This is a genomic window from Chlamydia felis Fe/C-56 (assembly GCF_000009945.1).
GTDB classification, from domain to species: domain Bacteria; phylum Chlamydiota; class Chlamydiia; order Chlamydiales; family Chlamydiaceae; genus Chlamydia; species Chlamydia felis.
The window spans coordinates 864,795-922,465 of record NC_007899.1; the positions used below are offsets into that span (position 1 = coordinate 864,795).

The following is a 57,671-nucleotide window of genomic DNA, read 5'->3' on the forward strand; positions in this document are numbered from 1 at the left end:
TCCTTAGCGTGTTGTTTCCCAGAAATGTTCTCTTTCTTCGGACTCTACCTGACACCTTTCATACAAGCTAATGCCGTACGCGCTGAACAATCCAAAGTTCAAGAAACTGGGGATTTCTCCAGAAAAGCCTCTAACCAACACCCATTAATTAATGTGACTCTACCCGTGGGCATGCACACGACATGGCACTCAGAAACTAAATTACCCAACATTTGGGAAGTACAACTAGCTTACCAACCTGCCATATACAGACAAAACCCCAAAGTGCTGATGACACTAGTGCAAAGCAATGGGTCCTGGACAACTTCAGGAACCCCAGTAGCTAGACACGCCTTGCATGCAGAAGGAAAAAACTCTGTGTATCTATTCAAACATATGCTCGTCTTCTTAGATTACCAAGTAGATCTAGCCTCTTCAACCATAACACACTATGTAAACTGCGGAAGTGAAATTGCCTTTTAATAAATTACGGAACTAAGACAACGCCTTATGAAACATAAGTTTACTTTTAGCTTCTTTCTCTCAGTAGCGTGGCTAACTTATTTCCACTCTAGCGAGGCACGGGATATTCCTTTCTTGCTCCCCACACCTTCCATAGATTCTTTTCTCACCTCTAGTTCGATCAATACCCTTGGAGAACAAACAAATTTACAGGGACAGATTCAGTCTAACTCTATAAATATGACTTTGAAAGATTACAAAGATATCTATGCTTTATTCCAGATCTCTTCTAACGGAGAAAAAAGATGCAGATATAATATTCTATCTCTGGAAGCTACTCAAGGACCTATTGTCTTTATTGGCAATAGTACGAGTAACACAGGGGGAGCTATTTACGCTGATACCAGATTAAAAATCACAGACAGCCAGGAAATTATCCTTTTTGCTAACAATCTCGCAAGAGCTTCGTTCGTAAGGAACATATTTGACTATCCAATTTTTTCTGGGGCCGTATATGCCCGCTATGTCGATATTACACACAACAAACAGCCCGTGTACTTTGTGAAAAATATTGCCGCTTCTGAAGGCGGGGCTATTTTCACTTCTATCGATGTTCTTTTAGCAGATAATCAATCCGCATGCTTTTTTTGCGATAATGCAGTTACCCTGACCGACCAGAATAGATGTAAAGGCGGGGCTCTACGACTGGAACGATTCAACTGCCTGAATAACCGCGGCTCTGTCGTATTCGCCAACAATCTAGCGGGAGAGGGTGGAGGAATTTCTGCAATCCATCACTGCTCATTCTCAGGAAATCTGGGCAACATTATCTTCAAAAATAACAAAGCCCTGCGTCGTAGTGGAGGAGCTATGCACTCCCCAACGATCACCTTAGAAAATAATCCAGGAATTATCTCCTTCCATAATAATTCATCGGCTGTTCAGGGCGGAGCTTGCCTATGCACTAACTTTACCCTGCGCAACAATAATCACGTCTACTTCACAAACAATTCTTCTCCACAAGGGGGGGCCCTATTTACAAATAGCAACTCCCAAGTCAGAATCTCGGCAGATAAAGGGCATGTGATTTTTAATAATAATTGCCTACTAGATACCAATAGAGAATACAGAAACTCTATCACCCTAGGAAATAACGCCAATGTGCAATTTGGCGCAAAAAAGAATTTTTGCGTTCTTTTCTATGACCCTATACAGCATGAAAATTCTACAACCCATAACCTAATCATTAATCCCAGTACGGAAGATTTAGGCTGCGTAGTCTTTTCTGGAGCCAAAGTAAATGGCTCCCCAAAAACTGAAAATAATCTTTTCTCAAGAACGAATAATGCTACTGAGAGCAACCTTTTCTCCAGATCAAAAAATACTATAGAACTACAAAACGGAGTCCTCGCTATTGAAGATCAAGCCGGTGTCTCTACCTATAAGTTTCAACAGACAGGAGGAACCTTATGTTTAGGAAACGGAGGAACTCTAGCAGCAAGAGAAAAAGCCGCTAATGCAAAAGATGCCGCTCTTACAATAAATAACTTGGGAATTATCCTCCCTCAACAACTTCAACACAATGCTCAAGCTCCGAAAATCTGGGTCTATCCTTCCGCAAACAACAATACTTTCACAGAAAATACTCAAGCAACTGTGACCCTATCCGGAAATCTCACTCTAACTAATGAAGAAGGAGACAACCCTTACGATGATGTCGATCTTTCCAAAAATACGCAACGAGTTCCTCTACTCTATCTTTGCGATAATACCGACAAGAAAATTAACATCACTAATTTGAATATTGAGGCTATAAATGCGCAGTCGCATTACGGCCATCAGGGCATCTGGTCCCCCTACTGGGAAGAACACACGACACAAACAAATCCGGCTTCTGCTCTAACAGCAAATACATCGCATAAAACTCTCTATGCCGACTGGACTTCAACGGGATACATTCCCAACCCTAAATACCAAACGGCTCTTGTAGCTAACGTCCTCTGGGAAACAGTATATACTATGTTATCAGGAATACTTCCTCCTGAACACAGTGATCAAATAACAAATATTTATGGAAAGGCTTTAGGGATCATCGCTAATCAACGCTCGCATGCAAAAAAACCGGGATTTCGTATGCAATCCCGAGGGTATTCTGTAGGAACCTCAGCAAAAACACAAACGCATCACAAAATATCCTTCGGATTCGTTCAGTCTTTTGCCCACCTCAAAGAAAAAGGATCAGAAAACAAGGCCGCTTCTAAAAACTATCTAGGAACCTTACAATTCCATATCCCCTGGCTTTATGATCGCATCCTAACCTCAGCTTCCCTAGCTTACAACTATGCTCCTCACGAAATAAAACACATAGCTACTGACCAAACCTCTCAAGGTACTTTCTCTAGTCATACTTGGGGACTCTCCATCACTCATGCCTTCCCTTTCACCCATCCCTACATAACTTTGATTCCATTCATAGAAGCTCATGCAATAAAGGCCTCTCTAACCAGTTTTAAAGAAACAGGAAAATTCCCCAGAAAATTTGCTACAAAGAGCGCTTTGTATAACCTCTCCATGCCCTTAGGAATTACAGGGCAGTGGCATAATACATTCCATCTCCCTACAACCTGGAATCTAAAAATCGCTTACCAACCTGTGGTCTACAGACACTACCCTAAAATCTTAACAACATTACTCGCCAGCAATGGCAGTTGGCTATCTTCGGGAACACCGGTAGATAGACATTCCTTCTCCTTAAGAGTAGCCAACTCCGTATGGCTGTTTTCTAAGTTGCAAATGTCATTTGCTTATCAGGGAGATCTTTCTTCTTCTACTTTCTGTAATTATCTAAAAGCTGGGAGCACATTAGCATTTTAAAAGTAGAGTTTTCTTAAAGAAACATAGAAACAATATGCAGGATAAAACTATTAAATATTCTATAGATGCCTAGAATTAAAAAACAAATCACTTATCAACTCTAACTATCTTTGTTTTATAAAAATCTAGACAATCTTACGTGTACTAGCGTATAGGATAGCTATGTGTGGTCTCAGAGCTTTGTTATCCCCGTATGTACCCCTACACCTATCCATTTTTATGCTTAATTAGCCTGAGTATTTTCTCACAGAAATTAGACTGTCTTGCCAAAGAAAAGGAAGCATGTTCTTGCCATGAAATTACTGGAACCGGTCTTATTTGGCCACGATCAAACCCCTATGGGATTGATCAAGTTCTTAAAAGACCTACCATATCTGTTGGAAATCTTCATAATCAAAATTCTGATATAGATATCACTGATAAAAAGTATTTTTGTGTTAACTATCAATATTATAGAGGGAACGGCGGTGCTATTACAGCTAGAACTCTGAATATCACGAAGAACATTGGCCCCATAATTTTTAGAGAAAATATCACTAATGACAACGGTGGTGCTATTTTCTCACCAAACTGCAACATTACATACAATAAACAAGAATGTTGTTTCATTAACAATATGGCCAATGTCATGATCGAGACGTCCGATTCTCGCTCTGGTGGAGCCATTAAATGTTCTCAACTCGTTATTTCTAACAATATTGGATGTTGTCAATTTTTAAATAATACAGCTTCTCTATCAGGAGGAGCAATTGCAGCTGACAATGACATCAATATTGCTAATAACTACGGCGCGATAGTTTTAGGCAATAACAAGTGTTTTAAAGAAAAGGGTCAAGGAGGGAGTATATATAGTGCGAACTGCTCTATTACATCCAATTACGCTCCCATAAACTTTATAAATAATCAAGCTGGTTGTGCCGGAGCTGTATACGTTACAGGAACTTGCAAGATCTCTCATAATTCCGAAATTATAAAATTCTTAAATAACTCGAGTTTAAATCAAACAAACGACCCTCCAATTAGATGGAATCCTGGCGGAGGTGCTATTTATTGTACTTCTTGCTCAATTACTAATAATCCGAAAGGCTTGATTTTTCAGAGTAATTCGTCAAAACGTAATGCGGGCGCAATCTATGCTCAAAATCTCACTATCAAAGATAATGGCCCCATTTTATTTATAAACAACTCTTCAACATGGGGAGCTGCCATTCAAAATTATAATGGCGGACGATTTTATCTCTCAGCTGATTCTGGAGACATCGTATTTAAAAGGAACCTTTCTTTTAAATCTTCGGGAAGTTATAGAAATGCTCTCCACTCGACTGCCAACTTAAATCTACAAATAGGAGCAAGGCAGGGTCATAGTGTTAAGTTTTATGATCCTATTGAAAATGAGCACCCATCACCTGAGATTCTTATATTTAATCCAGAAAACCATCATCTAGGAACCGTATTATTTTCTGGAGCTGATGTATCTCCAAATAATACTAATCTTGAGAGTCTCCGGAGCAAAATGAGAAACACATCAAAAATTGCTCATGGTGTGCTGGCTGTTGAAGATAGCGCAGTACTAGCTATTTATAAAATCACACAAGATGAAGGAACTTTACGCCTAGGGAATGGCGCTGTTATTACTACTACGCAAAGTGCTGGCCAACCGACAACGGTTGGCTGTACGCTTGCTTTTACTAAACTTGCTTTAAATCTTCCTTCTATTTTAGCTAAAGGTGCTCAAGCTCCGAAAATCTGGATCTATCCCTCAGAAAATGGTAATAGGTACACCGAAGATCCGAATCCAACGATTACCCTTTCTGGAAATTTATCTCTGTTAAACGATGATAATGAGGATCCCTACGACTCTTTAAACCTCTCTAGAAGCATTTCACGTATCCCCTTTCTCTATCTTTGTGATACAACCACTAAGAAAATTACTGTGGATGATCTAAATATTGAAGCCATTAATGATCAACAACATTATGGTCATCAAGGCGTGTGGTCTCCTTATTGGGAGGAATATACAACAACAACAAATCCTACATCAGCACTAACAGCAAATACCTCGCATCGTATACTCTATGCAGATTGGACCCCTACAGGTTATATTCCTAATCCAGAATATCGAGGCGATCTCGTTGCTAACGTCCTTTGGCAAGCTGCATACAACGCTATCTCTGGTCTACATAACCTAACTACCCCCCCCCCCCGTGCAAGTCGTATAGGGATTGCTGGAGGTGGATCAGGGGCCTATGTCTCACAAAAAACTCGCAACTTAAAACCAGGGTTTGAGTTATTCTCTAGGGGTTACTCTACTCAAGCATCAAGTCCTATAAAGAAGACAAATCATAATTTCGCATTAAGCTTTTCTCAGTTCTATAGTGAAATAAAAGAGTCTGAGTCGAAAAGCAAAGTCTCTTCCAACTGTTACTTTGCTGGAGCACAACTACAAATACCTTGGCTTAATGAAAATATCCTCTCGTCAGCTTCTCTAGGTTACGCTTATTCACACAACTGTGTAAAAACAAAAAATCAAAATACAAATACCTTATCCCAAGGATATTTCCAAGGCCATACTCTAGGAAGTGAGCTTTGCTGTATGCTCCCCGAAAGCAAAATCTCAAATTTGCAATTCCGTCCTTTTATCAAAGCTTTGGGCATACATGCTATTCAAGAAAACTTCACAGAAACTGGAATGCACATCCGCAGTTTTCAAACAAAAGATCCCCTAATTAACGTGACTTTGCCTGTGGGAATCTATTGTTACACGGAACACGTTGTGAATTTAAAGACCATCTGGGAAATGCAACTTGCCTACTCTCCAACTATCTACAGACAAAAACCTAAAATCACCACTACGCGATTGATAAGTAAAGGCACATGGATCACTTCAGGAACACCTGTAGATCATCATGCAGTCTCTATCTTAATAAAAAATACTACGACTCTACTTAACACAATGAGTCTGAGCATTAATTATCGTGGAGATTTTTCAAAATCTACACTGTGTAATTTTTTAAATGTAACGAGTGAAATCAAATTTTAGACTTAGAAAATAAGTACCCCCATGAAAATACGGTTCTCTACTTCCTTCAGCGCTTATCTTCTGATCTTCTTATTAACTTGTTTATCACTTTCTTTACACGCCTCCCCAACACAAGCTACATGCCCATTTCAAAGTTTTGAATATGAACAACTTCTTTGTCAGAAACTCTTCTCTGATATTCCTGAAGAACAAAATACCCTTGAAGGACTTACAAATTCAACAGGCACTATTACTGTTGAAAACTACAAGAATGTTATCTGCTCTCAGAAAATCTCTAGTAAAAACGGCGGGGTTTTGGATGCTACTTCGGTAGTTGTACAAAACATTCAGAATGACATAAAGTTTATCTTAAACATAACAGCGCAAAAAGGTGGGGTCATCCATACTACAGGCAACTGTAGCATTACTCAAAATCTAGGAAAACAGTACTACATTGGCAACCAGTCTAATGCTCCCGCCTATGCAAGCACCTCCACAAACTATGGCGGCGCTATCTGTTGCGGAGGAAATCTTGAGTTATCTAAGAATCGTGGGGCTATTTGCTTTGCTTATAATACAGCAATTATGCGCGGTGGCGCTGTCTCATCAGATGCTAGTTTTAAGATAACAGGGAATTCTGCTCCTATTTTGTTAATGAACAATTTAGCCTTGAATCAACAAGGGGGAGCAATTTATTGCCAAAATTGTGAGATTTCAAACAATTCTGAACCTATATATATAACTTCTAACTCATCTTCTATTGGAGGGGCTTGCCACGCAACTTCTACCGTAGAAATTAGAAATAATTCTAATTTGATTTTCTTTGCGAATAACTCCGGTGTATGCGATCGCCCTATTGGAGCGGTGAGCTCCGGGGGAGCGATCTCTGCAACAACTATAAAAATAGAGGATAATTCTGGACCCGTTTGCTTCAATAATAATACTGTAGACCGTAATGGTGGCGCCTTATGGTGCCAAACATTAACTATTAAAAATAATGGGCCCGTTCAATTTATCAAGAATCGAGCTAGATGGGGAGGAGCCTTACTCATTAAAAATGATGGTACCTGCGATCTATCTGCAGATAATGGGGACATCATTTTTAATAATAACTGCGGAACATATAGTCAACTATATAGAAATACTATGCACTGCACAGCGGGAACAACTTTAAAAGTTGGGGCAAAGAAAAATTACTGTGTGAAGTTCTACGATCCTATCCAATGCCATTACCCATCTCCATTAATAACATTTAATAATGAAGACTATCACGAAGGAACGGTTTTATTATCCGGGATATTCGTTCCCGACTCCTTCAAAGACGAAGCGAACTTCATTAGCAATATAAAAAATCCAATAACTATCAAATACGGCGTGCTTGCTATTGAAGATCGAGCGGGATTAGCTGTTTATAAAATTACACAAGAGAACAGCACTGTAAGATTAGGCAACGGCGCAGTTGTCAGAACAAATGTAAAAGCTACAGACACCTCAGATCAAACAAGCAACGGTTCTGCTCTTAACATTACAAACCTTGCGCTTAACCTACCTTCTCTTATCCAAAAAGGCGCTCAAGCTCCTAAAATTTGGATCTATCCCACAAGCTCTACAACTAATAATACGACCACCTATACCGAAGATGACAAACCAACAATCACTCTTTCTGGGCCTCTACAACTACTTAACAGCGACAATGAATATCCTTATGACTCTTTAAATCTCTCTAGTGGGATTACGCGTGTTCCTTTCTTATATCTTTGCGATAACGCAACAAAGAAAATTACAATCACAGATTTGGATATCCAAACTATCAATAAGAGTAAACACTATGGTTATCAAGGAGTGTGGTCTCCCTATTGGGAAGAATACACAACAACAGCCAATTCTGCGTCACCAGAAACAGCAAATACTTCACATCGTATACTCTATGTAGATTGGACCCCTACAGGTTATATTCCTAATCCCAAGTACAAAACTCCTCTCATCGCCAATGCTCTTTGGGGATCTGTCTACACCACACTGTCAGGAATGCACACTCTGCTTTCTCCAGAAGCTAATCCCAAATATTTTGAACTCGGCGGTCAGGGATTAATTATGACTATTCGTCAGCGTGATCGCCTAGGAATTCGTGGATTTCGTATGGAATCCGCAGGTTATGCAGCAACCTCATCGGCTGCGACCAAGATAAATCACAAGATCTCCTTTGCATTTTCTCAGCAAATCTCTCACATCAAAGAGCATACAACATCTAACAAAGTCTCTTCGAAAAACTACTTCGGAGGTATACAATTGCGTTTTCCTTGGTTAGGAGATGCCTTGGTCTCCACAGCATCACTAGCCTATAATTATGGGGATCACATCGCGAAGCATTTCTATGCAGAAGATAACAAGGATTCCGAAGGGTATTTCTCTAGCTATACATTCGGAGCCTGTCTGAATTTCATGCTAAATCTCAACCTAATGAGTAATGTGTTTTCTGTAGCACCATTTATAGAGGCTTTAGCCTGTAGAGCTACGCTCTCAAATTTTATAGAACAGAGAGATTTTGCACGGAAATTCACAGTGAATAGACCTTTAGAAAACATCACATTGCCTATTGGAGTGATCATGCAATGGGCGCATGATTGGATCTTCCCAATAATCTGGCACGTACAACTTGCCTACCACCCTGTTATCTACAGACACTATCCTCAGGTATTGACAACACTGCTCTCTAGCAACGGCAGCTGGCTGTCTTCAGGAACCCCTATAGACAGACAATCCCTCTCCGTTCATGTCAATCACTCTACGCGCTTGTTCTCCAATCTCAAAATGACCCTATCTTACAGAGGAGACTTCGCCTCCTCCACAGTCTGTAACTATCTGAAGGCAGAATGTGGTCTTACTTTTTAAAAAAGACAAAGCTGTAAAAGTCTCCTTTTACAGCCTTGAAGACGTCTACTTACTACGCCCCCTATTCTTCCCAAGCACTTTATCCTGCAACCGTCTTAGCAACCCCATCATTCTATTCTCTCCATAAGGACTAGGAGGAGGGGTTTCAGAAGGAATCTCAGGCAAAGCCCGGCCGGCCATAGGATATGTTCTCTCCGATGCTCCTCTTCCCGCACTACTGTTGCGAACCCCATCGAGGAAATCACCAATACTGCTTGAGTAATAAGAAGCATCCACAGCATTTGCAAATCCTACAGTTACTCCTATCTCAGGTATTGATTGATTATCTGGAACCAAATATCCGTCTTCATCATTACCAGCACTATTTCTGAATAAGCTAGGAGCAAATCTAGGGATATCGTAAACATGTTCTTCGCCTGCTTTTCCCCTTATAATAAAACCTCTTGGACTATCATAAATAGGTTGGGGTCGTGGAGTGTTATAGATACCCTCAGAAGATCCCTGCTGGATAGGTGGTGAAGTTGGTGTATCGTAGGGATTCCAACCCCTAAAAGAAGGGACATCGTAAGCATTATCCTCTTCTTTTTTAATTCGACTACTTCTGAGCTGATCGTATATCGTTTTTCCTGTATCGTAGCGCATTGTCAAGTACGTATCTTGGTTAGAGGTGGAGGCATCCTGCTGGATGTGATCATCTAAACTTCCGAGATCTCTTGGTATAACAGAACGCATCTCTTCGTAAATTTCCTCATGTGGAGACCATTTAGATCCTATAACCTCGTATACTCCCTCTGAATTGTCTCCTCTATAGCGAACAGTTTCTCTACCAAACTCTCCCCCGACTTCGGTAACGTAGACTATCTCAGGTTGTCCATTTACCCACGCATCTACTATAGTCTCAGGAATAGTAAGAGTTCCTTCTGGGTAAGGATTCTCTGCATTGGTGTGCTTTTGAATAAAACCTACTACCTCAGATGCGAATTCTTCCTCGTTATTGAGAAGTTCATATCCTTTTCCATTAAAATGGCAGCGGCGTCTCACCAGTTCTCCAAGAGCTTGGAGACCTCGTCTTACTGAACGAGCCAGAGCGATTAGGCTATTTTTAATTATCGTAAGGATATTCACAACTCCTTCACGCAATTTATCAAGAGCTTGTTGAATACGAGATCTTAATGTGGGCTCTACATTTGCAGAAGCTTCTGAATCAAATTCTAAACGCAATCTATGGGCTTCCTTCAATACTCTTGCCACTTCAGGACTAATTTCTCCTAGAAAATTATCGGCATTATCCCCCATGCCCGCTATATCTATAAGCTCACTATCAGACGTGCTTGTTATATCTTCATCGATATCTAAAAACGCTGCTTCCCCAACTGCATTGAAATCTGAGACAGGGTTTGAAAAATCTTCGTCATCTAGAAGATAAAATGTGGAGGCAGACTTCTTAGAATCCGCCAAGCGATTCAAATCATTAATATGCTGCTGATAGGCATCACGATATTCTGTAAACAAGGCGCGCTCTTCAGAAGTATCAGCCCCTTCGATCATATTGTTATAGGTCTCCACCATCTCTGTCAGTTCAGCAAGAGTTAGCCCAACCTTACCCTCTACAGGTGTTTCTTGTTTCTTATTCGTATAAATCCACCAACCACGAACACGAGATAAGATATTTCTAGGAGAAAGCTTTTCTTTTAAGGTTCGACTAGTAGAGGGTGCACTCGTTGTACTAGTTTCTTCTAATCTGTGAGTGTGTTCAGGGGATTCGACATCTGTATCTCCGACATCTAAAAGAGAATCGTCATCTAGAGTTTGTTGCTGAAAATGCGATTGCATCATGCGAGACTCGGGAAGACGTACCCCGACTTGCTTATGACCTGGAATTATAGGAGAAGAAATCTTTATAGATCCTTGGTTTTGCTCTCCCCTGTTCTTTGAGAACACCCCTTTAACAGCCGTCCACATGCGGGAGAGAAATCCTGGTTGTGAGGCCCCTTTTTTTGAAACAGAACTAGAAACTCCTTGAGCTCCTACTTCTTCTGGAGAACGCACTTGGAAACCCTGTCCCAATAACAAGCGAGTTCGCTCTTCTATAGAGCCTTCGCTACTGGAGCTACTAGACCGAGATCGATTGCCAGATTCAGAGTCGTAAACTATATCGTGGTCTCCAATATTCCCCGACTTAGAATCTTTGTCATCATTCCCATGAGTAGGAATTCTTCCTGGCCCACCGCCTCCAATTCCGCTTACCCCCGACATACTCGCGCCTCTTTTATTATTTAAAACAAAAAAAATAAACTTATTTTATTTTAATTTTATCAATAGAGAAAAATTAACAAAACAAATCTAAATGCATATTTTATAAAATAAAAACGCAAAACCTATAATATTACTTATTTATAATGATAATTAGAGGTGTAAAAGGATATACAGAGAACTTTAGTCCTAAGCCATAAGAGACAAGTGACTAGTCATCAAATGCATCAGAAAAAACATCGCCATCTTCGACCTCGTCAAAATCCAGATCATCAATAGTTGCGTCAACAACCAGATCTTCCGTAGCAATTTGCAATTTCCCTGAGATATCGTTTAAATAGGCTCTGCGCGTGCGCAAACGCTTTCTTAACCTTAACAGCTGATCGTAGAGCCATGATGTGAGCTTTTGTAAATACATAGCTGATCCAATGGTAAATAGAGAGGATCCAATAGCTAATATTCCTGCAGTGATAGGAGCCAAAGCCGGAATAAGAGTTAGAAGCATAACTCCAATACCAGCGGTAATGAAAATTCCTGCAACGATAACACTATTGACTCCGCGGCCTTTCTCAAAATCCGCAATCTCTTCACGGATAGCACGATCCGTTTCAAGAATCGTATTTCTACCGACGCGAAGCCAAGCTTTATCGATGTCTTCTTTCGGAAGAGATGACGCATCAGATAGCCGTTTCTTAAATTTGGATTTTTCCCTTGCTTCTTTCCAACGAGCTTTGCTGATTTGCAACCGCGTCTTACATTGAAATATATTGTAGACTAGCCCTGAAGAAACCATGGGCAAAACACTAGAGGTCACTGATGATCCCACGGCAGAAATAAGGAGAACCTGTAATGCAGGCATTCCCACAAAGCCTGCGGTAACAACAGCAGCTACTCCCGCAAGTAAAAGTAGAATAGACAGAGCAAAAATTACTTTTTGCTTAGGCGTTAAGGATAAACGTTTATCTATTTCCTCCGGAGTGATCTTCTTATATTCGAAAATCCCCTCCGACTCCTCTATAAAAGCGACTCCTTCATCTATTTTGTCTTTCTTTGTGATTTCTTTCAGGGGCTCTTCGACTATCTCTTTTTCGGCAATATCTTCATTACGAATATTTTTTAATCCCATGTCGGCAAAAAGCATCTGCCCTTTTTGAGCTTCTAAAAAGCTCTTCCACTTTCCGATGCTACTGTGTAACAACGTCTGCAAAGTTAATCCTATCCCAATAGAGAGCAAGGGAGGAGCAAGAACGATTAAAACTGTTGCAGGAGCTCCCGCTAAAACAAAAGTTCTTACAATAGCCAGGGCTATCCCTAAAATAGCAAAACCCACTCCCACTACCAGAAGACTCAAGCTAATCAGGTGTAGCTTCCTAGCCTCCTGCATTATTTCCACGCGCGATAACGTTTCTCCAGAAGCTGCTTTTTCAGAACGAGCAAACTTGATATATAAATAATGTGCGATGCTTGTAAACCCTGATTGGCTACCTTTCGAATATGCGGAGCTTCCTAAGTTCGAAACAACACCTCCGTACCCTCCGGGAACAAAGCTTGCTCCTACTTTCATAGCCAACCCTAACCCAGTAAATCCGAGTCCTATACCTGCAGCACTCTTTATCCTCTGTCTATCAGACATGTGAGGAGCAAAAAGATCACGAGCTTTATTGACGATATTTTTCATCACAGCAAAGCCACCTAGAGAAACTCCAGATAAGGCTATTGCCAATACAATACTTTGAGGCACTCCAGGAGCAATAAATGTCAGAGCAACAACAACAATAATCATTGCCAAGGCGAATACCAAGAGTCCTGCGAGCAACCCTACGGAATGAGAAAACATTCTCTTATCCATAGCAGATCTCTCCAGAGGCACTGGGGAATAGAGTAAAGTTTCCTCAGACCTGCTACCCTGAGTTACTTGAGGGATCTCCCCGGATCCCACAACCTCTGGCTGTCTAAGATCATCTCCGGGAACTCTAGAAATTGACATAAATTAAAAAACAAAAAAAAATTCATTGTTAATTAATTATAATCACAAATTCAGATATCAAACATTCGTCAAATTAGTAGGAAAATCGCAACAAAATCAACAAAAACAATTTAAAATTAAATTAAAATGAGATTTTTTAATTTGAAAAGCGAACAAGAAAAATCAGAGTAGCCAGTGGGGGGAGTTCTATATCGATTCCCCAGGAGAAGCCATGATCTATGCACAATATAGGCGGACGGTTTCCTTTTCCGGATCCCCCAAACCCTATGTCATCGCTATTGAAAAGCAATTGACACATCTTAATGCCTTGGCAATGTAGAACATAAGAGGGAATGTATCCCGAGCTAAAATGGTGAATACACAGTAGAGCTTGATTAGAGTCATTTCCGGAAAGTCTGTAATAAGAAATGACGTTATTTTCCGTATCTTTAAAATCTATCCAACGAAAAGACTCTTGCTTACCGTCTCCTTGCCAAAAATAGGGAAGGTCACGATACAAGGAGTTCATTTTTGCCACACATTTGTGTAAAGTAGCGTGATAAGGATTGTCTAATAAATGCCAATCTAGGGATCTATCTGGCGACCACTCCCTCCCCTGGGCAAATTCTCCTCCCATGAATACAAGTTTTTTGCCTGGCTGGCATATCTGATAGCTTAGCAACAAACGCATATGGGCAAATTTCGACCAGGTATCTCCGGGAACTTTTTGTAATAGGCTTCCCTTACCATGGACAACCTCGTCATGAGAAAGAGGTAGGAGATAGTTTTCTTTAAAAGCATACCAAATGCTAAATGTCAGATCGTTATGATGGTAAGCACGAAATATGGGATCTACCTTAAGATAACGAAAGGTATCGTGCATCCATCCTAGGTTCCATTTATAATCAAAACCTAAGCCTCCGGAATTTATAGGTTCTGTAACTTTCGGGAAATCTGTAGACTCTTCAGCAAATGTCATTACTCCGGGGAATTCCTTGTGCACTATAAAGTTAAAGTGTTTGAGAAACTCAATAGCATCGAGATTTTCTTTTCCTCCATGGATATTTGGCGACCATTCTCCCTCTTTTCTACCATAGTCTAAATACAGCATAGAGGTCACAGCATCCACACGCAAACCGTCTATATGCATTTTATCCAACCAAAAGAGAGCACTTCCTAAAAGGAAATTCACAACCTCATTGCAGCGATAATCAAAAGTATAAGTATGCCAGTGGGGATGGAGGGGTTCTTTATGATCTACAGACTCATACAGAGCCTCCCCGTCAAAATGGGCAAGAGCAAAAGTATCCGTTGGGAAATGCCCCGGCACCCAATCTAAAATTACCCCAATACCCTCACTGTGAAGGTGATCGACAAAAAATTGAAAGTCTTCGGGAGATCCATACCGCCATGTAGGCGCGTAATATCCTGTGACCTGATATCCCCAAGATTCATTTAAAGGGTGTTCTGTAATAGGCAAGAGCTCAATATGCGTATAGCTCATTTCCTTGCAATACTGAGCGAGTCTCTCTGCCAGCCCCCGATACCCTATAGGTCTACCATCTTGCCATTGCCAAGACCCAACATGTACCTCATAAATAGATAAAGGCTGATCTTGTGTACAGCTGCGCTTTTCCATCCATTCGGCATCGTGCCATACATAGCGATCGCTGTTAATAACTCGAGATGTTGCGAGCGGAGGAACATCAAAACCTTTCCCATAAGGATCTGTTTTGATAAGAATTTCTCCGGAAGCACTAACAATTTCCCATTTATATAGTGTTCCCTCATCAAGACCAGGAATAAATAACTCCCAAACCCCTGAATCTGAAACCTTGCGCAAAGGGTTAACGAGACCATTCCAAAAATTAAAATCTCCAATAACAGATACACGTTGTGCATGAGGAGCCCATACAACAAAGAGCACGCCAGAAATTCCCCGAACATCACAAGGGATTGCTCCCATGCGCTCGTAAATTTTGTAATGTGTTCCTTGGTGAAATAAAAAGGAGTCTATCTCTCCCCATAAAGGAGAAAATGCGTAAGGGTCATGAGCTAATAAACCATTTTGATGATAGATCCGGTAGTCATTAAGAAGGGTACCCTTGGGAGTTGTTAGAGAAAATATTCCGGAATGGTGATGCGTAGCGTGCTCTATATTTCCTTGAAGCTCTACAGCTACAGAATGTGCTCCAGGTCGAAAAAGAATAATTCTATCTTGAGAGGAATTCTCGGAAATAATCCCCAACAACTTATGAGGATTACTCTGCCTTCCCGAAATCAACAAGGAGATGTCCTCAGAGTTTAAAATCCTCTCAACCATTAGGAAACTATCTTATTTATGGAAACAATCCCATAAATACGTAGTTCCGCTTTTTATCTCCATACTTTCTCCTAAAGAAACTGTCGAAGAAACTGTCAGTTGTTTCTTCTCCCACTGTCGTAAACGACAATGAGACAACTCTGAAGAAAAACCTAAAAGAACGGGGGTAGTTTCCTCAGCATGGAGACAGACACGGCGTATTGTCTTTTTACTCCACTCTAAAGAAAACCTTCCTATTCCCCGAAAGTAAACATGAACAAATCTTCCACATGGAAATTCTGGAGGTAACGCAGGAAGAATTTCCACAATGTCTTTATCACGAACTATAAAGATATCTCGAAGCATGGCCAGGCTATACCAAAGCAATGAAAAAGGAACCTCTTCTCGAGTTTCCTTTTTTGGAAGCTCACGAAGAATCCCTTGATATTCAGTATCATACACCCTGGGCAAGAGATTTTCTGAAAAACCCGCAAGGTATAGGGAAGATAATGCTGCGTAGATCTCTGTTTTTTTTCTTTCCTGAATCTTTTGGTAAGCATCGACGAATAATGTTCCACTTCCTCTTTTTAAACATTCTTCGTTTCGCGAAGATTCGGGAACCAAGGCGCTTAGCCTTAACCACAAAGGAAGAATCTCTTTTAAGTCACAACGGCGACGAATCTTATGCAAATCCGCATGTTTATGCACTCCCAATGAGAGTAGTGGCTCTGCAGAATCTGCGCAAGGGAGATGTCCTTTTAGAGAATCGACCTTAGCACCGGTGGGAAGAATATAGTACTTGTACTGTTCGGAAATCACAGCCAGTCCCCCACGATGCAAATTTTGGAAAACGGCGAAGCGTTTTAAGGGCCCTTGAGCCTCTACATACCCCTCATTGATTAACACATGAGAAGAAGAAAACACCCGCCATAGCGTAGGAAATATTTGAGCGTAAAGCTCGGATCCAGGAATAGGAATAAACGTTCCGGGAATCAACGTATAAGGCTTAAAAGTCTGTGTTATTTTAATCATACGCGTTTTCCTTTAAGAACATCATCTTCCACGGATTCGATACACACATCTTGTAGCGTATTCACGGCGACATTAGCGGTAGCGGGGAAGCCTACCATATCAAAATATGGGGAATGGCCGTAAGCCACACCCTCATCAATTCTCTCAACAAGAACAGAAAGAGTCTCCCCTATACGCCGAGTCATCTCCCTACGAGCGACCTCCCTAGCCACATGAGCAAGGTGCTTCTTCCTTTCATTAATTACAGATGGAGGAAGCTGAGAAGAAAACGTATAGGCCTTCGTACGTTCTCGAGGACTAAAAGGGAAAATATGTACCTTAATAAACCCAACATCTTCGATAACGCGCAGGGTATCTTCAAAATCACTATCTGTCTCTCCTGGGAAGCCGACAATTACATCTGTTGTGAAAGCATATTTAGGATCCCCCGAACGCAAAGCATCCACACAATCTAAAAAATCCCCACGTGAGTACTTCCGATTCATCCTTTTTAAAATTGCATTAGAACCGGATTGCAAGACCAGATGAGAAGAATGACACGTATGTTTCCCTGACAGTAAAACGTCACGAAGATCCTCTTGCACATCCTCGGGATCTATAGAAGAAATCCGTATTCTTTCTATCCCCTCGATCTCATCCACCCGTCGAATAAGATGAGCTAAAGAATGCCCCTCATCTTGATAATCCCCGACATTAATCCCAGCAATCACTACCTCACGATATCCCTGAGAAACAATTCCGGAAATTTCCTCAAGAACTTCCCGTGCAGGTCGCGAACGCGACCTTCCCCGCAAATAAGGAATAATACAATACGAACAAAAAGAATTACACCCGTCCTGCACTTTAATAAAAGCCCGAGATTTCCCTTCAAAACTACGAATACGAAATTCAGGAAGGTCTTGAATAGCGGGAAAAATCTTTTCCATTAACTGGTGCTTTTCTTTATTAGAAACAAGCAGGCACTGCCTTCCTAAAGAATTAAAAAATTCCTTATCCGACTCCCCTAAGCACCCCGTAACCACTAAAAAAGCATCGGGATTTTGTCGACAAACTTGACGTACGGCATGACGTCCTGAACTTTCCGCAGATCCTGTAACAGCACAGGTATTGACAATACATAGGTCACAGGGAACCTCAGGATCGATAATTTCGCGATACCCCAAAAAATTTAATTGATCGCGGTAACTTTGAATCTCATACTGATTTACACGACACCCTAAACAAACAAGCTTAAATGTTCCCTTTACTTCCACAACTGTCATAAGTTTCTAGTGAGATATGAAAAATAAGAAGACAGCATTCTAAAGTATCCTTACTTTTCCCCACTAATAAAGATTCTCTTTTTTCTTAAGCTTGTGAATCCTCCTACTAAGTCTTCTTTTCACTTTGAAGAAGAACGGGAAATAAATGGCTGGTACTTTTTCTCCAACTCCTTAGGTAGATAAGCTTCTACAATTAAAATATCATCTTTACTACGATGAGATAACACCAACCCAGCATCATAAAGCTCTGTGAATTTTCCATAATCTTTATAAGAAAATTTTAATGTTACCTCTGGGCAACCTTCAGTGATGACTTCAGTCATTGCCTCCAGAAGGTTGGGGATTCCCTCTCCGGTTTTTGCCGAAACAAGCACAGCTCGTGGGGATAGTAAACGTAATTTCGCAGGTACTTTTCCTTCGGGGAGCTCGTCGATTTTATTTAATACTGTTATAATTTTAGGATGCTCAATACCTAAGTCTTGCAAAATCCCTTTGGTTGTTTCTACATGCTCAAAAGCTAAGGGGTGTGAGGCATCCACAACATGCAGTAAAACATCTTCATGTAGAGCAGCTTCTAAAGTACTTTTAAACGCCGCGACGAGCGCGTGGGGTAATTTTCGAATAAATCCTACGGTATCAGTAACAAGAACTCGTTGCCCGCAAGGCAGAACACACCGACGTGTTTTAGGATCTAAAGTAGCAAAAAGCTTATCCTCTGCATAAGTTTCTGCGGAGGTTAGCAAATTCAATAACGTACTCTTCCCTGAGTTAGTATAACCGATCAAAGCAAACGAAGGAATTCCTCGTTTTTCCTTAGCTTTACGGCGCTCTTTCCTCTGTTTTTCCACAGCCTTAAGATCAGAGGTTAATTTGTGAATCCTTTCACGAATCATCCTTCTGTCAAGCTCAATTTGCTTCTCCCCCTCTCCCTTAACGAATCCTCCTCCACTACCTCCTCCCGATTTTTGACGAGATAAGTGTCCCCACATTCTTTTTAAACGAGGAAGAAGATAACGTGCTCGCGCTAACTCCACTTGAAGACCAGCTTCCGCAGTAAATGCACGACTTGCAAAAATCTCTAAAATTAACTCCGTACGGTCTAAAACAACAAGACCCAAACGCTTTTCTAGATTCCTCTGTTGTGAGGCGGTAATCTCTTCGTCCACAATTAATGTGCCAATTGTGGGAAATATTTTTAAAATCTCTTCGATTTCTAAGAGCTTACCCTCATTCAAATATGTTGAAGACGAAGGCATGCGTAAAATCCACGAACGCGATTCTAAAACAGTAATATCGCATGATTCCGCAAGAGAGATTAGCTCGTCGCTATGCTCCTGCACATACTTTTGGTCTGCCTTCCCTGTGTAACAAGCCACAGCTAAAGCTTGCGAAGGATCTTGCTCCTCACGGGGAAGAGAAAAACGCCAGCCTAAGGCACTTTCACGACTCTTTTGTTCTTCTTTGGATTTTTTTTTCATTACCTATCCTTATAAAGACCAGGAAACTTCCATGCCATCATAAGCACATAACTTATCAGAATAATCTGCCAACTCTTTTTGCAAGTTATGACTTATATGCGTGATGATTAATTTCTTTGCTCCCACATAGGAAGCAAAATCTTCAGCCTGACTCATAGTAAAATGTGCGTAGCCACGTCCAGAAAAAGCTGCAGGTGGCTGGTTAGGTGAAGCGGATAGAATAAGAGTTTCTACTCCGGAAAGATAGCTAAAAATCTCCTGATCATATCTATTCATATCGGTAAGATACGCAAGATTCCCAAAACGGTATCCCATAACCTCGCAGGATTTTTGATAATAGGAAACATAAGTATAGGGAAGATCCAAAAAAGTACTCTCGCCATATTCTTCATTTAAAATTGTAAAATCTAGTGAAGCGGAAAGAGAGGAATCTCCACCTTGAGGAAAAACAATATGCTCACGAGACTTGCAGAGATATTTATAAGTAAACGCAGAAAGCACGACGGGAAGAGAACGCTGATGAAGCACATACCAAACTCGCAAATCATCGATACCCCCAATATGATCATAGTGGGGATGCGTAAGAAAAACTCCATCAAGTTTCTGAATATTGTTTTCTAACATTTGCTGACGGAAATCAGGACCAACATCTATGAGAAATTTCTTCTCGGCCCATTCAACAAGCACGGAAGGGCGTAAACGTTGTATTTGTTTCCCTGTGCAGACCGCACAGGAACAAAAGGCAACAGGAATCCCCTCAGGATTTCCTGATCCTAAAAAGGTCAACTTTCCCGATGAAAGATCTCCCAGAGAACCTTTGTCCACGAACAATCCCCGACTCGCGTATAAAAAATGGAATTGTAGCTAGCTAGAAAATTAAGCAAAAGAAGAAGGTTCTGAAGGTACAGGCTCAGAAATTGACAACGACATAACGGGAGAGTGAAGGGGCTCTCCTCCTGCCAGGATCGGATCTAACAAATGACACGAAGGGGGGAATTCTGTAAGCACAACGTATTTTTCCGTACCATCCTGAACAGGCACCAGTTCGCAACGCTCGGTATAATCCTTTGAAAGGCTCACCCACTCACGCACCCGCACTCGTGAAAAGTAATTAAAAATTCCTCCGAGCAGACATAAGGCTAAAGCCACACCTAATAAAATTGCTGGAAAACACCAATGATGCAGACCTGGGATCACGGGCGAAGCAACAATCACCCCAAGAATAATCCCCGAAAGAAATAAGATACCACCAGCGATAAAGCTCAACAAAGCGCAAATGTCTAAATTACGCACCCGAAAACACACATTCCTCATTTGCTCACGAACAGCAATGGCTTCGGCATCCTTAGGGTGCAAACCCCACAATGTTGTCAAAGGCCCAGAAACATGTGTCCCTCTTATCGGATGATTCTTACATCGCAAAACGGGAGCCACTCCACAAGGCTTGCCATCACTCCCCACAACAAGAACAGACACCTCACTAGGTTGCACAACTCCCTTGCAGGAAGAACAATAAAAATGCGTGTTGGCGTATTGAGCGCTATCCCTGAAACCAGGATAGCACGGGAAGGAACCAAACATACACAGCCGCTAAAAACAATCAGAAAAAAATAACAAAAGGAATAGAAAAAATCAAATTATAATAGTTTATTAAAAACACAAACGAACTAATTCTTATATAAGGAAAGAAACTTTAAGAAATAAAACAAGGAGACAAAGGTGTGGGTAAAAAACTCGGACCAAAAGATGGTTAAGAAGAATCTTTAGAAGAAAAGATTCTTCTTAACATCAAAGAAAAGCTGCAACGCGCCTTAATCTAATTTCCATTTTTGTTCTAATTTATGAATCGTTCCGTCAGCCCGCAGCTCTTCCAAGGCTTTTTGCACTTCATTTATATGTTCGGGACGATCTTTTGCTATTCCCAAGCCACAACCTAAAACCCACCAATCTTCGGGAAGATCCACTTTGGTCGTATGTAGATCAGAGAACTCTTTCAATACTACACGAGCCACATCGGGTTCAAGAACAGCTATTGGGGATTTTTTACCACGTACTTCCATCAACACTTCCAAAGTACTATCGAAAGAACGGACACAAACTCCCGGAAGGGATAGTAAATAATCTTCAAGGAAGGTGCCTGTTTGAACAGCAACTGAAGAGTATTGAGATAAAGGAAGAATACCCTCTTTACTTATGGGTTGTTTGGATACGATAGTTAGCTCACAAACGCCTTCCCCGTGATAGGGAATCATAGCAATCTCTTTCTGACGCGATCGGGTAATCGACATTCCAGACAAGATAGCATCTATGCGATGTTTCTTCAAATTTAGAATCAACGCATCAAACGAAAACTCTGTGACTTTCAATTTTTTGCCAAGTTTTTCACTAATGGCCTCCGCAAGATCCATATCAAAACCCACAACCTTGCCTGTTTCATCAATAAACTCAAAGGGAGGGTAGGTAGCGTTAGTCCCTACTACCCAAATTTCGTCTCTATTAACAGAGGAGCTGCAACCCGCTAAGAATAAACAAATTCCACAAAATAGGGCTTTCAAATAAAAAGTAAACTGTTTCATAAAAAATGTGCTATAATAACTAAAAATATGTTACAATTTACAGATGAAATAATAAATCTTCAAATTCGAATGTGCTTTAAATTAAACGATTGAAAGCGAGTAAGCCTATGGTTATATAAAAAAAAATTCAATTATGAGCCTACCTTCTTTTCCCCCACCTTCCTGTCCTCCTCCAGGAAAAAATAACCTGTACCACCTACAAACCAATCCTCAGGATCCCTGCTGTGTTCGAGCACTAAGACTGGTTGCTTACGTGCTACTACACATCATTACCCTGGGTCTGCTTCTGCTTTTCCACTACTGTAGGCACCACGGGGAAGAAGAGACTTTATTACCCGTACCCGTGATTCCTGTAACACCTCCGACTCAAGAACCAACGCAGACTCCGAAGCCAAGGCCTCAAGTCTATTCGCCCACTGTACCCGTGCATTCTCCGAGTCCCCTTCCCCTCCCCATCTCTAGGGAGCCTCTACAACAACCCATACCGCAACAAGTCTCTACAGACCTCCTCCCTAAAAGGCCACAGGATCAAAAACAACCCGCAACCAAAGCTTCTTTAGACCTTCCTGCAGCTACGCAACCAACACCCCCACCAGCTGCGACGCCTCCCCCCGCTGCTCTACCCCCTACACAGGCGAAAACAAAATTACCGACGCTAACAGAGATCCTCGATAAAATACAAAGTATCGGACTCGTACCTACGGGAGTAGATCGGAAATCTTTAGAGGCTATGGCATTCTTCAATGAGCAAGGACTTTCCCCCAATGGTGCCCGTTTAACTATTACGCCCGCACAAATTCTTAATCCTCTATTTGTAGCCACGTACCCTAAGCGAGTCCGCTCATCCTTTCGAATTGTGATGCAAGATCTTGAAAAGACTATCCTTACAGGGAACCCTCGGGATGAAAAGGTCCAAGTTGCCCATTTATTGCTAAATCAGTTACGACACCTTGAAAACAACTATTATCTTGTTGATGTTCCTGGTGATGGAAACTGTTTCTACCGTTCCTTCCATATAGGTTGGGCATGTTCTTTAATACGTTCTGGAGATCCTCAGGCATGCGAAAAAGAAGCTCAAAGGATTTTAGCCATGCCCTTTGCCCAGTCGTCAGAAAAAAATCGCCGGCTTTCTGAACGCATGGCCGAAATTATTAGATTGTACCAAAACTACACTAATGTAAAGGATCTATACGATCACGTACTTTTGTCTCCTGTATATACATCAACGGCAATTTCCTACCTACGTAATCTCGCTCTCTTTACCATGGATGAAAATCGCTTCGCGGTTTTGGGAGCAGAGGAAAACATTCGGGCAGTAATCTTGGGTCAAATGATAGACGCTCCGGATGTATTAGCGGATGTCTTGAAAAAGCTCATCCAAACAGAACCATCTGGACCTATTTTACAACACCTATTCCGTGGTAATGTCTTGCCAATAACGGGAGCCGCAGATCAAGGGGCCCTTGTCTTAGAGTTCTTACCCCAACTTCTTCTCAAGCAACAAAGCCTTCAACAACTCTCTCAGGAACAACAGCAAACAGCCGCGCAATTTCAAGCATGGTTAAATGAGTTGATGGACGTACTATCCGCTGTCTTAGTTTCTGGAGATTTAACCGAGGAACACTCTGTCGCAATCATATCAAACTTCCCTAAAGAAATTCGGGGACATTACCAAAAGTTCTTCCAATCTATAGAAGCATCAAGACAGGGAGTTGCTTTACCCACTCCTTTGATTCTTCTTGCCTTCATTCTTTCTCATCCTTCATGTGCAGAACACTACAGCCCATGTGCAGCCTTTTTAACCCAGGCACAAAATATCCTCAAAGGAGTTTTAGCCAACGAAAAAAGTCTATCAGCCTTCCTAGGGTGGCACGGAGAAAAAGCAAAAATTCTTAATGAGAAGTTACAGGCTTGTTGGTCTCAAAAACAGGCTAGTAGTTTTATTGAGATTGCTCTAAGCCTCTGTAATGGATTTAAAGCCTCGGGGACAATTGTACAACTACGTCAAGCCTATAAACGCATCGCCAAATTACTCCAATCCACCCCACAGACAGTTTCTAAAGATCAGTTACAAGTCTCTTTGAATACTATCACCGCACATATTCAACAAAGTCATAATTTACAATCAGCCTATAGAGAATTCTCAACTTCTCCGATATTTGCAAAATTAAAAGTAAAATCCCCATCGACCCCTCAGGATCCCGTATATTTAGAGGGAGTCAAGATGTTCTTCTTCCTATTACAGTATCCTTCCCTATTGCAAAATCGGACAATCGCAAACGCTACAAAGCAAGTTATGCTGATTTACCACCCGTTCCTACAACAAGCTTTGAGAAAGAAAGAGAATGCATCTAACATCTTATCCATTGGAGAAAGCATTTTCGGAGCTTTCTGTTGGACCGCTCCCGAATTTAGAAATAACGTAACCCCCCAAACTATTGAATCTACACTATCTCTATTAGCCAGGGATCCTGCAGCGCTCTCTCTCTGTCCAGGTATGCGTACGGATTTCCTCCAGGTCATGAATTTAGAAGACCCCGTACGAACCACGGCTTTACTTAACGACGTACGACTAACATATCCTCAAATGTGGGAGACATTTATTCAGCATACGGATGTAGTAGGTCATAGAGCAACGCCTCAAAATGCTACCAAACCCTTTAGTCAAACTCTTCCTGAGGATGTCCTGCTTTATAGCTTCTTAAATACGCATCCACAGATTTTGGATAACAATACACCTCTGACACCCCGTCTACATGCGTATATCTCTGAGCAAACAGAACGTGTTAAAACTCATATTGTAAACAATATTGCCCATTGGACAACATTGTTCTGGGCGAATCTCAACTCAATTATGACTTACAACGCTCTACAAAGAGTATTCTTATTCGCATTAGCACGTAGGGAAAATACGCACCCAGAGGCATCTCAGACTCTCATTCATGACCTGAATTCTATGGATATTCGGGAACTTATGCATCTGTTTAACTCTGTAAATACGCAAGCTGAAGACGAGCATATTAGCGCTATTTCTTCGGCTTTGGGTTCATTAGCTCTTTGTCAATATTTAGCAGATGGAAATTTAACACAAAGCGTAAGCCAACTCACCCCGCTGGCAAATACGCAAGGATTCTTCCAAACGGACTATACTCCGGAACACCAGGCTCGAATTTTTGTCTTACGTGCGAACAATCACTATAACTGCTTACTGCCGAAAGATGCTAATGATACTTCGAAAGCAGAAAATGCAGGAAGTCCATCGAATCCATAATAAACTAGGGGGGCTTACTTATTCTTACGACGACTCATCCTCTACCTTATTCGATAAAACGATCTTTGGAAGACCCCAGTACCATTCTTCCCCTATCTTCAGAAGTCTCCGTTGGGGGAGGGTCTCCGCTCCTCATCGCAGGCCCATGCACTTTAGAAAGTTATGAGCATACCGTAGCTATCGGCCTTGCAGCTAAAGCGGCGGGCGCTACAGTGTTGCGAGGATCTATACGAAAACCTCGAACTAGTCCCTACTCCTTTCAGGGATGGGAAAAAGAGTGCGTTATCTGGCATAAAGAAGCTCAACGTATTCATGGCTTGCTGACAGAAACAGAAGTTTTAGATGTGCGTGATGTAGAAATCACAGCGGAAAACGTCGATATTCTTCGTATAGGCGCAAGAAACATGCAAAACTTTGTTTTGCTGCAAGAAGCCAGTCAAAGTCATCGTCCGATTATTCTCAAACGTCATCCCTCAGCAACTATAGAAGAGTGGCTATCTTCTGCTGAATATCTTCTAAACTCGCCCTCATGTCCTGGGGTAATTCTTTGCGAAAGAGGTATTCGAACTTTTGAAATGTCCACACGCTACACTCTCGATCTCAATACCGTAGCTCTGCTAAAAGAAATCAGCCCTCTTCCAGTCATTGTTGATCCCTCTCATGCTGCAGGAAAACGCTCTTTGGTAGCTCCATTAGCAAAAGCTGCCATGGCTGTGGGAGCTGATGGATTAATAATAGAAATGCATGAATGTCCAGAAAAAGCTCTTTGTGATGGGAAACAACACATAACACCAGAAGAGCTTAGTGAAGTATTTTCATCTATTATTAATCATAGTCGATCAAAGAAAGGAGAACAACACGCGGATTTGATTTATCAATAAATCGCATAAACCCCACTGTCTCCCTATTAAATTCTAAAAAACCCAAGATCCTTTATCATGTGTAGAGTCACACCATAAAATCTCGGATTTTATTTAATTAAAAGAAAAATAAAATCAATTTTAAAACAATTTATTTCTATTTTTTGAAAAACATTGAAAAGTTTTGTTTGTTTTAAATATTTATCTACCAAATAACAATGAAGGAATAAGAGTATTTTCTTCTTGGAGGTATATGGTAAAACAAACATGCAAACTCTACATTTTACAATGTCTATTTTACGCCTTATACTGGCTAATTTACTATTGTAGAAAAATACTCAGAGGCATCCCCGAACATCCTGACGAACCTTGGTTCCAAGCCTTTCTCTCCTCTCTTGTAGATCTTCTTTCTAGCTTAAAACAACTTCCGAATCCCGACATAAGATAACTGAGCTAACGACACTCACCTTCTTGTTGGAAAACAAGAAGGTGAGCACAGACGCTATTCTATATTAAATCCGTGATAACATCCCGCTTCTCCAAGCACCATGTTATTCAGCCTCCCTCATCATCTCCTATAGCAGCCCATTAGGTTCTTTACAGGGGCTTATATTGAGGTAAAGAACTAAGCCTTTTTCTCGGAGAATTTCCTGCTATACACGCATAACATTTCGGTAAAGACGAAAGCTGCTAAAGAGCAGAACCAAGCAACTAGGTCTCTAGAAAAAGGAATGGTAATGAAATACCCTAGGGTATACACACCTCCTCCTATGAGAACCGCAGACCAAGCTGCAGAAGGATTTGCTTGATACCGTGTAAGAAGAGCCACCCCTATGGGGACTGAAAGACAGCATACGGAAAGACTATAACTTAATATCAGCAAATCAACAATATTACTAAAAGCTAGAGCAGCAAGGGGAGCTAATACAGCAATAATACCAATTAAATAGCGATAGTTCATAAAGGAGATTTGTGGAATCTCTTCACTGATAAGCTGGGCAACAGCACTTATCAACGAGTCTGCTGTAGAAAGTATCGCCACACCAATAGCTGCTGCCATAACTGCTGCCAGTGATGGACCGCTTACGTAGGCTACGGTATCAATAAGCACACAACCTTGAGAAAGTCCTAATTTTGCTCCTAGCGAACCTAAAAATAGCGGGATGAAATTAAACAGGAGAACAACAATACCTGCAAGTATAGCTGCCCACTGCAACCGTCGTGGTGATGAGGCAGCAACACAGCGTTGTGCCATATCTTGCTCAACGATCATAAACACCATGGGCATGAAAATCCATCCGGGCAGTTTGCTTGTTGGCAGGGGATCAAAAACTGAGGTATTGGATAGTATTGGAGTAAATTCCGAGGCAGTATACCAAACAGAAATAGCGCAAGTGATTACAGCGATAAGAAGGAAAATCGCCTGAATAATATCCGTTCTTATAACTCCACGAAATCCTCCGGTAGATGTATAAAATACGAGAGTTATCCAAAAAATTGCTGTGAGGTACTTTCCATAAGCAAAGACGCCAAAGAGCTTATCCAAAGCGATAATCTGCGCAACAAGAATAAAAAATAAGGACAAAGAAGAAAGAAGAAAAGCCATTTTACGTAGCTTCTTTGATTTATATACGCTCTCAAAAAGCGTCACAACAGTAACAATAGATCCCGAGGCAAGTTTTCTTCCCGGTCCCATACCAAGAAAGATTAAACCCAAAGCCACTCCTAAAGGATAAAAAATCACGCCGTAACCATAACGAGCAGCTTCCTCAGCAGCGCCAAGCAATACCCCTCCACCTATTTGCGTAGCGATAAACGTCATCGTTAACGAAAAGGTATTTAAACTTCTTCCTGCGAGAAAATATCCCTCGCGATCCTGAACTGTAGAACCTCCTTTACGCCCTACAAATAAACACAAAGCTTGAACACCAAGCAAACAACCTAAAAATAATCCGAAATTCATTTTGAAACTCTTAACTGCAAAAAACACACAAGCTGAAGAGAAACTGCTCAGGGAGAACAATAACATCAAACATCTTCAGCAAAAATTTTACTTAAACACAGTTAAAATTGATGGAGGTAGCGTCCAGAATAACGGAAGCTTAAAGAAAACTGGGATGCGCGAAGTATTTTCAGGGAAAAAGAAGATGTCCGCATATCTGAAAATCCTAGCGCTCTAGATTACTACACAAGGATAAAACAACGGATCTTTAAAATCCATAAAAAACTTCATTCTTCTTATATTTAAAAATATAGAAAAAAAGTCTTTTTTATTTAAAAAGCAGAACAAACAAACAAATTAAATTAATCATGACAAATAAAGACATTAAAAACACATCAATTATTTATTTGAAAAAATTTATTTGCAATATCGTCTGTCTCGTGGATGAATTTTTGGAATCTCTAGAGAAACATTGTAAATCTTTGCTTTCTCAAGAAGAGTGTGATCAAGCGCTAACTCTATTAATTGAAGAACTGCAAAAATATAAAGAAAACCTAGACTCTGTAGCTATAGATCCTTCCCATCCCCTAAATAACCTGGTCAAGACAACGAAAACCGATCTACTTAAATAAAGAAAATAAAGCCCCTGCCGCTGCGCAACGCAGCGAGGGGGTTTCATGATAGCAACATTCTAGAAGGAAATCCACACCTTCGGTATTTTCAGAGAAAGCTATCCCCTCTAAAATAGCGAGTTTGTCTTGCCACCGACTTTCTGGATAGAGCTCCATCGCTCTGCGCAAAGATTCGTTATTTTTTTTCTGGCACAAAGTTGCCAAAGTAGATTCTAGCTTAGAGGCAAAACTCTTATCTGTTGTCCACGTCTCTGCAGCTTGTTCATCCCCTTCTTCCCAAAATACTCCGGAGAAAAAGCTCCATCCCTGCTGTTGCCGATTGGAGAGAAAATCTCCTGTTACCTTTTTGACCTTACTATATTTAGATACGGCAAGTAGGCGAATTAACTTTCTTCCGATTTCCCTTTTTATCATATCGAAATAAAGAGGAAGTGAAGCACTTTTAGGATTCCACTGTGAATCCCAAAGAAACTGCTCTATAGCCCAGCACATTTCAGGGTCACTGATAAAACTAGCGATAACATCACCGGCTTTCTCTATATTTGTACGGCTGACAAGAAGTAAAATCGCAAGATTAGCTGCAGCTTTTCTGGAAACCACAGCATTCAAATACTTATCCGCGAGATTTTTTCCACGTATTCCCAATGAACATACCGCTGCTGAAGCAGATTCGCACGTAGAGGCAAAGGGGGAAAGTAACCCCTGGACTAAAAGTTCTTCCCCTAAAGGGTCTCCTTGAAGATATAGAAGGGCTGCTGCCTGTAGACGCACCTTGGGGAATGAGGATGTTTGCGCGATATGACGCACCTGAGCAGCAATTTGTGCTGATTCGCAGCTTACCCCACGCCCACAAGCTAAAACCGCTCGCAAAGCAGTCTCTTGGACTTCAGGATATTGAATGGACAACAAATCTAAAAGAACACCCTCGTCTTTTTCTTCTCCTACGTGACGTAAAAGCTCACAAGCGAATAACGCCTGGTCCATATCTTCCTTCACTCTAGATCCCATCAAAAACTGGGGGGTAAGCATCAAAGAGGCTTTCCACGCTTCCCTACGTTCTTCTCCATCCACAAGCTTATTATTTGCCCGTTCCTGAAGATAAGGAAGAAGTTCTTCAATATCTAAAATTGCGGCAATTTGATATGCCATAATGCGCACCTGCATAGAATCATCATGACGTGCGATCTTACACACAGCATCCTTTAAATTTTGAGATCCGTATTGCAAAACCACTTGCAAAGCTAGAGTACGCACGATGACACTATCATCGGAAAGACAGGATAAAACTAAGGGGGTTAAACGAAAGTCTCTAGCTAAACCTATAGCAAGAATGCTGACAGCTCGAACCGTTATTGACGGATGATGAATACCGTCGGAAAGAATTTGTTGAGCAAAGTTTTCCAAAGCATCGCGATCCTTAGCAAGTTCCGGATAACGCTGTCGTGCTTTATTAAACTCCCTACTCCATGCTTCATAATCTTTACCTTGTGCTAAAGCCTGAAGGGCAAGTCGCGCTTGTGCCAACGAACATTCAGACGAGGACAAAAGAGCCCTAGCTTCCTTGATAGCTGCTGGGAAATCTTGAATAAGCAAATGTTGACGCAAAGATGAAGATCCTTGACAAACACTAGCCAATGTACAAAAGAAAATTAGGCTATAGCCCCTAATGAGCTTCCACCTAGAAGATGAATATGTAAATGGAATACGCTTTGTCCCCCCTCAATGCCATTATTGATTACGACACGATATCCATCAGCAATACCAAAAGCTTCAGCTAATTGCTGAATAATCTTTCCAGCTTCAGCAAGCAGGGAAAAATCCTCATCTTGCATATCTTGCATTCTTTCTATGTGCTTCTTAGGAATAATTAATAAATGAACAGCAGCCTGAGGAAAGCGATCTTTAATCGCTATAAAATTCTCATTTTCAAAAACTTTTTCGCACTCTATTGAGCCTTCGATAATTTTTTCAAAAATGGTTGTCATACTAATCCTCGATTCTCCAAAACCAACTGCAGGGCTCGTTGACAATGTTCTTTGCTATCCCAAACGGATAAAAATAATCCCTTATGGCAGAAAATAGCTCCGGGAATACCACAGACATCTTCCAGATCTTTGCCAAGAAGTCCTGCCCAATTTTCTGGGAAGGGCACACGCACTTCCATACGTCTATCTAAAGTCGGGGGAATGCCTCTAAGGATCCATTGATCACACGCGGGGAAACACACAAACGCTGCAGGATGACGTTCTCCTCCTAAGAAAAAGAAATTTTCCTGCCACGCTAACGGACGATCAAAAAACAAACAAAAGTCATCCTTTTCCATGGCAGATCTTACAACATCTCTACACATGCGATCATAACGGAACTTATTTCTCAAACGCTTCAGTAAATCTATAGTAAATTTTAAAGCAAAAAAGAAATCCGCATCCGTAGCATTCCGACCTTCTTCAGGATTGTATATTTTAATGATATCAGAAAAAGAACAGAAGCCTTCTTTTGAAAAGAACCTGCCATTATCTTGTTCATCAACGCCATGAATTAACGTATGGTTTAGAAAATGATATTCTTCTAAATCGATAAGCCTTTGCTCCTTAAGATAATCCAATATCATTCCTGCACTACTCCAAGGCCCCTCGTAGGACACTTGATGATGATCAAATCTTTTCTGTTCTACAGAATATACGCCGCCCACATCGCAGACATATTCGCATTCTGCGAGCTTTTCGGGATTTCGCGTACGGATGATTTTGCCTTCATCAACAAGACCGAACAAAATAAGCAACGCACACGCTGTAACCTCATCAGCATGAAAAGAACCGTCGTGAGTACCAACGCTTCTTGGAATTCGCATATTTCCCATCCTTTTTAAAAACCCTCCATTGTATCCAGAGAAAAATAATTCTCAATCGCAAAGAAGCTTCTTTCCATTTTCTTAAAAATCTTTTTCATCTAAAACAAAGCGTTCGAGCTATAAAATCCGACTTTTTTGGAGGGTACATGTTTAACTTATTCCACAGGAACCACGACGCAACTTCTCCTGATGGGTATCTTACTTCTTCCCTACGTATGCTATCGCCAAATATCTATGAGGGAGAAATAGAAATACTAAATATCCCCGAGTACTTCTTGGGTTTCCATTTACCTAAGCACTGCTTACATCTCAATCTAAAAAGCTCACTTGCACAATTAGGTGTAGATGCAAAAATTAAAGAAGCTGAATTAAGTAAGGAATGCTCTCGAGCACGACTACTAGTGCAAATGAGCAGTCATGATCCTATTGCTTCTGTTATGCTCACCTTATTAGAGCCTGGAGATTATGTTGCAAAGTTATTTGCAGCTGATGACCGAAGGTTAGTACGTTCTCTTCAATACCTAGAAAGAATGCTAAAACATACCGACAAGGCAGGAATGCCTTTGCTGTGTTTTGGCAAGAAATTAGAACACCTCATTTCTTTAGATGTGATTGATGATCGTCTTGTTGTCTCTCTTCCCACTCTTCCTGGGGTAGTTCAATACGATCATAAAATCTATGGTTTGCTTCCTCTCATTGGGAAAGCCTTAGGGCAACCTAACATGAGAGTGAGAAATTTCCTTGCTCTCTATCAATATAAAGTAGAACGGGAAAAGATCCCTTATCGCAATCGTATTCTACTGATAAAAACCGAACCTTTGCATATCCGCACTGTATTTGCTCGTGTTGTAGACTCTCTCCTCCCTGAAGGAGTAAAGCATACTGCAGCCAATATTTTAGAGCCGACTACACAAGAGTCTGGGGATATTTACGAATTTTATGGAACAAGTTCAGTTCCTGTAGAGATCATTCCTTTAGAATTCTTCACCATAGAACCCTATAAGGAACATTCTTTCTTCTGTTATCGTGATTCATTGAAATCCTCTTTAGAATCTGAAAAATGTATTTTTGACATTTTTGAAACTGCTCAGGGAACTCAAGAAAAAGCAGCAACATACATCTCTAAGGGCAGTGAAATTCCCGAGCTATCACCAAATTCCTGGTTAGTAGGATCAGCAAAATCTCTATACGATAAAAGGAACCCCTATCCTGAGAATCTTCACGAATACATAGAAGAACAACCCTGTTTTCCTTTCCTACAAGCTATGGAAACGGGCCACATTACCAGCCAGGGAGTACTTTTCTCACGTTATTTCCCTTCTTCGTGTCTTAAAGGCATGCTGCTTTCCTACCATGTAAATTACTACCTGCAACAGATCTATTTCCAGATCCCCTCCTATAACTACGGAGAATATTTCTCGGAACATGACCGTTCATTACTTATGGACTTATACTTCTCCGGAATCCCAACATTCTGGGTAGACAGAGCCTCTAAACGCGTTTTGCAGTATGTAAAACGTCGTGGTCAAGATTCAGGAATGTTTGTTCCTGTAAAACGCGTTCAAGAGTTTCGCTCTGCCTACTTTATCGGAATTCACGGCTCTGGGATCGTCTCTGAAGGTTATAAAGAAGATCTACGTGAGTTTCTACAAGGAATCCATAGTCTGACTCAAGAAATGCCTATTCCTGGATTTCCTCCCAACACACCTTTAGCAATTATGACCGGAGGTGGCCCAGGAGCTATGTCCATAGGTAATGAGGTTGCCACAGAACTCAATCTCCTCTCCTGTGGCAACACTGTAGACTTTGAGCAATCTCCGGGAGCACCCCAAGCTGCAAATCCCTATACACAAGCAAAAATGACCTACAGGATTTCTTCTTTAATTCAACGACAGGAACACTTCCATGTGGATCTGGCCCTATTTGTTACTGGAGGCCTGGGAACTGACTTTGAACTTTCTCTAGAGCTTGTCAGTATAAAAACAGGGAAAAAACCTCCTGTTCCTATCTTTTTAATAGGCCCTGCTTCCTATTGGAAAGACAAGATTACCCCCTTATATCAAAGCAACTGTACAGCGGGAACGAACCGAGGTTCAGAGTGGGTAAGCAACTGCGTATTCTGTATATCCTCTCCGAAAGCAGGAATAGAAATTTTCAGGAGGTACATGAACAACACCCTACCTATAGGTCCGGAGCATCCTCCCTATCCCGATGGATTTATAGAAGTATAACTAAAAACCGTAGGATAAGCGAAAGCCGTAGTAATTACACGGCTCTCGCACAAATTGCCCTTCTTTAGAAAATCCCTGATGATACTCAACAAATGCGCGAATTTTTCTTCCTACATCGCGAAATTTAGACCATTCCATACCCAGGATATAGGTTTGATCTATTCCAAAATGCTGCTCTTCCCAAAAGCGAAAATGCATAGCAAAAATCGGTTGAGCGTGTAAGTTTCCTTCTCGCAATCCGAAAGGACGTAACTCCGCCCCTGCTTCTATGTACAAAGGCCGTTCTGGGAATGTAAGGTCCCTACTAATGATATAGCCTAAGCCCCCGTAAACACGTAGTTGGGGATTGTGATGCAAAGAGACAAAGAAATCGATCCCTTCATCACTAAGGTTAAACCTTGGGAAGCTGGGGTGTGTTAAAAGGAACTCATCTCCTAAATGCGAGGAGAGATGCCACAGACGCAAACGGAAACTCCATTTATTCACAGCAAAGCCCAGCAAGCCTGAGACAAAAAAATCTGAGTTTACCATGCACGAATCGGGATGATCTAAATCAAAAACAGAAAAGACTCCTCCTTGAATACCGATATCTAAATCACCATGGAACCGAGAAATATCAAAAAGACGTAGAAGAATAAAATCCCCGCCAAAAATAGCAGAGCCTACGCGATTTCCTATCACCTTTTCATTAAAACGAATACCCGCGCTATTAGTTACCTGGCGAGGATCTGCAATTAACGGAGCAAAAAGTATAGTATTTTGTGGCAACCATACTCCCTCCTTACCGCAAACAATTTCCGTTCCCAACGCTTTTTGCTTTGGTAAAATGGGACAGTTATCTCTATAGCGATTGCGGCATTCTTGATACGAACACTCACAAATCTCTACAGAAGTAATGAAAGGTAAATCTTTAATGAAATCTACAATCGCAGTAGAGAGAAGAGCATCTACAGGAAGAGAGAATATATAAGCAACGTTATCCTCAACTACAACCTGTGTACAACTGTCTAAAAAATGCATATCGACGAGAGCTTGTACATACCCCGTAAGATAACAACCATTTTCAGATTCTTGAATGTTTTCAGGTAATTGATCCGAGCGATTAACAGCCTTACTAAAGTTCTCGCAATCAGGACAACGAAGAACTTCTTGAGCCCCCGTACTTAAACAAGATGAAAAATAGCAAATAAATACTACACTGCAAAAACAGCAGCAATAACGTAACAGTCTTCCCATGGTATCCACAACCTATAGAAAGAGATGATTTATTTAGCAATATCTCGCACACAGATTACCTTAAAAAAACTTCTAAAAGGAACATGTGGCTAATAACCAAATACCCGACACAAACCAGAAAAAAGAAGATAGAAAGAACACACCTCCTTTATTTGAGAAACAAAAAATTTAATTATCAATTAAAATAAACACAAAACACGCATTTTAAATAATCAAGATTGTTAAAACAATGAATTAATCAAATAAAAACAGTGCGATAAAAATATAAAAACTATTATAAGGAGAAATACGAGTTTGGAATACTTCAATCGCAGGAATAGCCCACCTGCGACCCCTCTATTTCTCCTAAGATTGTGATTCTAAATGTACATTTAGTTCTCACGCAAAAAAGAAAACTTTCCCTTTCCCATCTAGCTACTCCATGTAGCTGGATGGGGTCTTTCCTATATGAATAAAAAAACACGTCTTAATAAGACGCAGCTCTATTTTTCCCAACGAAGTCTAATCCAACATTAGGACCTGACGAATTTCCTGGTAGGGAAGTATTTGCTCTAGGGGTTGATTTGCAAGTTTGGCGTTTGGTTTAGAAAAAAACAGAAAGGTATATAAAAAAAGCGAGACCTTTCTTAAGATGTCTGAACATGAGCTACCGATAACGAAAAAACCCAATGCGAAGAAACAGCAACTTTTCAAGTTTAGAAACTAACTATCTTTTCTCCAGTATACGTCAAAAAATCCGTTCTTTCCGAGAAAAACATCCTGAAATCTCCATCATAGACCTATCTATAGGAGACACCACGCAGCCGCTACACGCGTCTGTCATTGACACCTTTTCCACATCCGTAAGGAAATTAGGAAATCCCAAAACCTATCGCGGTTACGGTCCTGAATTAGGTCTTCCAGCTTTAAAAGAAAAACTCTCCGAAGTTTGCTATCGCGGGAAAGTTTCTCCAGAAGAAATTTTTATCTCTGACGGAGCAAAAACAGATATTTTTCGTTTATTTTCTCTATTTGGCCCTGGGAAAACCATAGCCGTGCAAGATCCTTCTTATCCGGCCTATATAGATGCTGCGATTCTTGCAGGAGCTCGTAAGATTGTCAAACTTCCCTGCACTAAAGAAACGGATTTCTTTCCTGTAATTCCTCAAGAAGAAAACATTGATATTTTCTGTCTATGTTCTCCTAATAACCCCACAGGAACCGTATTAAACAGAGAGCAACTTAAAGAGCTTATCGATTACGCTAACTCTCATGGGAGCATAATTTTGTTCGATGCTGCCTACAGCGCATTTATCTCCGATCCCTCCTTACCTACAAGTATCTTCGAAATTCCTGAAGCACGCTTCTGCGCTATAGAAATTAATTCCTTTTCCAAGTCTTTAGGATTTGCCGGAGTACGTTTGGGATGGAATATTGTTCCTAAAGATCTTAAATATAGTGATGGCTCTCTTATAATTCGTGACTGGGAACGCTTCCTATGCACAACATTCAATGGAGCCTCTCTCCCTGTTCAAGAAGCTGCAATTGCTGGAGCTTCGCTTTTCCCTAATTTAGAAGCTATCTCAAAGTATCGCTATAACAGCTCGCTTTTGCGTGAGGCCCTACAAAAAGCTGAGTTTGTTGTACACGGTGGTGAGCACGCTCCTTACCTTTGGGTTGAAGTTCCCAGCATGATTCCTGATGAAGATTTTTTTGACTTTTTCTTATACCAGTATCATATTGCCATCACTCCTGGTAAAGGATTTGGTTCGTGTGGAACGGGATACGTTCGCTTTTCTTCTTTAGGAAAATCGGAAAATATCGTTGCAGCCTGCCAACGCTTAAGCCAAACGTCTGTATATGATAGAACGGTGTTATCACTATGATTCTTCGCAAAATTGCTCAATATGCTTTTTTCCTTTCTCTTATCTGTTCTTTTATTGCTGTGGTTATCTCTTCTCCTAACCCCGAACAGGGATCACCGAAAGTTGCTGTATTTTTGTCTTTCTCCCACTCAATACTTGAAGATTGTAGTCAAAGCTGCATAGAAGTTTTAAAGTCTCTAGAAAACTCTCCGGAAGTTCTTGTTGTTAATGCTGAAGATAGCGTGGTGAAAGCAAGGAAAATCGCCCGTTTGCTACATAGTGATCAAAACATTGTGGCTATTGTTACCTTAGGCTCTATAGCCACAAAAATTATGAGCCAAATTGAAACAAAAAAACCGATTATCTATGCTGCGGTTCCTGATGGAGAGACTCTTGCTTTCTCTAAAAAACAAACAAATATCTATGGTGTCAATGACACCTTAGATATCAATCAATGCTGTTTTGCCATACAAGCCGTAAGAACCAATGCAGAATCTTTGGTCTATATAAAGCCTGTAGAACCCTTCCCTTCGGCCCTACAAAAAGAAATCGAAAAAAAACTTCATGCTTCAGGGATTTCTGTTACAGAAATCTCCGTAACGCCAACAAACTTTAAAACACGTATCCAACAAGCAATTGATAAACACCCTTCAGCGATTTTTATTCCCTTTTCTTCGTTATCTTATAAGCAAGGAACAACATTTATTGAAGAAATCCTTAAAGAAAAAATCCCTGTAATTACCGATGATTTTTCTCTAGTAGCTGAAGGAGCTTGCGTTGCCTGTGGTGTAGATTTTAAAAAATCCGGGCAGCAAGCAGCTCAAATGGTCTATCACTTACTCAACCGACATCAAGATATCGAAGGGTTGAAAAAAATCATTGCCGAGCCTCTACCTCAAACAACGACATTCAACGAAGACGTCATCCGTCGTCTAGGATTGAAAATCAACAAAACAGAACGTAAACAATTCCGTTCTATCATCTTTAAAGATAATAAAGATAAGAAAGCTGCTGTGAAAAACGATAAACCTGAAACTGAAAAAAACTGCAGTCTTGCTTAAAAGCCTTTCTCCCGCCACCCAGAAATTATGGATTCCGCGGCTTTCGGCAATAAGAGTCTTTTTTTTCTGGAAGAGTCTCCTGAAATTAACGTCACATCACGTTTGGGAAGAGATAAAGTTTTGGCTAACAAAGCAATAACTGCTTCGTTAGCCCTTCCTTTTTCTGGAGCTTCGGTAACGCGTATTTTTAACACCTCACCTTCAAATCCAACAATTTTATTTTCTTTAGATTTTGGGGTAACCTTTACCTCCAAGATCCAATATTCCTCGTTCAACGATTACTCCTGAGAGATTGTCAAATAGCCATCAGTTTCACTTACCCATGCTGCCAAAGAATGTAGGCATATTCTCGGAGCCCACTTATGCTGTAAAATTACTTGAGCAAATCCAGGACCGGCAATATCGTACTTTCCCTTATCAAAATGCTTGACAACACGAGAACGATCTAAATGAATGAAAGGTTGGCTACTTACAAATAAAATACGCTCAGATCCCTCTCCATGATAAGCATGGAAAATTTTCAACGTATCATGACGTGTTCCATATTTCTGACCTTCTGCAGGCTCAGCAACAAGGAATTCTACTTCAACGCCACCTGAAGAATCTCTCCAAGAAGCCGGAACCACCATCTGCGACCAAACAAATCTCGCAATTTCATCTTCCGAAGAAGGGAGCTTATGCTCAGCGGGGTTCCAATTTTCTTCTACAGGAAATGGGTTGTGACGCTTGTCGTAAAACTGATCAGGGTTTTCAACTTTCGCATAACGCTCTCTTTTCCCAGACAAGAAAATAATCTTTTTAAAGCGTACCCCTCTTTGCCATTCGCGAATAAGAAAATCTAAACGCTGACGAATAGTTGCCAGTGTACCCCCAAAAATGACCGCACTGCTATAGGTAGCTGCGTAAGCAGGAACTGTCTGCGTCATTCGCAACAAAGAAAGATCATTATAAAAAGCGTGATCATCGCTTACTGGCAAAGAACCAAAATCCGCAGCCATACGTTGCTCCCGAGTCAATAATAAAGGCTTTGTCGCCTCCACTAATTCCTCCGGAGTTTCGACCTCAGGTAAATCACAAAGTTCTAAAAGATGACTTACAATGGGAAGATACTTTTTAGGAGAGCAGGAAGTACTTTTATCTGCGAAAGGACAACAGCCCGAAATTAGCAGAAATACTAACCCTAAGCACACTAGAAGTGAGCATTTTCTTTTGATATTCATAAATAAAGATGTCCTAAACAATCCGTAGTAACAAAAGTGAACATACTAAAGCATTTCAAAAAAAACAACTCTCAAACAGATTGTCGCAGGCTTTCTTTAATTACCGAATCTCAAAAATCTTCCAGGGAATCTCCCCCGTCTTCATCTTCTTGATTATCAACACTTTGAGCATCTATTGCGCTATCTTCAGGACGACGGATTACATCCTCATCAGATAAATCACTCCTTCCAGAAACCGAAGACCTTACGGAAGAATTACTTCCCCCTGTCGAAGAGGTTCCCGACGCAGATGCAAAAGGATTTTCAAAAACTGGATTGTTTTCACTATTTACCGAGGAAGGTAACTGTTTAATACGAGACTTTCTTAAAATCCAAAACAGGAAAAAAATCATTGAGTTATAGATTTCATAGAACATCTGCACTAGGGTATTCCACAAAGCCCTTAACCTATTGACAAAAGCTTGACAGCAAGAAATTGTATCTTCAGATGCAGCCTGTATGAATTCTTCTTCTGTTGGGATAGGAAGATGTTCTAAAATCGCACGCGTCCTTTGCGTCTCTAAAGCTAATCGAGGAATGGATCCTTGAGGATCTATTTTCCAACCATTCTCTCCATAGACCAATCCCATTGCACCTAACTTTTCAAGAAACAGATCAGCTGAGTCCCCCATGGCCTCACGAAAATCTTCCAAAGACATGCCCATCAAAGCGTTGTGCCCATCACTCAAAGATGACGTTAATCTAAACGCGATACTTTCTAATTCATTCGCACGACCATTTAGCGAGGCTAAATCACGACGCAAATCAAGAAACTGCTCTTCAAGATCTGGCCCTTTTCCGGAATGGGATTTCTTAGAGGGTTGTCCTACAGAAGCTAAGCGATCCTTTTGAAAATTATGAAGCTTTCTCTTCAAATCATCCACTAGAGTTTCAGACGCTTCAATTCCAGCAAATAACTCCTCCATTTTCTCTTCAATTCGCTCCAGCTCTTCTCTACCAGCTCCTTCGTCATAAAAATCAGTAACGATTTCCTCTGCAAAAACCGCAGCCCCAGTTGCTGGGGATAAAGATGAGGGAGCTCCCCCCGTGGCAATTATCGCATTAGCAATGTGTTGAACACCGGCAATTGCACCATCTATAGACGATAACTCCCCAATGGACAAAACCTCAACACTTAACCCCGTCTCAGTAACACCGGGACTAGACGCGCCTTCTTGATCCTTGGAAGAAGAATCTGTGGTATCCAAATCCAAACGGTTATTCGGATCTTCTGGAATAGGGTTCGGATTCTGACTAGAACTTCCGCTTACTGATGACATAGAATTACCAAATAAAAATAAAAGTTTTTATTCTAACTAATTATATTTATATCCAATTGCTCATTTATTTTTAAAAAACAAAAGTTTGTCGGAAATAATATTAATCAAAAACCACACTTGTATAATTAATGCTAACAATTGATCAAGAAAAGCTGCTGTGTTAAGATTTAAAGATTCCTAAAAACCCACATATTTCAGGAAAGAAAAGAGTATCTGTTTCGGTATCTACCGGTTAAAAGTCTAAGATCTGTGATTGCGCCCCATGAGAACTTCCCAGCTTTTTTACAAAACTTCCAAAAATGCGAACAAAGACGCTGCTGTTTTATCCTACGAGTTGCTAGAAAAAGCAGGTTACATTTTCAAGACAGCAAAGGGTGTTTACACCTATACTCCTCTATTTTGGCGCGTTGCTCTTAAGATGATGGACATCGTTCGGGAAGAGCTAAATGCGATTGGGGGACAGGAACTTATGCTACCTATTCTTCATCCTGCAGAACTTTGGCAAAAAACAGGCCGCTGGGAAGCATTTCGCTCCGAAGGTCTTCTCTACACCTTAACAGATAGAGAAGACAAAGAGTTGTGTCTTGCTCCCACTCACGAAGAAGTCGTCACTATGTTTGTTTCTCAGTGGTTATCAGGAAGAAAACAACTGCCCATTCATTTGTATCAAATTGCGACAAAATTCCGAGACGAGATTCGACCAAGATTTGGACTCATGCGTGCTAGGGAATTCCTTATGGAAGATAGCTATACCTTCTCAGATTCTCCAGAGCAAATGAACGAGCAGTACGATAAACTCAGACGAGCTTATCAAAAGATCTTCGATAGATTAGAAATTAAGTATGTTATCGTAGAGGCCGACGGAGGAAAGATCGGCAAAGGAAAGTCGGAAGAGTTTCATGTCCTCTGTTCTCTAGGGGAAGACACAATTTGTGTAAGCGGAGATTACGGAGCTAATATCGAAGCTGCGGTTGCTCTTCCAGTACAATATACTTATGATAAGGAATTTCTCCCTATAGAAGAAGTCGCCACCCCAGATGTGCGCACAATAGAAAATCTCCAGGACTTTTTCTCAATCCCTCCTTATAGGATCATGAAAACTCTGGTTGTTAAACTCTCTTACGGAGAAAAAAATACATTCGTCGCCATAGGCATCCGAGGAGATCGACAGATTAATCTGACGAAAATACGCTCAAAACTCAATGCTGACGAGTGTGCGCTTGCTTCAGATGAGGAAATACAAAACAATCTAGGAACAGAGAAGGGGTTCGTAGGACCTTTAAACTGTCCTATTGAATTCTATGCAGATGAAACCACGCGCTGTATGACAAATTTCATCTGCGCAGGAAACGCCAAAGATAAACACTACAAAAATGTCAACTGGGATAGGGATATCCCCCGCCCTGAATATGCGGACTTCCTTCTTGCTGAAGCTGGTGACCTCTGTCCATCAAACGGCAATGCGCCCTACGAAATTTTTGAAGGTGTGGAAGTTGCCCATATTTTCAATTTAGGCACACGGTATACAGAATGTTTTGATGTTGGGTTTCAAAATGAACAAGGTGAACAACAAACCTGCTGGATGGGAACCTATGGTATAGGCATAGGCAGAACCCTCGCCGCGTGTGTAGAACAACTTGCGGATGACCGCGGTATTGTCTGGCCCAAGGCCATCGCTCCTTTCGATATTTCTATTCTCTACAATGGCGGTGATTCTGCATCCCAAGAAGCTGCAGAAAAAATCTATACGGAGTTACAAAACTCCGGCTACGCTCCTCTATTAGATGATCGCAATGAAAGACTTGGGTTTAAATTAAAAGATAGCGATCTTATTGGGATTCCGTATAAACTCATTCTCGGAAAAACTTTCCTGAACTCAGGAACACTAGAAATAGAATCCCGATCTGGAGAAAAGTTTTCCGTACAACCAAAAGATTTTGTCCATTGGTGCGAGAATTATCTCCCTCAATCCCAAAAACTCTCCTCCGCCTCTTAGGCCTGGATTAGCATTCTTTAGAGGTGAGTGCTAAACTTCCTTGACCTCGGAGGGTCGTTTTCCTATAATAATCGCCAGAGAACAGATTATTTGTGTTGGAAAACAGTTATGTCCAGGTCATGGATCTCAAAACGAGAGTCTAAGATTCTTTACATACTCTTAACGACGACAGAGCTGTATTTAAAAACAGGTCAGCCGGTCGGGTCAAAAACACTGAAGGAATACGAATGCTCGAATTTGAGCACCGCAACGATTCGTAATTATTTTTCAGAGTTAGAATCAGAAGGGTTTTTAAAGAAAAATCATATTTCCGGGGGAAGAATCCCTACGGATTTGGCTTTTCGTTATTATGTAGACCATTGTGCAGATTTTTCTCAGTCAGAGCTTCCTGAGAGCACAACACGCCTATTGAATCAACTCCCTGAAGAAAGTCAAAACATTGTGAAAGATTTACAAAAGGCTTTGGAAATCCTGGGAGAGGCTCTACAGCTCCCCACCTGTTTTTCTTCACCGCGATTTGAAAACGACTCTATAACCAACATCCAGATTTCTCTAGTAGATGAACAACGGGTAGTTGTAATTCTGTCTACAGAATTTGGTCAGGTATTTACAGAAACTTTATGGCTACCAGAAACCTCAAGTCCAGCCTCTGTAAAGCGTATTGAAACATTTCTTCAAAGTTATGTGCGTAAACAACCTCCTACAGAGATTCTTTCTCAAAAAGAAGAAGATCTAGGAATGACTCTATATAATGAAGTTGTCGTGCGTTATCTCACCCGGTACTGTAATTTCAGCGAGGAAGATTTATACCAAACAGGATTATCCAAACTTCTCAAATACGACGCTTTCAAAGACCCCGACACACTAGCCTTGGGATTATCATTTTTCGAGAATCGCCGCCATATGTGCAAACTTTTAGATATTGGCATGCACAGAGATCGCCCCACGGCATTTATAGGCAATGAGCTCTCGACAATTTTTGGAACTCCTAACCCACAGTGTGCGGTAATTACGACTCCCTATTATATGAATCGTACTCCTTTAGGAGCCTTTGGTGTACTGGGTCCTATAAATCTTCCCTACAGGGAGATTTTCCAAACCCTCACAATATTTGCAGATAAAGTTAAAGATAGCCTGACACAAAGTTTTTATAAGTTTAAATTATCCTTCAGAAGACCTTGTCCTTCCGATCCTAAACTCTCTAAAGAACCCACGTTACTGGCAAGATACTCTTCTATAAAACTATTACCCCCCAAGGAGACTTCATGACAGATTCCTCTAACGAACATGAAACAGAAAATCCATCAGTTCCTAACCCCGATAACGAGATTCAGGATCTCCAACAAGAAATAGCGACGTTAAAAGCTGAGTTAAAAGAAAAAAATGATAAATACTTAATGGTCCTTGCGGAATCGGAAAACGCTCGCAAACGCATGCAAAAAGAGCGTCAGGAAATGATGCAGTATGCTGTGGAAAATGCTCTTATAGACTTTTTAGTGCCCATAGAAAGCATGGAAAAAGCTTTAGGATTTGCCTCTCAAATGTCAGACGAAGTAAAAAACTGGGCGCTAGGATTCAATATGATCCTACAACAATTTAAACAGGTTTTTGAAGAAAAAGGTATTGTTGAATACTCCTCTGTAGGACAAAAATTTAATCCATTTTTACATGAGGCAGTAGAAACAGAGGAAACAACAAAAGTCCCCGAAGGAATTATCGTGGAAGAATTTGCTAAAGGCTACAAAATCGGAGACCGTCCTATACGCGTTGCAAAAGTCAAAGTAGCAAAATCTCCCGCGCCCCAAGAGAAAGAAGAAGAAAAAAAATAATGAAACCCTAGAGATTAGGTACGAACCATGAGCGAACACAAAAAATCTAGTAAAATTATAGGTATAGACTTAGGAACAACAAACTCCTGCGTATCTGTGATGGAAGGCGGGCAAGCTAAAGTCATTACCTCTTCAGAAGGAACACGCACAACCCCTTCTATCGTAGCATTCAAAGGAAGCGAAACTTTAGTCGGGATTCCCGCAAAAAGACAAGCGGTCACTAATCCTGAAAAAACTCTAGCTTCCACAAAACGTTTCATCGGAAGAAAATATTCTGAAGTAGAATCTGAAATTAAAACAGTACCTTATAAGGTAACTTCAGGATCTAACGGCGATGCAGTTTTCCAAGTTGAAGGAAAACAATATACTCCAGAAGAAATCGGTGCTCACATTCTTATGAAAATGAAAGAGACTGCTGAAGCTTATCTTGGAGAAACTATTACAGAAGCCGTAATTACCGTTCCTGCGTACTTCAATGATTCTCAAAGAGCCTCTACAAAAGATGCCGGACGTATTGCAGGTCTTGATGTCAAACGTATTATTCCTGAGCCAACAGCAGCAGCCCTTGCTTACGGAATTGATAAAGCTGGTGATAAAAAAATCGCCGTTTTTGACCTTGGCGGAGGAACTTTCGATATCTCTATTTTAGAAATCGGCGATGGTGTATTCGAAGTACTCTCTACAAATGGAGATACTCACCTAGGAGGAGACGATTTCGATGAAGTTATCATCAAATGGATGATCGAAGAATTCCAAAAACAAGAAGGCATCGATCTCGGTAAAGATAACATGGCTCTTCAAAGACTTAAAGATGCTGCAGAAAAAGCAAAAATTGAACTTTCTGGCATGTCTTCTACTGAGATTAACCAGCCATTTATCACCATGGATGCTAATGGCCCTAAACACCTCACACTCACATTAACACGAGCTCATTTTGAAAAGCTGGCTTCTAACTTAATTGAGCGAACAAAAGCTCCATGTATAAAAGCTTTAGCAGATGCCAAACTCTCTGCAAGCGATATCGATGATGTATTGCTCGTTGGTGGTATGTCAAGAATGCCTGCTGTTCAAGAAATCGTAAAAGACATTTTCGGCAAAGAACCAAATAAGGGCGTAAACCCTGATGAAGTTGTTGCTATTGGAGCCGCAATTCAAGGTGGGGTCCTAGGTGGTGAAGTTAAAGACGTCTTACTTCTCGACGTTATTCCTCTTTCCCTAGGTATTGAAACTCTCGGAGGCGTTATGACCCCTCTCGTAGAGAGAAATACAACTATCCCTACACAGAAAAAGCAGATTTTCTCCACAGCTGCAGATAACCAACCTGCGGTAACTATTGTTGTCTTACAAGGGGAACGCCCCATGGCAAAAGATAACAAAGAAATCGGAAGATTTGATCTTACAGACATTCCCCCAGCACCACGAGGACATCCTCAAATTGAAGTGACTTTCGATATCGATGCTAACGGAATTCTTCATGTATCCGCAAAAGATGCTGCTAGCGGTCGCGAGCAAAAAATTCGTATCGAAGCAAGCTCAGGATTAAAAGAAGATGAAATCCAAAGAATGATCCGGGATGCTGAGCAAAACAAAGAAGAAGATAAAAAACGCCGAGAAGCCTCTGACGTAAGAAACGAAGCTGACAGCATGATCTTCAGAGCTGAAAAAGCCATCAATGATTATAAGGCGAACATCCCCGAATCTTTAGTAAAAGAAATCGAAGAGCGTGTAGAAAAAGTACGATCCGCTCTTAAAGAAGATGCTTCTACAGAGAAAATCAAAGAAGCTTCCGAAGAGCTCAGCCGTCATATGCAAAAGATCGGAGAAGCTATGCAGTCACAATCTGCATCTGCGGCCCCATCTTCTGCGGCTAATGCTCAGGGTGGACCCAATATTAATACTGAAGATTTGAAAAAACATAGCTTCAGTACTAAACCACCTGCGGGGAACTCAACTTCTGCAAGCTCAAATAACGAAAATATTGAAGAAGCGGATGTTGAAATCGTAGATAAACCTAACGATTAATATCCTAAAAATCTTATCCTTTATTCCCTATTTCTCTTCAGAGAGATAGGGAATTTTCTTTTTAACTCTATCCAGAAAAATATCTTTGCATTAAAAACACCCAACAAAGGCTAGGTAAACCTATGAAAATCATAAGTCCAGACATGGAGCAAAGTTGGTGAGAAAAATAAAAAAAAGAAGACCTAAAGTCTTTAAACGAAGCACTAAGCAAATCCTACTCTCCGGAATCCTATTTGTGCACGCAAAAAAAGGTTTTGGATTTGTTACTCCTGACCATCCAGAGGAATACCCTTTTGACATTTTCATTCCTGCGAGAGACCTTAAAGGTGCTTTAGATGGAGATCATGTTATCGTCTCCCTTTTCCCCCATTCTAAAGAAGGAGAAAAAAGAAAAGGAGTTATTCATCAAGTTGTATCAAGAGGAAAAACTGTTCTTGTAGGAACTATAACCTCAATTATTGACGAAACTACTGCTCTTGTTTGTGTGAATGTTTTAGGCCCAGATGTCCCTGTAAAAGCTAAACTTATCCCTAAACGCTCTTATAAAATTGGAGATCGTTTACTTCTCAGCACGCCCGAATGGAAAGAAAAGCCAGAATCTAAAGAACCTCCACCTCTACAAATGCTTGAATTTATTGGGAATATCTCCAATGCCAAGTCTGATTTCCCCTGTATAAAAGCGGAATTTGCAATCGAAGAAGACTTCCCAGATGCTGTTATCGAAGAAACCAACCACTTCTCCCAAAAGCATATCGCCCAAGCACTAAGATCACGCAAGGACCTCCGTGACCTCCTCTGCTTCACGATTGACTCCATAACAGCAAAAGATTTCGATGATGCTGTGTCATTAACCTATGACCATAATGACAACTACATTCTTGGCGTCCATATTGCAGACGTTTCCCACTACGTAACCCCTCATTCTGCTCTAGATCAAGAAGCAAGTAAAAGATGTAACTCAATTTACTTTCCTGGGAAAGTGATCCCTATGTTACCTCCAGCACTTTCTGACAATCTCTGTAGCTTAAAACCTAATGTAGATCGACTTGCCGTTTCCGTGTTCATGACATTTACAAAATCAGGTCATCTATCCAATTACGAAATATTCCGCAGTGTGATTCGTAGTAAATACCGCATGACCTACGACGAAGTGGATGAAATTGTAGAAAATAAACAACCCCATCCCATTTCAAAAACTCTCCTTGCCATGGCAGAGCTAAGCGAAAAATTCGCAGATATCAGAGAAAAGCGCGGCTGCATACGCCTGATTCTTCCCTCATTTACCATGGCACTAGACAATCTACAAGAACCCACCGCTCTTATAGAAACCCGACAAACCTTGTCGCATAAACTTATCGAAGAGTTTATGCTCAAAGCTAACGAAGTCATTGCCTACCATATTTCCCATCAAGGGTTCTCACTGCCATTCAGGATTCATGAATCTCCAAATGATGAAAGTTTACTCTCCTTCCAAGAAATGGCCAAAGCTATGGGGTTTGATATAATCATGACCCCAACTCAAGAACCCGATTATCAATACTTGCTTCAAGAAAGCTCTTCAGGACACCCTTTAGAGCCAATTCTACATTCACAATTTGTCCGAAGCATGAAAACCGCCTCGTACTCCACAGAAAACAAAGGCCATTACGGACTGAAACTCGACTTCTATACTCATTTTACAAGCCCTATTCGCCGGTATATCGATCTTGTTGTTCACAGACTGCTTTTCCACCCTATGTCCATAGAAGAAACACGCTTAGAACACATTGTAAGAGCCTGCTCTTCCCAAGAGCGTATAGCCGCAAAAGCCGAATTTGCTTTTGAAAATCTGAAAAAAACACGGTTCTTAAATAAATTCTTACAAGAACAGCCAGAAACAATTTATAAAGCCTACATTATCACTACAACTCCCGAAGGAATTTCGTTTACTGTTCCTGAGTTTTGCCAAGAAGGATGCATTCCTACAGCTCAACTGCCTAAAGAATACGCTCTGACAAAGAAAACTTCTCCTGACGATCTCCCAAGCAAACTCCGCCCAGGAGCAACGATAGAAGTCAAACTCTCCGAAGTCAATCTCCTCAATCAGGCAATTACCTGGTCCTTGGTAACAAAAAAAATAAGGACACCCAAAAAACAACCCACAAAGGAACAAACACCTAAAACTCGAAGAAAAAGGAAAACAGAATAATGCTTCCTGAAAGCTTCTTTCTAAACGATGATGTTCTCTATCTAGCCAAAGAATTACTGGGACATAGTCTCGTCACTCAAATAGAAGGAAAAACAACCTCGGGAATCATTATAGAAACAGAAGCTTATCGTGGGCCTGATGATAAAGCCTGTCATGCATACAATTATAGAAAAACACAAAGAAATCTCCCCATGTATAGCCGTGGGGGTATTGCCTATATCTACCAATGCTACGGTATGCATGCCCTATTCAATGTGGTAACCGGAAGTCAAAATCTTCCTCATGCTGTGCTCATTCGCGCTATTGCCCCCCAAAAAGGTGAGGATATCATGATCCAAAGACGTCAATGGCAAAATAAACCCAAGCATCTCCTAACCAATGGCCCCGGAAAAGTCTGCCAAGCTCTCAATCTAACCCTTGAACACAATACTCAATCTCTTACTTCCCCCCAGATCCATATAAGCCAGAAGAAAATTTCAGGTACAATTACGCAAACCCCACGCATAGGTATTGATTACGCGGAAGAATATCGGGACCTTCCCTGGAGATTCTTGCTAAACATCAAGAAATCAAAAAAAATATAGAAAAGCATGGCAAGTTGTTAAAAAAATTAAAAATAAAGAGTATAAAAACCCTAGCCAAGAAATTGGGAAAAAAATCTATGGAGTCATATCTTAAACTCTGCTCTTATGATAGACTCAATGGTGACTAGAAATCCTCTAACACAACCAATAGTGATTTATGAAGAAACACTTTATTACAGGCCTGGTTATTCTCCTCCCCCTAGCAATTACCCTTGCTGTTGTTGGAATGATAATGAACTTCCTCACGCAGCCCTTCGTTGGTCTGGTTTCAGGATTTTTCGAACGTATTAGCTTTTATTCCAAACACAAAGCCCTGTTAAAATTCGTTTTACAGATTATTTTACTCTTCGGACTTTTCTTCGCTACAGTCCTCCTAGGATTTCTAGCCCGTTTAATGATCTTTAAATCCTTGCTATCCATTTATGATAAAATTCTTCATAGGATCCCTATTATAAAAACTGTGTATAAAGCTGCTCAACAGGTGATGACAACAATCTTTGGATCCCAATCCGGATCGTTTAAACAAGTGGTCATGGTTCCCTTTCCTAATACACAAACACGCTGCATCGGGTTAGTTGCCGGAGATGCTCCAAATATTTGCTCTGACGATCCCGAAAATCCTATGATCACCGTTTTTATTCCCACAACACCCAACCCCACCTCCGGATTTCTTACTCTTTTTAAAAAATCTGATATTACCTTCCTAGACATGAAAATCGAAGATGCATTCAAATATATTATTTCCTGTGGAGTGCTCACTTCAGGATCCAATACCCCATGCTCCCCAATTACCGAAGCTCTAAGTCAAAATCCCTAGGGATAAATGGGTCACCCTATTGAAAAAAAACGCCCCTTCGATTATCCTTTTCCTTAATTATAAGTCCCCGATCATTCTCTCGATCGTTTTGGAGAATTAAAAAGTTAAATATCGAGTTACCTTATGACACGCATGAGCAAACAAGCTCGTCGAAGAGCTATGAGTCCCAAAAAGCGTAAACCTGTTTATGCTATCGTTCATCCAAAACCAGCTCCAAGAATCGCTTATAAAGCACATAAAAACGCTGTAAGCAGCGAAAGTATCTTTATTCCACAAATTAGTTAATTACTAGAGAACCAGTTATGTCACGACATCGCAGTTACGGCAAATCCATTAAAGGAGAAACCAAAAGAAACGTTCTTAAGCGTTTCGAGCGCATAGAAGTTTTGCGTAAGTTAGGCCGTTGGAATGATGCCACAGCAAAAAAAGCTACCGGTCTTCCTAAGACTCCTGTAATGAAATAAATTTTTTTTGCTGATTTATCTTGAAGAAAGTTCCCATAAAAGTTTGTGTTTCTAACAAACAAAAAGATGTTCCAATTCGAGTGCAATCAGCAAAAAAATTAGTTCTTTGTTGTTTGCAGTATTGGAAAATTACTACGGATCAAGTTTACATTTATTTCCTAGATGATAAAGCTTTAGCTCAGATTCATGACGAAGTATTCTCAGATCCTTCATTAACAGATACCATCACGTTACCTATAGACTCTCCAGGGATTTCCTCCCACCCCCACGTTCTAGGTGAAGCTTTTATTAGTCCCAAAGCTGCTATACGATTTTTAAAAGATCGTTCCCAAGATTCTGATCTTCTATATGAAGAAATTTCTCGCTATGTTGTCCATTCCCTCCTGCACATGCTGGGATACGATGACCAAACTCCTGAGGAAAGAAAAAAAATGAGAGTTAAAGAAAATCAAGCGCTATGTATGTTAAGAGAAAAACATGCGCTTCTATCAGATTAAAATGCTTGATTTCCTATTGGCAATTTCTCTCCTTGTTCTCCTATTTTCCACAGCCCTAACACAAAAATCAGTCAAAACACAAGAGGATGATACACTCCACCGCCATCCTAGTCAGTCCAATACACCGGCTCTTCTTGCCTCTGTCTTGCTCTGCTTATATGGAATCATAGGCGTTTCTATCTATTCTCAATACAAATTTACAACTAAAGGCTTAACTCAATGCTTCTGGGCCGCTTATGTGCTTGCTGCTCCTTTAGCCTACGGGTTCCTTCCCTACAGCATAAAACTCCATAAAGGGATTGTCTCAGCACTGTGTTGTATTTCTTCTTTACTTCAAGCATTTTTCCTTCCTCTTCAACGCTCTATTCATAACGAAGAAAAGGATCCCAAACCCTCAAGCTCAGAAATGGAAAATCAAATGACAGAAGCAATATCGTCTTTTGATAAATTGATCGTGAGGGAAATTATGATCCCTAAGGTAGATATCTTTGCAATACAAGAAGATACCCCTATTCGCAATGCTTTTCCAGCTATCATAGAAGAAGGCTATAGCCGAATTCCTCTATACAAGAAAAATATCGACAACATCACTGGTATACTCCTAGTCAAAGATTTACTAGCTAACCCCCAGTCAGCTAATTCCTCTCAACCAGTATCTTCAGTAGCCAAATCCCCCATATACGCCCCTGAAATTAAAAAAGTCTCGTCATTACTTCAGGAGTTTCGTCAAAAACATCGCCACCTAGCGATTGTAGTCAATGAATATGGTGTTACCGAAGGGATCATCAGTATGGAAGATATTATCGAAGAAATTTTCGGAGAAATCGCCGATGAGTATGACGTCCAAGAGGATATTCCCTATAAAAAAGTCGGAAATTCGTGGATTGTTGACGGTCGTATGAATATCTCCGATGCCGAAGAATATTTTAATTTAAAAATTCATCACGAAAATAGTTACGATACCCTAGGAGGCCATGTTTTTCATAAGGTTGGCGCCGTCCCACAAAAAGGGATGAAAATTCATCACGAAAACTTTGATATAGAAATTATCACCTGCTCAGAACGTAGCGTTGGGAAACTCAAAATCACCCCAAGAAAAAAGAAGTTCTCCCCTTCGTAACTTCTTCCAATATACAGAGAAACAAAAGAATAGAAAAATCTCTTTGCAAAAAACCTAAAGATTTACGAGAGTTAGGTCTTGAGAAATCACTATAGGTTTGGGAGCATCATCGATAATGAATAACATCCACAAAGAAGAGCACGGAACCACTGCTGTCTTACATCTCCAAGGAAAACTTGACGGGATCTCTTCTCCGGAAGTACAAGAAACCATCTCACAATCCCTATCCGCAGGAATTAATAATATTGTTCTCGACTGCGCAAATCTAGATTACATGTCCAGCGCAGGTATTCGTGTGCTCTTACAAAGCTACCATCAAGTAGGAAAACGTTCTGGGAAAATCGTTCTTACCAGCGTTCCTAAAACCATAGAACAAACTCTATATGTCACTGGATTCCTCTCCTATTTTAAAATGTTCAATAGTGTACAGGAAGCATTGCAAGCACTAAGCAAAGACGATGATTGAGAAAAACCTTTTTCTCATGTATGATTCTGCCTTCAGTTGATTTCAACCCGCTATGTTACTATGCGCAGATCTGTTTGTTATGTTAATCCTTCCGTAGCTAGAGCTGGGCAAATATCTACATGGAAGTTTCTTTACTCCCTAGTTGACTATCTCCCCGAAGGAACAAAACTTAAATTTGACCTAGGATGTCAAGGCAGACCTATAGATTGGGAAATTCCTTCCGTTGATCTGAAACAACCTCGTAATACTATCTATTTGGAAACCCCCAACGGGGATATTCTCACTGCAGTAACCATCCCCATTCCTAATAGTCCTGTTCCACAGTACGAATTTACTCTTCCTTACGAGTTAGAAGCTGGAGAAACACTGACTATTGTCCTTGGTCCTTCTCCAGAATATCCACAAACAGACGAAGCTGGAAACGGTGCTCAACTATTCACTCAACGCCGAAAACCCTTTTATCTCTACGTAGATACGGATGGCAAAGGCAACTACGAAGAACCCGATATCTTTACCATGGATATTCGTGGTAATGTTCTTAAAAACATTCAAATCTTCACCCCTTCCTACGTTGTTAAAAACAAACGTTTTGATATTACCGTACGCTTCGAAGATGAGTTCAATAACCTGACAAACTTCTCTCCAGAGAACACACGTATCGAACTTTCTTACGAGCACTTAAGAGAAAATCTAAATTGGCAATTATTTATTCCTGAAACAGGATTCGTTATCCTACCGAACCTCTACTTCAATGAATCTGGAATCTATAGAATCCAATTAAAAAATCTCCTCACAGGAGAACTCTTCGTCTCTGCTCCCATAAAATGTTTCTCCGAAACAGCGCCCAATCTTATGTGGGGTCTGCTTCACGGGGAATCGGAACGCGTAGACTCTGAAGAAAACATAGAAGCATGTTTACGTTATTTCAGAGATGATCGCGCGTTAAACTTTTACGCATCGTCATCTTTTGAAAACCAAGAAGGCTTAACCCCCGATCTTTGGAAAATGATCAACCAAACTATTGGGGATTTCAATGAAGAAGACCGTTTCGTAGCCTTATCAGGAGTGCAATATTTCGGCGAACCCGGAGAAGAAGGCCTCAGACAAATTCTCTATGTCAAAGAAAATAAATCTTGTTCTAAGCATAAAGACTGTAAAATCGCCTCCTTATCAAAGCTCTACAAGAGCATGTCTTCTCACGAAATTATTTCGATCCCGAGCTTCACAGCATCCAAACGCTATGGGTTTAATTTTAACAACTTCCAGCCAGAATTTGAACGTGTTGTTGAGATCTATAACGCTTGGGGATGCTCGGAAAGAACAGAAAAAGAAGGAAATCCTTTCCCCATTAAAGGAGAGGATTCTGAAATGGCATCAGGAACATTAATAGAAGCGTTAAAACGCAATTTACGCTTTGGTTTTGTTGCTGGTGGTTTAGATGATCGTGGTATTTATAGCAAATTCTTCGACGACAACCAACAGCAATACACTCCAGGTCTTACGGCCATCGTATGTAATAAATACGATCGAGAATCCCTTGTAGAAGCTTTGCATCAGCGTCATTGCTATGCAACTACAGGCCCAAGAATTATCGTTAGCTTTAACATTACTTCAGCTCCCATGGGTTCTGAGTTATCCACAACTACAAAACCTGGCCTTGCTGTAAATCGTCATATTTCAGGATATGTTGCAGGAACGTCTCAACTTAAAACTGTTGAGATTATCCGTAACGGGGAAGTCATAAAAACATTCCATCCCGAAAGCAATAATCTGGATTATGAATACGATGATATGGAACCTCTATCTCGAGTAACTCTTAAAGATCCTAAAGGGAAAATTCCTTTCGCATTCTACTATTTAAGAGTCACGCAGGTAGACCAATCTATGGCATGGAGTTCTCCTATTTGGGTAGATCTTCATTAATCCTACTGATTTTTATTGAAGGCAGGTCTTCTTATGATGACTCTTTTTCTTCTTATTTGCTGTGCCACAGCACTACTGGGAGTGGGCATAGTTATTTTACTCATAGGCTCTTATCTTCTAGGCAGGCCTTTATCTAAAGGATGTGGAAAATCGAACTGTTGCCATAAAAAAGCGTGCGATAAACAAACTCGATCTGATTCTACAACCAAAGCATCATCCCATGACAACGACACCCCTTCCTCGCATTCTTCTTAAAAACTCTTGGATGAAACAGTTATTTGATACGTATACGGAAGGAGCTCGTCTTTCTACAGACGAAGCCTTGCGTCTACTTCTCTTAGAAAATGAAGACGATCAGCGTGCCTTATGGGACTTTGCAGACCAAGTACGTAAAAAGTATGTTGGAGATGTTGTCTACTACTCTTCCACCTTTTATTTATATCCCACGAACTTTTGTGACTTCAACTGTACCTTCTGTGCTTTTTATGCGAAACCGGGAGATGCTAAAGGATGGTTTTATACTCCTGACCAACTTATCCAAAAGATTCATGAGTTAGACGTTCCCGTTACAGAAGCACATATCGTTTCAGGATGCTTTCCAGAGTGCAATTTAGACTACTATACTGAGCTATTCAGAAAGATTAAGACCAATTTCCCTCATATCCATATTAAAGCACTCACCGGTATTGAGTATGCTTACCTAGCGCAACTTCACAACATTCCTGTTGTAGAGGTATTGAAAATCTTAAAAAACTCAGGATTAGATTCCATCCCTGGAGGAGGTTTTGATATCCTTGTAGATGAAATACGCCAAGTACTGGCTCCGGGACGATTATCCTCTCAAGCTTTCTTAGATATTCATAGAACAGCGCATAATCTTGGAATACCAAGCAATAGCACGATGTTGTGCTATCATAGGGAGAAGCCTGAAGATCTCGTCACACATATGGAAAAGTTAAGAAATCTCCAAGACGATACATTAGGATTTAAGAACTTTGTGTTGTTGAAGTTCGCAACAGAAAATAATCCCCTAGGGAAAAGACTTCGCAAAATCGGAAGATTTCATAATATCCCACCGGCATCTATCATTGCTGTGGCAAGGCTATTCTTAGATAATTTTAGAAACATAAAAGCCTTGTGGAATTATTTAGGAATCGAGCAAGCTCTACACTTGCTATCTTGCGGAGCGAATGATCTTTCCTCCACACATATCGGAGAAAAGGTGTTTCAAATGGCCTCTTCAAATCAAAGTATAAAAATGGATATTGAGGGAATGGCAAGCCTCATTAAAAAACAAGGGCGCATACCATGTCTGACAAACTCGAAAGACGTATAACTTTGGGATGCGTAAGCTATATCAATGCTTTTCCTTTTTCTTTGGAGCTTGCAAAAAGAGAGGACATTCTTCTTCATACAGCCCCTCCAGCAAATTTACTTGGCAAGCTTCTCGATGGAAGTTTACAATTTGCTCTCACCTCTGCCGCGGGGCTATTAACTCATCCTTTTGGGAAAATTCCAGGATTTGGCATAGCAGCTTATAAAAAAATTCTCAGCGTAAATCTTTACGCTGCATCGACATTCTTCACTTCTGAGAAACTTCGCATTGCGGCAACAAAAGAAAGCCGCTCCTCGGTAATGCTCTTGGACATTCTTTGTCGTCATTTGTGGAACACCTCTATCCCAGAAATTATCCAACTTCCTGCTGATGAAGTTATAGAGAAAGCAGGAAATTACGATGGGCTACTCTTAATAGGGGATAAAGCTTTACATCATCCTCATATTCCTGGATTTGCCACATATGATCTTGCCCAAGGGTGGTATGAACTTACCCAACTTCCTTTTGTTTTCGCTGTTGTTCTTTCTAATAATCCTCAGGGAAGTGATGTTGTACAATCCGCATTAGAGAGTTCGCTACACTATTTCGAAACTCATCCTGAAGCTTGTATAGAAAGGGCTAAGGAACGCTCTCAGCTTCCCCAAGATCTTATTCAGGAGTACTACTCTCTATGCCGTTATCGTCTAAGAGAAGAAGACTATGCAGGACTTGAGAAATTCCGAGAATATTATGCCACCATCTATCAACGAGCCTAATCTTCAGGAGATGTTTGATTCCTTAGCTCCTAAATACGATAGGATAAACTCTATCCTATCTCTAGGCATGCATCATTTATGGAATCGTACGTTTGCAAGAATGTTAGGAAAGTCCGAGCATCTTCTAGATCTTTGTTCAGGAACAGGGAAAGTTGCCTATAGGTATATCCGTGATTATCCTGGATCAAAGGCTACTCTGGTAGACTTCTCTGAAAAAATGCTGCTTGCGGCTCAACAGCGCTATCCTGATGCACCTTTTACTTTTATAGAGGGGGATATTGTTCAGCTGCCCATAGATGAAGAATCGCAAACTCTAGCTTCAATGTCCTATGGATTAAGAAATCTCTCCAATCCTAAGCAAGCTCTTGAGGAAATCCATCGTATTTTACAACACAACGGATGCTTAGGCATCTTAGAACTCACCTCACCCTCTCGCAAGCATCCCCTCTATCTCGCCCATCGACTATATCTAAACTTCTTAGTGCCTTGGCTGGGGAGACTATGTTCTAAAAATAAGCAAGCCTATACATATCTAGCCGAGAGCATTAAGAAACTCCCGAGCGATGACTATCTAGAACAACTATTCCAAAACGCGAAGTTCCAAGTAAGCAAAAAAAGGAAATTAGCCTTTGGATCAGCTACAATCTGGATACTGAAGAAAATCTAAACCTTATGAAGACTTTTTGCGACCGCGTTTAGCAGGAGCCTTACTCTTAGGCGCAGGCTTTTCATCCTCGCTATCGTCATCATCCCCAAAGAAATCTCCCGTGGCTATAGAATCATAACCCAATTTCGCTGAAAGCTCTTTCAATGAAGCAAATCTTTCTGAAAGATTCGCGAGGTTTAACTGGTCTTCCACACGGCCAGCTCCACGAAGATTAGCTAAGAATTCTTCTTCAGTGTCAAATTTCTCAGAAAATGTAATCGAAGATGCCGAAGTAATTTCTGGGAGGAACAGGAAACGTCGCGCTACAGCGGGTACCTTAGTATAAATATCACTAGATATCGTAGTTTCAGATTCTACTTTTGCCGACTGTTTCGGAGGACGTCCTCGCTTAGGACGAGGATTCAATGCTTCGTTAGAATAATAAATCTTAGCTTTATTCACTAAC

Annotated in this window: 46 protein-coding genes (2 of these 46 cut by a window edge); 28 read left to right on the plus strand and 18 right to left on the minus strand. The window is 40.8% G+C overall.

The window, feature by feature from the left end; all coding sequences use genetic code 11:
• From CF_RS05205 to CF_RS03695, 4 genes are all read left to right on the plus strand, one after another.
• Positions 1–462: the 3' portion of an autotransporter outer membrane beta-barrel domain-containing protein gene (locus CF_RS05205; protein ID WP_232500673.1), read on the plus strand. Its footprint begins 351 nt before the window's first position; 462 of the gene's 813 nt are visible here — the last part of the coding sequence; its start codon lies off the left edge, out of view; it ends in the stop codon at positions 460–462.
• 27 nt (positions 463–489) lie between these two features.
• Positions 490–3,315, plus strand: a complete 2,826-nt coding sequence (locus CF_RS03685) for a polymorphic outer membrane protein middle domain-containing protein (protein ID WP_011458285.1) — start codon at positions 490–492, stop codon at positions 3,313–3,315.
• Between the two features lie 166 nt (positions 3,316–3,481).
• A complete protein-coding gene (locus CF_RS03690) occupies positions 3,482–6,355 on the plus strand; it encodes a polymorphic outer membrane protein middle domain-containing protein (RefSeq protein WP_041467996.1) in 2,874 nt (957 codons plus the stop codon).
• Between the two features lie 21 nt (positions 6,356–6,376).
• Entirely contained in the window at positions 6,377–9,226 is a 2,850-nt protein-coding gene (locus tag CF_RS03695) for a polymorphic outer membrane protein middle domain-containing protein (RefSeq protein WP_011458287.1), read from the plus strand.
• A 45-nt stretch (positions 9,227–9,271) separates the two neighbouring features.
• On the opposite strand, the gene CF_RS03700 is transcribed toward CF_RS03695, so the two are convergent.
• From CF_RS03700 to CF_RS03740, 9 genes are all read right to left on the minus strand, one after another.
• Positions 9,272–11,482: a hypothetical protein gene (locus CF_RS03700; protein ID WP_011458288.1), complete on the minus strand. Its 2,211-nt coding sequence runs from the start codon at positions 11,480–11,482 to the stop codon at positions 9,272–9,274.
• A gap of 208 nt (positions 11,483–11,690) precedes the next feature.
• Positions 11,691–13,466, minus strand: coding sequence for a hypothetical protein (locus tag CF_RS03705; RefSeq protein WP_011458289.1), 1,776 nt, complete (start codon positions 13,464–13,466; stop codon positions 11,691–11,693).
• Between the two features lie 136 nt (positions 13,467–13,602).
• Positions 13,603–15,768: a 1,4-alpha-glucan branching protein GlgB gene (gene glgB, locus CF_RS03710; RefSeq protein ID WP_011458290.1), complete on the minus strand. Its 2,166-nt coding sequence runs from the start codon at positions 15,766–15,768 to the stop codon at positions 13,603–13,605.
• A gap of 12 nt (positions 15,769–15,780) precedes the next feature.
• Positions 15,781–16,779 carry a hypothetical protein gene (locus tag CF_RS03715; protein ID WP_011458291.1) on the minus strand — a complete coding sequence of 333 codons (999 nt, stop codon included), beginning with the start codon at positions 16,777–16,779 and terminating at the stop codon, positions 15,781–15,783.
• Positions 16,776–18,041, minus strand: coding sequence for a tRNA (N(6)-L-threonylcarbamoyladenosine(37)-C(2))-methylthiotransferase MtaB (mtaB, locus tag CF_RS03720; protein WP_011458292.1), 1,266 nt, complete (start codon positions 18,039–18,041; stop codon positions 16,776–16,778). The genes CF_RS03715 and mtaB overlap by 4 nt, the downstream gene beginning before the upstream one ends.
• 119 nt (positions 18,042–18,160) lie before the next feature.
• Complete coding sequence (gene hflX / locus CF_RS03725) at positions 18,161–19,519, minus strand: GTPase HflX (protein WP_011458293.1); 1,359 nt, start codon at positions 19,517–19,519, stop codon at positions 18,161–18,163.
• Between the two features lie 9 nt (positions 19,520–19,528).
• Positions 19,529–20,344 (minus strand): MBL fold metallo-hydrolase, encoded by an 816-nt coding sequence (locus CF_RS03730; RefSeq protein WP_011458294.1) that lies wholly within the window; start codon positions 20,342–20,344, stop codon positions 19,529–19,531.
• 51 nt (positions 20,345–20,395) lie between these two features.
• On the minus strand, positions 20,396–21,100 hold the full coding sequence (locus CF_RS03735; RefSeq protein ID WP_011458295.1) for a hypothetical protein: 705 nt from the start codon (positions 21,098–21,100) through the stop codon (positions 20,396–20,398).
• 230 nt (positions 21,101–21,330) lie between these two features.
• Positions 21,331–22,095: a transporter substrate-binding domain-containing protein gene (locus tag CF_RS03740; RefSeq protein WP_011458296.1), complete on the minus strand. Its 765-nt coding sequence runs from the start codon at positions 22,093–22,095 to the stop codon at positions 21,331–21,333.
• Between the two features lie 133 nt (positions 22,096–22,228).
• Here CF_RS03740 and CF_RS03745 point away from each other — a divergent pair, with 133 nt between their 5' ends.
• The 3 genes from CF_RS03745 to CF_RS03755 all read left to right on the plus strand — a co-directional run bounded on the left by CF_RS03745 (position 22,229) and on the right by CF_RS03755 (position 26,674).
• Positions 22,229–25,366, plus strand: a complete 3,138-nt coding sequence (locus tag CF_RS03745; protein WP_011458297.1) for a membrane protein — start codon at positions 22,229–22,231, stop codon at positions 25,364–25,366.
• 20 nt (positions 25,367–25,386) lie between these two features.
• Positions 25,387–26,247, plus strand: a complete 861-nt coding sequence (gene aroF / locus CF_RS03750; RefSeq protein WP_011458298.1) for a 3-deoxy-7-phosphoheptulonate synthase — start codon at positions 25,387–25,389, stop codon at positions 26,245–26,247.
• A 232-nt stretch (positions 26,248–26,479) separates the two neighbouring features.
• Positions 26,480–26,674: a hypothetical protein gene (locus tag CF_RS03755; protein WP_011458299.1), complete on the plus strand. Its 195-nt coding sequence runs from the start codon at positions 26,480–26,482 to the stop codon at positions 26,672–26,674.
• A 177-nt stretch (positions 26,675–26,851) separates the two neighbouring features.
• Here the strand turns inward: CF_RS03755 and CF_RS03760 are convergent, their stop codons facing one another.
• Positions 26,852–28,189, minus strand: a complete 1,338-nt coding sequence (locus CF_RS03760) for a sodium:solute symporter family protein (RefSeq protein ID WP_041467999.1) — start codon at positions 28,187–28,189, stop codon at positions 26,852–26,854.
• A 347-nt stretch (positions 28,190–28,536) separates the two neighbouring features.
• Between CF_RS03760 and CF_RS03770 the strand changes: the two genes are divergently transcribed.
• On the plus strand, positions 28,537–28,800 hold the full coding sequence (locus CF_RS03770; protein WP_011458301.1) for a hypothetical protein: 264 nt from the start codon (positions 28,537–28,539) through the stop codon (positions 28,798–28,800).
• Here the strand turns inward: CF_RS03770 and CF_RS03775 are convergent.
• From CF_RS03775 to CF_RS03785, 3 genes are read right to left on the minus strand one after another with little or no spacing between them, the layout of a single operon-like run.
• Complete coding sequence (locus CF_RS03775; protein ID WP_041468103.1) at positions 28,789–30,405, minus strand: HEAT repeat domain-containing protein; 1,617 nt, start codon at positions 30,403–30,405, stop codon at positions 28,789–28,791. The two genes, CF_RS03770 and CF_RS03775, sit on opposite strands and share 12 nt — an antisense overlap.
• 44 nt (positions 30,406–30,449) lie before the next feature.
• Complete coding sequence (locus tag CF_RS03780; protein WP_011458303.1) at positions 30,450–30,785, minus strand: histidine triad nucleotide-binding protein; 336 nt, start codon at positions 30,783–30,785, stop codon at positions 30,450–30,452.
• The gene (locus tag CF_RS03785; protein WP_041468104.1) at positions 30,782–31,651 is read right to left on the minus strand and encodes an MYG1 family protein; all 870 of its coding nucleotides are present in this window, start codon (positions 31,649–31,651) and stop codon (positions 30,782–30,784) included. Before CF_RS03785 ends, CF_RS03780 begins: the two co-directional genes overlap by 4 nt.
• Positions 31,652–31,797: 146 nt before the next feature.
• On the opposite strand from CF_RS03785, the gene CF_RS03790 reads away from it, so the two are divergent.
• Positions 31,798–33,882, plus strand: a complete 2,085-nt coding sequence (locus tag CF_RS03790; RefSeq protein WP_011458305.1) for an LOG family protein — start codon at positions 31,798–31,800, stop codon at positions 33,880–33,882.
• On the opposite strand, the gene CF_RS03795 is transcribed toward CF_RS03790, so the two are convergent.
• Positions 33,883–35,118, minus strand: coding sequence for a DUF1207 domain-containing protein (locus tag CF_RS03795; protein ID WP_011458306.1), 1,236 nt, complete (start codon positions 35,116–35,118; stop codon positions 33,883–33,885).
• 668 nt (positions 35,119–35,786) lie between these two features.
• Between CF_RS03795 and CF_RS03800 the strand changes: the two genes are divergently transcribed.
• Together CF_RS03800 and CF_RS03805 are read left to right on the plus strand one after the other, a co-directional pair.
• Positions 35,787–36,983: an LL-diaminopimelate aminotransferase gene (locus CF_RS03800; RefSeq protein ID WP_011458307.1), complete on the plus strand. Its 1,197-nt coding sequence runs from the start codon at positions 35,787–35,789 to the stop codon at positions 36,981–36,983.
• On the plus strand, positions 36,980–38,023 hold the full coding sequence (locus tag CF_RS03805; RefSeq protein WP_011458308.1) for an ABC transporter substrate-binding protein: 1,044 nt from the start codon (positions 36,980–36,982) through the stop codon (positions 38,021–38,023). The genes CF_RS03800 and CF_RS03805 overlap by 4 nt, the downstream gene beginning before the upstream one ends.
• Here CF_RS03805 and CF_RS03810 read toward each other — a convergent pair.
• The 3 genes from CF_RS03810 to CF_RS03820 all read right to left on the minus strand — a co-directional run bounded on the left by CF_RS03810 (position 38,020) and on the right by CF_RS03820 (position 40,562).
• Positions 38,020–38,298 carry a DUF167 family protein gene (locus CF_RS03810; RefSeq protein WP_041468005.1) on the minus strand — a complete coding sequence of 93 codons (279 nt, stop codon included), beginning with the start codon at positions 38,296–38,298 and terminating at the stop codon, positions 38,020–38,022. The two genes, CF_RS03805 and CF_RS03810, sit on opposite strands and share 4 nt — an antisense overlap.
• Before the next feature lie 3 nt (positions 38,299–38,301).
• The gene (locus CF_RS03815) at positions 38,302–39,243 is read right to left on the minus strand and encodes a hypothetical protein (protein ID WP_011458310.1); all 942 of its coding nucleotides are present in this window, start codon (positions 39,241–39,243) and stop codon (positions 38,302–38,304) included.
• Positions 39,244–39,353: 110 nt separating this feature from the next.
• The gene (locus CF_RS03820) at positions 39,354–40,562 is read right to left on the minus strand and encodes a CT392 family protein (RefSeq protein WP_011458311.1); all 1,209 of its coding nucleotides are present in this window, start codon (positions 40,560–40,562) and stop codon (positions 39,354–39,356) included.
• Between the two features lie 262 nt (positions 40,563–40,824).
• Here CF_RS03820 and CF_RS03825 point away from each other — a divergent pair, with 262 nt between their 5' ends.
• The 17 genes from CF_RS03825 (at position 40,825) to ubiE (ending at position 57,226) form a co-directional block, all read left to right on the plus strand.
• Entirely contained in the window at positions 40,825–42,558 is a 1,734-nt protein-coding gene (locus CF_RS03825; protein ID WP_011458312.1) for a proline--tRNA ligase, read from the plus strand.
• 108 nt (positions 42,559–42,666) lie between these two features.
• Entirely contained in the window at positions 42,667–43,827 is a 1,161-nt protein-coding gene (gene hrcA / locus CF_RS03830; protein WP_011458313.1) for a heat-inducible transcriptional repressor HrcA, read from the plus strand.
• Entirely contained in the window at positions 43,824–44,387 is a 564-nt protein-coding gene (locus CF_RS03835) for a nucleotide exchange factor GrpE (protein ID WP_011458314.1), read from the plus strand. The genes hrcA and CF_RS03835 overlap by 4 nt, the downstream gene beginning before the upstream one ends.
• Before the next feature lie 27 nt (positions 44,388–44,414).
• Complete coding sequence (gene dnaK, locus CF_RS03840) at positions 44,415–46,409, plus strand: molecular chaperone DnaK (RefSeq protein ID WP_011458315.1); 1,995 nt, start codon at positions 44,415–44,417, stop codon at positions 46,407–46,409.
• A gap of 154 nt (positions 46,410–46,563) precedes the next feature.
• The gene (locus CF_RS03845; RefSeq protein ID WP_148174339.1) at positions 46,564–48,597 is read left to right on the plus strand and encodes a ribonuclease R family protein; all 2,034 of its coding nucleotides are present in this window, start codon (positions 46,564–46,566) and stop codon (positions 48,595–48,597) included.
• Positions 48,597–49,181, plus strand: a complete 585-nt coding sequence (locus CF_RS03850) for a DNA-3-methyladenine glycosylase (RefSeq protein ID WP_011458317.1) — start codon at positions 48,597–48,599, stop codon at positions 49,179–49,181. The genes CF_RS03845 and CF_RS03850 overlap by 1 nt, the downstream gene beginning before the upstream one ends.
• A gap of 157 nt (positions 49,182–49,338) precedes the next feature.
• On the plus strand, positions 49,339–49,998 hold the full coding sequence (locus CF_RS03855) for a DUF502 domain-containing protein (RefSeq protein WP_011458318.1): 660 nt from the start codon (positions 49,339–49,341) through the stop codon (positions 49,996–49,998).
• Positions 49,999–50,121: 123 nt separating this feature from the next.
• Positions 50,122–50,283 carry a hypothetical protein gene (locus tag CF_RS05250; RefSeq protein WP_011458319.1) on the plus strand — a complete coding sequence of 54 codons (162 nt, stop codon included), beginning with the start codon at positions 50,122–50,124 and terminating at the stop codon, positions 50,281–50,283.
• A 17-nt stretch (positions 50,284–50,300) separates the two neighbouring features.
• Positions 50,301–50,462 carry a small basic protein gene (locus CF_RS05210; RefSeq protein ID WP_011458320.1) on the plus strand — a complete coding sequence of 54 codons (162 nt, stop codon included), beginning with the start codon at positions 50,301–50,303 and terminating at the stop codon, positions 50,460–50,462.
• Positions 50,463–50,482: 20 nt separating this feature from the next.
• Positions 50,483–50,959, plus strand: a complete 477-nt coding sequence (gene ybeY / locus CF_RS03860; RefSeq protein WP_011458321.1) for an rRNA maturation RNase YbeY — start codon at positions 50,483–50,485, stop codon at positions 50,957–50,959.
• Between the two features lies 1 nt (position 50,960).
• Positions 50,961–52,079, plus strand: a complete 1,119-nt coding sequence (locus tag CF_RS03865; RefSeq protein ID WP_041468105.1) for a hemolysin family protein — start codon at positions 50,961–50,963, stop codon at positions 52,077–52,079.
• Between the two features lie 115 nt (positions 52,080–52,194).
• Positions 52,195–52,545 (plus strand): anti-sigma factor antagonist, encoded by a 351-nt coding sequence (locus CF_RS03870; protein ID WP_011458323.1) that lies wholly within the window; start codon positions 52,195–52,197, stop codon positions 52,543–52,545.
• 60 nt (positions 52,546–52,605) lie between these two features.
• Positions 52,606–54,468: a DUF3604 domain-containing protein gene (locus tag CF_RS03875; RefSeq protein WP_011458324.1), complete on the plus strand. Its 1,863-nt coding sequence runs from the start codon at positions 52,606–52,608 to the stop codon at positions 54,466–54,468.
• 33 nt (positions 54,469–54,501) lie between these two features.
• On the plus strand, positions 54,502–54,723 hold the full coding sequence (locus CF_RS05215) for a hypothetical protein (RefSeq protein WP_011458325.1): 222 nt from the start codon (positions 54,502–54,504) through the stop codon (positions 54,721–54,723).
• Positions 54,689–55,804, plus strand: a complete 1,116-nt coding sequence (locus CF_RS03880; RefSeq protein ID WP_011458326.1) for a CofH family radical SAM protein — start codon at positions 54,689–54,691, stop codon at positions 55,802–55,804. Before CF_RS05215 ends, CF_RS03880 begins: the two co-directional genes overlap by 35 nt.
• Positions 55,777–56,559, plus strand: a complete 783-nt coding sequence (locus CF_RS03885) for a menaquinone biosynthesis protein (RefSeq protein WP_011458327.1) — start codon at positions 55,777–55,779, stop codon at positions 56,557–56,559. Before CF_RS03880 ends, CF_RS03885 begins: the two co-directional genes overlap by 28 nt.
• Positions 56,534–57,226, plus strand: coding sequence for a bifunctional demethylmenaquinone methyltransferase/2-methoxy-6-polyprenyl-1,4-benzoquinol methylase UbiE (gene ubiE, locus CF_RS03890; protein WP_011458328.1), 693 nt, complete (start codon positions 56,534–56,536; stop codon positions 57,224–57,226). The genes CF_RS03885 and ubiE overlap by 26 nt, the downstream gene beginning before the upstream one ends.
• Positions 57,227–57,229: 3 nt before the next feature.
• Here the strand turns inward: ubiE and CF_RS03895 are convergent, their stop codons facing one another.
• Positions 57,230–57,671, minus strand: partial view of a UPF0158 family protein gene (locus CF_RS03895; RefSeq protein ID WP_011458329.1) — the 3' portion only. 548 nt of this gene lie beyond the right edge of the window; only the last 442 of its 990 coding nucleotides appear in the window; its start codon lies beyond the right edge, outside the window; it ends in the stop codon at positions 57,230–57,232.

What these genes read in the sequence shown, in the direction of transcription:
- CF_RS03685 (WP_011458285.1), top strand. Translation starts at nt 490, where the DNA reads ATGAAACATAAGTTTACTTTTAGCTTCTTTCTCTCAGTAGCGTGGCTA.
- CF_RS03695 (WP_011458287.1), top strand. Translation starts at nt 6,377, where the DNA reads ATGAAAATACGGTTCTCTACTTCCTTCAGCGCTTATCTTCTGATCTTC.
- CF_RS03700 (WP_011458288.1), bottom strand. Translation starts at nt 11,482, where the DNA reads ATGTCGGGGGTAAGCGGAATTGGAGGCGGTGGGCCAGGAAGAATTCCT.
- CF_RS03705 (WP_011458289.1), bottom strand. Translation starts at nt 13,466, where the DNA reads ATGTCAATTTCTAGAGTTCCCGGAGATGATCTTAGACAGCCAGAGGTT.
- glgB (WP_011458290.1), bottom strand. Translation starts at nt 15,768, where the DNA reads ATGGTTGAGAGGATTTTAAACTCTGAGGACATCTCCTTGTTGATTTCG.
- CF_RS03715 (WP_011458291.1), bottom strand. Translation starts at nt 16,779, where the DNA reads ATGATTAAAATAACACAGACTTTTAAGCCTTATACGTTGATTCCCGGA.
- mtaB (WP_011458292.1), bottom strand. Translation starts at nt 18,041, where the DNA reads ATGACAGTTGTGGAAGTAAAGGGAACATTTAAGCTTGTTTGTTTAGGG.
- hflX (WP_011458293.1), bottom strand. Translation starts at nt 19,519, where the DNA reads ATGAAAAAAAAATCCAAAGAAGAACAAAAGAGTCGTGAAAGTGCCTTA.
- CF_RS03735 (WP_011458295.1), bottom strand. Translation starts at nt 21,100, where the DNA reads ATGTTTGGTTCCTTCCCGTGCTATCCTGGTTTCAGGGATAGCGCTCAA.
- CF_RS03740 (WP_011458296.1), bottom strand. Translation starts at nt 22,095, where the DNA reads ATGAAACAGTTTACTTTTTATTTGAAAGCCCTATTTTGTGGAATTTGT.
- CF_RS03745 (WP_011458297.1), top strand. Translation starts at nt 22,229, where the DNA reads ATGAGCCTACCTTCTTTTCCCCCACCTTCCTGTCCTCCTCCAGGAAAA.
- CF_RS03755 (WP_011458299.1), top strand. Translation starts at nt 26,480, where the DNA reads ATGGTAAAACAAACATGCAAACTCTACATTTTACAATGTCTATTTTAC.
- CF_RS03760 (WP_041467999.1), bottom strand. Translation starts at nt 28,189, where the DNA reads ATGAATTTCGGATTATTTTTAGGTTGTTTGCTTGGTGTTCAAGCTTTG.
- CF_RS03770 (WP_011458301.1), top strand. Translation starts at nt 28,537, where the DNA reads ATGACAAATAAAGACATTAAAAACACATCAATTATTTATTTGAAAAAA.
- CF_RS03780 (WP_011458303.1), bottom strand. Translation starts at nt 30,785, where the DNA reads ATGACAACCATTTTTGAAAAAATTATCGAAGGCTCAATAGAGTGCGAA.
- CF_RS03785 (WP_041468104.1), bottom strand. Translation starts at nt 31,651, where the DNA reads ATGCGAATTCCAAGAAGCGTTGGTACTCACGACGGTTCTTTTCATGCT.
- CF_RS03790 (WP_011458305.1), top strand. Translation starts at nt 31,798, where the DNA reads ATGTTTAACTTATTCCACAGGAACCACGACGCAACTTCTCCTGATGGG.
- CF_RS03795 (WP_011458306.1), bottom strand. Translation starts at nt 35,118, where the DNA reads ATGGGAAGACTGTTACGTTATTGCTGCTGTTTTTGCAGTGTAGTATTT.
- CF_RS03800 (WP_011458307.1), top strand. Translation starts at nt 35,787, where the DNA reads ATGCGAAGAAACAGCAACTTTTCAAGTTTAGAAACTAACTATCTTTTC.
- CF_RS03805 (WP_011458308.1), top strand. Translation starts at nt 36,980, where the DNA reads ATGATTCTTCGCAAAATTGCTCAATATGCTTTTTTCCTTTCTCTTATC.
- CF_RS03815 (WP_011458310.1), bottom strand. Translation starts at nt 39,243, where the DNA reads ATGAATATCAAAAGAAAATGCTCACTTCTAGTGTGCTTAGGGTTAGTA.
- CF_RS03820 (WP_011458311.1), bottom strand. Translation starts at nt 40,562, where the DNA reads ATGTCATCAGTAAGCGGAAGTTCTAGTCAGAATCCGAACCCTATTCCA.
- CF_RS03825 (WP_011458312.1), top strand. Translation starts at nt 40,825, where the DNA reads ATGAGAACTTCCCAGCTTTTTTACAAAACTTCCAAAAATGCGAACAAA.
- hrcA (WP_011458313.1), top strand. Translation starts at nt 42,667, where the DNA reads ATGTCCAGGTCATGGATCTCAAAACGAGAGTCTAAGATTCTTTACATA.
- CF_RS03835 (WP_011458314.1), top strand. Translation starts at nt 43,824, where the DNA reads ATGACAGATTCCTCTAACGAACATGAAACAGAAAATCCATCAGTTCCT.
- dnaK (WP_011458315.1), top strand. Translation starts at nt 44,415, where the DNA reads ATGAGCGAACACAAAAAATCTAGTAAAATTATAGGTATAGACTTAGGA.
- CF_RS03850 (WP_011458317.1), top strand. Translation starts at nt 48,597, where the DNA reads ATGCTTCCTGAAAGCTTCTTTCTAAACGATGATGTTCTCTATCTAGCC.
- CF_RS03855 (WP_011458318.1), top strand. Translation starts at nt 49,339, where the DNA reads ATGAAGAAACACTTTATTACAGGCCTGGTTATTCTCCTCCCCCTAGCA.
- CF_RS05250 (WP_011458319.1), top strand. Translation starts at nt 50,122, where the DNA reads ATGACACGCATGAGCAAACAAGCTCGTCGAAGAGCTATGAGTCCCAAA.
- CF_RS05210 (WP_011458320.1), top strand. Translation starts at nt 50,301, where the DNA reads ATGTCACGACATCGCAGTTACGGCAAATCCATTAAAGGAGAAACCAAA.
- CF_RS03865 (WP_041468105.1), top strand. Translation starts at nt 50,961, where the DNA reads ATGCTTGATTTCCTATTGGCAATTTCTCTCCTTGTTCTCCTATTTTCC.
- CF_RS03870 (WP_011458323.1), top strand. Translation starts at nt 52,195, where the DNA reads ATGAATAACATCCACAAAGAAGAGCACGGAACCACTGCTGTCTTACAT.
- CF_RS03875 (WP_011458324.1), top strand. Translation starts at nt 52,606, where the DNA reads ATGCGCAGATCTGTTTGTTATGTTAATCCTTCCGTAGCTAGAGCTGGG.
- CF_RS05215 (WP_011458325.1), top strand. Translation starts at nt 54,502, where the DNA reads ATGATGACTCTTTTTCTTCTTATTTGCTGTGCCACAGCACTACTGGGA.
- CF_RS03880 (WP_011458326.1), top strand. Translation starts at nt 54,689, where the DNA reads ATGACAACGACACCCCTTCCTCGCATTCTTCTTAAAAACTCTTGGATG.
- CF_RS03885 (WP_011458327.1), top strand. Translation starts at nt 55,777, where the DNA reads ATGTCTGACAAACTCGAAAGACGTATAACTTTGGGATGCGTAAGCTAT.
- ubiE (WP_011458328.1), top strand. Translation starts at nt 56,534, where the DNA reads ATGCCACCATCTATCAACGAGCCTAATCTTCAGGAGATGTTTGATTCC.